Below are 57671 nucleotides of genomic sequence, written 5' to 3' on the forward strand. Positions count from 1 at the left end.
CGATTGCTCCATCATTATACAGCTTAAGCAACAAGATGGATAATTCCTTACTGGCTGTAAGGGATATTAACCATAAATATATTGTAGTAGGTTAGAATTACAATCCTAAAAATTTGAGTTTTGCAAATTTAATAAATAGTTTTTGGTCTGCCAAACAAATCTAATTGGCGCCAAAAAACGCCAAGCGTTTTTCGCGCCCTTTGGCGCATTTGTCCCATCGTGCACCGCACGATAGGACAAACAGCCGACACCCATTGAAAAATGTAGCCAGGAAGCGAAATATATTCGCTAAGCAGGTCATCGAAAACGCCGGCACTTAGCAAGACCGAGCGCAAGCGAAGGTCGCGCTTAGTACCGCTGCGTTTCCGGACTAGCCGAATAAACGTCCACCGGACGTTTATTTAGGCATGCAAAGCAAGCGCGAGCGGGCCTGCGTGCGAATATATTTCGCTTCCGGGCGGACCCTTATTCAACAAGGAGGCAAACATGTACTACCCATATTATTTTGATCCAACTTATTTCCTTGTCATCATCGGCGTCATCATCTGCGCCCTTGCATCCGCCAAAGTGAATTCCACCTACGCCAGGTACGATCAGGTTCGCAACCACGCCGGGATCACCGGTGCGATGGCTGCGGAGCAGATCCTCAGGATGGAAGGAATTTATGATGTACAGGTGATGAGAGTAAGTGGAAAACTGACCGATCATTACGATCCAGCGAACCATGTACTGCGGCTTTCAGATTCCACCTACGGTTCGACATCGGTTGCGGCACTTGGAGTTGCAGCACATGAATGTGGACACGCGATCCAGCATGCAAGGCATTATGTACCGCTGACAATACGCGGAGCACTTGTTCCGGTGGCGAATTTTGGATCCGGGATTTCATGGCCGCTGATCATAATGGGATTATTTATCAGAGGAGAAATGTCTACATTGTTTATCAATCTTGGGATCCTGATGTTTTCATTGGCAGTGCTGTTCCAGATCATCACGCTTCCGGTAGAGTTTAATGCATCGGGAAGAGCACTTAAAATCCTGAAAAATTCAGGCATGCTATATGAATCAGAAGTACGTGAGGCAAGAAGTGTTCTTACAGCGGCAGCGCTTACCTATGTGGCGAGTGCAGCATCTGCACTTCTGCAGCTTTTAAGAATACTGATCCTGACAGGAGGAAGAAGAAATGACGACGAATAACCAGGGAGTAGGTACAAGAGAACTTGCACTGATGATCCTGCTGGAAATCGAGCGTGGAGAGAAAAGTCATATCGTGCTCAGACAGGTGCTGGAAAAATATCAGTATCTGTCCAAGCAGGACCGTGCATTTCTGACCAGGCTTGCAGAAGGGACAACAGAGCGGAGGATAGAACTGGACTATATTATCAACCAGTTTTCAAAAGTAAAGACAGAAAAAATGAAACCGGTAATCCGCAATATCCTGCGCTGTGCGGTCTATCAGATCAAATACATGGATCAGGTTCCGGATTCGGCAGCATGCAATGAAGCAGTCAACCTTGCTATCCGGAAAGGCTTTAAGAACCTGCGGGGATTTGTAAATGGGGTACTTAGAAATATCGCGCGAAACATTGATAAGATTGCGTATCCGGAGAATACAGAAGAATTTCTCTCAATAAAGTATTCCATGCCACAATGGATCATCCGTATGTGGGTGAGAGATTATGGAGAAGAGAAGACGAAATACATCCTGGAAGGTTTTTATAAAGAACGTGCAACAACAATCCGGATCAATGGAAATGCAACCACCAAAGAAGAGCTGATCAGAGAGCTGACAGGAGAAGGCATTCAGGTAAAAGAACATCCGCTTCTTGCGTCTGCGCTTCTGATCTCAGGCTATGATTATCTGGCAGCAATCCCGGCGTTCCGGGAAGGAAAATTCCAGGTACAGGATGCAGCTTCGATCATGGTAGCAGAACAGGCAGGAATCAAAGAAGGAGATTACATACTGGATGTGTGCGCGGCACCGGGAGGAAAAGCGCTCCATGCGGCACAGATCCTTAATGGGACAGGTATGGTAGAGGCAAGGGATCTGACAGAGATGAAGGTAGAGCTGATTCGGGAAAATATTTCACGGATGGGATTTGAAAATATCCGTGCAGTGCAGCAGGATGCAACCTGCTTCGATGCGGACTCTGAGGAAAAAGCAGATGTTCTGATTGCGGATCTTCCGTGTTCCGGTCTTGGTGTCCTTGCGAAGAAGACTGATCTGAAGTATAAGATGAACCCGGAGACGGAGACTGAAGTTGCAGCACTTCAGAGAGAAATCCTGGATACGGTCTGCCGATATGTGAAGCCGGAGGGAACACTGATGTACAGCACCTGTACGATCAGCAGGACAGAGAATGAGGAAAACGCCGGATGGTTTGCCGAAAAACATCCGGAATTTGACCTGGAATGGGAAAAACAGATTTTCCCGTCTGATATAACCGATGGTTTCTATATTGCTAAATTTATCCGGAGGGGCAGATAATGGAAAAAAAAGATATCGCTTCGTATTCATTTGAAGAGTTACAAGAAGAAATGCTGGCGATTGGAGAAAAAGGATTCCGTAGTCGACAGATTTATTCCTGGATCCATGAAAAGCTGGTGGATGATTTTGAAGAAATGACCAATCTTCCAAAAACTTTACGCCAGAAACTGGAAGCAGCATACGAAATACGAAGAGTCGAAATGGAAAAAAGACAGATTTCAAAGATTGACGGGACCAATAAATTCCTGTTTTGCCTGAAAGACGGGAATATGGTAGAAAGTGTTCTGATGAAATATAAACATGGCAATTCGGTATGCATATCCTCGCAGGTTGGCTGCCGGATGGGATGCCGTTTCTGTGCATCAACACTGGACGGGCTGGAACGAAACCTGACACCGTCAGAGATGTTAAGACAGGTTTACCAGATCCAGAAGATCACTGGCGAGAGAGTTTCTAATATTGTGATCATGGGAACCGGAGAACCGCTGGATAATTATGACAATTTTCTGAAATTCATTCACATGGTCAGTGATGAGCACGGGCTCAATATCAGCCAGAGAAATATCACGGCGTCTACCTGTGGAATTGTACCGAACATCCGGAGACTTGCAGAAGAAAAGCTGCAGATCACGCTGGCACTTTCCCTGCACGGTTCCAACCAGGAAAAGAGAAGATCGCTGATGCCGGTGGCAAATAAATACGAGCTTCATGAGGTTCTGGAAGCGTGTGATTATTATTTTGAAAAAACCGGACGGAGGATCACTTTTGAGTACAGCCTGGTTCACGGCGTAAACGATACACCGGAGGATGCAAAAGAGCTGATGGGAATCTTAAAAGACAGAAACTGCCATTTAAACCTGATTCCGGTGAACCCGATCAAGGAGAGAAACTACGAAAAACCGGACAAAAAAAGTGCCGAGAATTTCAAAAATAAACTTGAAAAAAACGGGATAAATGTTACTATAAGAAGAGAAATGGGCTCAGATATAGACGGAGCCTGTGGACAGTTACGGCGCAAGACGATGCAAGGAGTATAAAATATGAAAATATTCTCTATGACAGATGTTGGAAGAAAACGTGAAATGAACCAGGATTACGTGTTTGCCACAGATGAGTCATTAGGTACGCTGCCGAATCTTCTGGTAGTAGCCGATGGAATGGGTGGACACAAGGCAGGCGATTTTGCGTCAAAATATACGGTGGAAGTTCTGAAAGAAGAACTGAAGCATACATTAAAGGATGGGCCGGAAGAGATTTTAAAAGATGCGGCTCAGACAGCGAACCACAAGCTGATCGAGAAAGCAGATGAAGACATTAATCTGGAGGGGATGGGAACCACTCTGGTTGCGGCAACTGTGATCGATCATACACTTTATTTTATAAATGTAGGTGACAGCCGTCTGTATCTTCTGAATAAGGATATCAGGCAGCTTTCCAGAGACCATTCCCTGGTAGAAGAGATGGTTCGTCTGGGAGGAATCAATGAGGAAGAGGCAAGACATCATCCGGATAAGAATATCATTACCAGAGCAATTGGAGTAAAAGAGGATGTAGAGGTGGATTTTTATGAATTCAGCCTCAAAAAGGGAGATATCATCCTGATGTGTTCCGATGGACTCAGTAATATGATAGAGGATGAAGAAATTTTTGCGATAGTTAAAGGGGCAAGAGATATCGTAGAAGCCGGTCAGAATCTGATTGACCGGGCGAATGAGAACGGGGGCAATGACAATATCAGTGTTGTTCTTGCAGAACCGTTTTCTGATGAGGTGAGTATATGGTAAAAGACGGGATTTATTTAAGTGGCCGTTATCAGGTTCTGAGCAAGATCGGAGCCGGTGGAATGGCGGATGTATATAAGGCGAAGGACTGTATGCTGAACAGATATGTCGCAGTGAAAGTCCTGAAAAAAGAATACAGGGAAGATGAAAACTTTGTAAAGAAATTCCGGTCAGAAGCACAGGCAGCAGCAGGGCTTCTGAACCCGAATATTGTCAATGTATATGATGTAGGGGAGGATCGAGGACTCTATTATATGGTCATGGAGCTGGTAGAAGGAATCACTCTGAAAGAATATGTGCATAAAAAAGGAAAGCTTTCTTCCAAGGAAGCGATTAGTATTGCAATTCAGATGTGTACCGGTATTGAGGCAGCTCACAATCATCACATCATACACAGAGATATCAAACCGCAGAATATTATCATTTCCAAAGAAGGAAAGGTAAAGGTTACGGATTTTGGTATTGCAAAGGCGACAACATCGCAGACAGTCAGCACCAGTGCAATGGGATCGGTACACTATGTATCTCCGGAGCAGGCACGGGGCGGCTATTGTGATGAGAAGAGTGATATCTATTCTGCAGGTATCACCATGTATGAGATGGTGACCGGAAGGGTTCCTTTCGATGGCGATTCTACTGTTTCGGTTGCAATGAAGCATTTACAGGAGAATATTACCCCGCCTTCTGAGTATGCACCGGATTTATATCCGGCGCTGGAGAAGATTATTCTCAAGTGTACACAGAAGAGCGCGGAAAGACGTTACCAGAGTGCCGGAGAACTGATCCAGGATCTGAAGAGGGCGTTGGTCGATCCGAGTGGCGAATTTGTAGATATGGTTCCGATCCGGAGTATGGGAGATACGGTGATGATCTCGCCGGAGCGGATGGCACGTATGAAAAAGCGTCAGGGCGATGGTTATGATGACGAAGAGTATGATGATGGCTATGACGATGAAGAATATGACGAAAATGATGACTATGATGAGGATGACGAAGAGGATAATTATAACGGGGGCAGACGCGGTAACAGTAAAAATGGCGTAGATCCGAAGATGAACAAGATGATGAAGATCCTCATGGTTGCAGTTGCAGTGATCGTTGCATTTGCGCTGATTTTCCTGATCGGCAAAGCAGCAGGTGTGTTCGGTAAGCGTTCAGACAGTCAGATTTCAGTTTCCAATGAGATTGAAGTGCCAAATCTGGTCGGACAGCCGCAGAATGTTGCAGAGACGATGTGCGAAAAGAAGCAGCTGAAGCTGGAAGTAGAATCCGAGAAAGCATCAGATAAGGCAGCAGGTACGATTATTGAGCAGAAGACAAAAGCAGGAAAGAAAGTCAAGAAAAATACGGTGATCAAGGTTGTAATAAGTTCAGGACCGGAAAAGATCATGATCCAGAGTGTAGAGGGAATGGATGAAGATGCAGCCAAGAAAGCACTGATCAAACAGGGCTTTACGAGCAAGAACATTACTGTTACCAGTGAATACAGCAGTGATGTTGAAAGTGGAAAAGCTACAAGGACTGATCCGGCAGAGGGAACAGAGGTATCTGCTGACTCTAAAATCACACTGTATATCAGTAAAGGTGAAAAACAGCCGGACAAGGTGTCAGTTCCGCCAATTGTGGGAATGTATGTAAATGATGCGGTATCTACACTGAGTGCAAGCGGATTGTCCGATGGCGGAACGAGCAGTGAAGAATATTCAGATGATTATGCAGAAGGTATGATTATCCGTCAGAGCACAGATGCCGGAACGAAGGTGGCTGAAGGAACAAGTGTGAGTTATGTTGTCAGCAAAGGACCAAAGCCTGCAGATCAGGTGAAGGTACCAACTCTGACAGGAAAGACACTTGGAGATGCGATTTCAGCACTGAATGCCAGAAATCTGACTTATACAGAAGTTGATATTGACAGTGCAGAACCATCTGGAAAAGTTGTAAAAGTTGATCCGGGAGAAGGTACATCGGTAGATGTAGGAACTGCGATCACACTGTATGTAAGCAATGGCTCACAGGCAAGCAGTGGATCCGACAGTAACAATTCGGGCAGCAATAATTCCGGTAACAACTCAAATAACGGCAACAATACAGGAAATTAAAAGGACTGTTTTATGCAGGGAAGAATTATAAAAGGGATTGCAGGATTCTACTACGTTTATGACGTAGTAGAATCTGTCATTTATGAATGTAAAGCAAAAGGAATTTTCCGTAAGGAGAAGATTAAACCACTGGTCGGAGATCTGGTAGAATATGAGATCTTAGATGCAGAAGAGAAGACCGGTAATATCATCCGGATCCTTCCAAGGAAGAATGAACTGATCAGACCGGCAGTGGCAAATATTGATCAGGCACTGGTTGTATTTGCAGTGAAGAAGCCGGATCCGCATTTTAATCTGCTGGACAGGTTTCTGGTTATGATGGAGCGGCAGGAGATTCCGGTTATTATCTGTTTCAACAAGAAGGATATTGCAGATGAGCCGGAAATCGAGTCTCTGGAGAAGACTTATGAGGCTTGTGGGTACCGTGTGATCTTTGCAAGTGCCAGAGAAGGAGAAAATATTCTGGAGATTAAAGAGGCACTAAAAGGAAAGACAACAACTGTTGCCGGACCTTCAGGAGTTGGAAAATCCTCTCTGATCAACTGTCTTCAGGAAAATGTCAATATGGAGACCGGAAGTATCAGCAGAAAGATCGAGCGGGGAAAACATACTACCCGCCATTCAGAACTGATCCCGATCGACGAGGATTCCTATATCATGGATACACCGGGATTTTCGTCACTGTATACCAATGATTTTGGCAAGGAAGAATTGAAATATTATTTTCCGGAGTTTGATCAGTATCAGGGAGGCTGCAGGTTTCAGGGGTGTAATCACATCAGTGAACCGGGGTGTCTGGTAAAAGAGGCTCTGGAAGAGGGAAAAGTGCATCAGGTGCGGTATGAAGATTATTGCGAGATGTATCGGGAACTGGAACAGAAGGAAAAAAGGAGGTACTAAAATGGAATATAAATTATCACCATCTATTTTATCGGCAGATTTTTGTAATCTGGAAGAAGGTATCCGCCAGACAGAGGAAAATGGAGCGGTATATTTACATTTTGATGTGATGGATGGCGTGTTCGTACCGAGTATTTCTTTTGGAATGCCTGTGCTTGCATCAATCAAACCGGCGGTAAAGCAGGTGATAGATACGCATCTGATGATCACGGAACCAATCCGTTATGTGGAAGCATTTGCAGAGGCAGGAGCGGATATTCTTACTGTACATTATGAAGCATGCAAGGATATACGTGCGACTCTGGACAAGATCAAAGCGTGTGGCATGAAGACAGGACTGGCAATTTCACCGGATACACCGGTGGAGGTCCTGAAGGAATTCCTTGGTGAAGTGGATATGTTCCTTGTGATGACAGTCCATCCGGGATTTGGCGGACAAAAGCTGATTTCTGAGATGCTGGATAAGGTCAGAACACTTAGGGCAATGCTGAATGAACGTGGACTTGAGACTGATGTCCAGGTTGACGGAGGAATTTATGCATTCAATGTGAAAGAAGCACTGGATGCGGGAGCAAATGTGATTGTTGCGGGATCAGCTGTATTCAAAGGGAATGCAGGAGAAAACACAAGAGAATTGATGGAGATTTTAAAGAATTATGAGTAAGACAGTCATTATCAGTGGGGGAATGCTTGACGAGGGATTTGCAGAGAAGGTTCTTGAAGCAAATCCGGAGGCTTATATTATCGCAGTAGATAAGGGGCTTGAGTATCTGTATAACCATAAGATTGAGCCTCAGTATATTGTTGGGGATTTTGACAGTATTGATCCAAAGGTGATTGATTACTATCGCAAGGAGACGAATATTCCGATCCGGGAATATAATCCGGTTAAGGATGCGACGGATACAGAGATTGCTCTTCGGCTGGGAATTACATTGGGAAGCAAAGAGATGATCCTTCTTGGGGCAACCGGTGGAAGAATCGATCATTTGTGGGCGAATGTCCAGACACTTAGTGTGGCATGTGATGCTGGAGTAAATGCCTGCATTCTGGATGAAAAAAATAAAATCTGGGTAACGAATAAATCCTGTGTGCTGAAAAAGTCAGAAGCATACGGACCATATCTTTCTGTATTTTCTTTGGAAGGCGAGATTTATGATTTCAGTTTGGAGGGTACGAAATGGCCGCTCAATCATCATGATCTGATGCCGTGCGACAGTCTGACGGTGAGCAACCAGTTTGTGGATGATGAAGTGAAGATCAGTTTTGTAAATGGTCGGATTGTTATTATGGAAACGAAAGACTGATAAGAGATGTATAAGAAGAGAAAAGCCAGATATCATTCGAAAATGGTATCTGGTTTTTTTGCGTAAAAGGTACTAGGTGTCTGAGATGAGTACTTTTTTGATTATAAAGCCGGATTTTGAAAAAATCACGAATCTGAAAAAGGGTCGGACACAATCCGGCAACATGCTGCAGGGAGTGCATCCGAAAGTGGCATAAAATGCGGTCGGGCAAGGAACTAAGTCAGGTGCTTATGGAGCGTCATCTTAAATAAGAAGGCAATTCGCAGCTCTCATAAACAGGGTATGTCAACAGCAGTATCTCTTATCGGCGGAAAATGGAAACTGCTGATTTTGCGTAACTTGAAAGAGCGTCCATGGAGATTCAATGAGCTACAACGAAGTATAGATGGTATTTCACAAAAGGTTTTGACAGATAGTTTAAGACAAATGATGAGTGATGGGCTGGCATATCGCCACGATTACCATGAGCAGCCACCGAGAGTTGAATACGGCTTAACGGAACTTGGAACAAAAATGCTTCCAATTGTTAATTCACTTGCTGACTTTAGTAACTACTATAAATCAATTATTGAACAGAATTAAGGACGTTAGTATTTGAAAAGCTTGAACAATTCCAGTTTGATGGAGAAAGCAAAAATCAGTCATGCCCTTTATCATATAGTTTCTGTATATTTTTTGGAAGTTTGTCAGGCAACATGGCATTTATAGCATCTTCGTTACCATCTTTCATTGCTGTTTCGTAATACCAGCACTTGAATTTTAAGAGGGAGAGAGTTTTTTGAAGTTCCTGAATTTCAGTTTCAACAGCTGATTTTCTGGTTTCAAATAATTCTTTCCTTTTTTCATAGCTGGAGCTGCCTTCAGATACCCAGATAAAAAATTGCTTTATATCTTTTATCTCAAGACCGGATTTCTTCAGACATTCAATGATACGAAGTGCTTCTAATTCATTATCGCTGAAATAACGGATATTTCCCTTACGTTCCAGATTAGGGAAAAAGCCTTCCTTGTCATAATACCTTAATGTAGAAACAGGAAGATTAAACATTGCAGAGACCTGACCGATTGTATACATAAAAAACCTTCTTTCAAATTTATACTTGACCTAAAGTTAACTTTAGGTTGTAAGATATTTATATCATATACTATTGTTAGTGTAATTACAAGAAATTTTGCATATGGAGGATGTTAAATATGTTAAAAACAGAAAAATTAAAGCTGGTATCTGAATGGGATAAAACTTTTCCACAGAGTGAAAAAGTAGACCATAAGAAAGTGACATTTGTAAATCGTTATGGAATCACACTTGCCGCAGATTTGTATAAACCGAAAAATGCATCTGGGAAATATCCTGCGATTGCCGTAAGCGGACCATTTGGGGCAGTCAAAGAACAGTGTTCCGGATTATATGCACAGACAATGGCTGAAAGAGGATATTTAACAATTGCATTTGACCCTTCTTTTACGGGGGAAAGTGGAGGCTATCCAAGATTTATGGCTTCTCCAGATATTAATACAGAAGATTTTATGGCTGCTGTTGATTTCCTTTCTGTTCGGGAAGATGTGGATCCGGATAAAATAGGAATCATTGGAATCTGCGGCTGGGGTGGAATGGCTCTTAACGCAGCTGCGTTGGATACAAGAATAAAAGCAACCGTTGCTTCTACCATGTATGATATGGCAAGAGTAAATGCGAATGGATACTTTGATTCTGAGGACAGTGAAGAAGCACGTTATGCAAAGAAACAGTCACTGAATACCCTCAGGACAGAAGAATACCGTAAAGGCGAATATTCAAGAGGCGGTGGTTGTGTTCCCCTTCCGGTTCCGGAAGATGCACCTTTCTTCGTAAAAGATTACAGTGAGTATTATAAAGGCAGATGTTATCATAAAAGGAGCCTGAATTCAAATGATGGCTGGAACAGTATTGGATGTATGTCATTTATGAATCAGCCAATATTAAAGTACAGTAATGAAATCAGAAGTGCAGTCCTTATCGTTCATGGAGAAAAAGCACACAGCTATTATTTTGGAAAAGATGCTTATGAAAATATGATCAAGAACAGCAAGTACACATCCAATAAAGAACTGCTGACAATTCCGGGAGCTGTTCATACAGATCTATACGATAATCCGGATGTAATCCCATTTGACAAAATTCAGAAATTTTTTAAAGAAAACGGAGTTGGTTAATTATGACGAGTGAAGAATATTTGAGTAATATGAAGCCCGGATATATCGTAGATGGTGGAAGTGAAGAACATCTGGTTATGCATGAGCTGTCTCAAAGGGCATTAAAGATAACGATGGAGCTGAATAACAAATATCATACAAAAGAAGAAATTATACAGCTTATGTCGGAACTTACCGGACAAAAAATAGATGAAAGTTTTGGAATGTTTCCTCCGTTTTATACAGACTGCGGACGAAATATCCATATAGGTAAAAATGTTTTTATTAATGCAGGATGTAAGTTTCAGGATCAGGGTGGTATTTATATAGAGGATGGAGTCCTGATTGGACATAATGCAGTATTGGCAACGATCAATCATATGGAAGATCCCGAGAAAAGAGCAGGTATGATATTTCAGCCGATTCACATCGAAAAAAAAGTGTGGCTTGGAGCAAATGTAACGGTTCTTCCGGGGGTTACGATTGGTGAAGGTTCGGTCATTGCAGCCGGAGCAGTTGTAACAAAAGATGTTCCGGCCAATATGATTGCGGCAGGAGTGCCTGCGAAAGTTATACGGAAGGTTAAAAAAGACACTGAAAAAGGAGAAATTTAATCATGGCAAAAAAAGTATTGATCATATCGACAAGTCTTCGAGGAGGCAGCAATTCTGATATACTTGCAAATGAGTGTGCAAAGGGAGCAAAAGAAGCCGGGCATGATGTGGAACTTCTTTCTTTGAAAGGAAAAGATATAAAATATTGTATCGGTTGTCTATCCTGTCAGAGGAATGGGATGTGTGTACTGAAGGATGATGTTGCAGATATTATGGCAAAAGTAAAGGATGCGGAGGTCATTGTCTATGCAACACCAATTTATTACTATGAGATGTGTGGCCAGATGAAAACACTTCTTGATAGATTGAATCCTTTATATTCGACAGATTATTCATTCAGAGATATTTATATGATTGCAACTGCTGCTGAGAATGATGAAAGTGCATTTGAAAAAGCCTACAATGGTCTGCAAGGCTGGGTAGACTGTTTTGAAAAGGCTTCCTTGAAAGGCATGGTCGGTGGCGGTGGAATTGATGCTGCAAATATAGCTGCAAGCCATGCTGATGTGATGAAAAAAGCATATGAACTTGGAAAGAAATTATGAGTTTGAAAAGAGTACTGTTATTTAGTCTGTGTATATTAGTTTTATCTGGGCTTGTAGGATGTAGAGAAACAGAAATTACCGTCAAATCGGCGATGGATGATGAGAAAGAATACATGAAGTTATAATTTTAACGACACTGAAATCCCGGTTATATGGGAAGATAATCAGACTGTGCAAGAACTTATGGAAGAAGCAGGCAAAGGTGATATCGTAGTGCAGATGTCTATGTATAGTGACAATGAGCAGGTTGGTTCTCTGGGAAAAAGTTATACAAAAAAGGATGAGCAGATAACTACTCATAGCGGTGATATAGTTCTATACAGTGGAGACAAAATAGTAGTGTTTTATGGATCAAATTCATGGGCATATACCAGACTGGGGAAAATGAATATTCCAAAAGGTGATGTGACAGAACTTTTGTCAAATGGGGATATCACTTTGAAAATAGTAATTGCGAAATAGTGAGTAAATCAGAATGTTGTTTTCTATTGCAAGGAAATCGACAACTTCAAGTTTGTAGACTTCAAAAATATAATATGAAATGTGAGATAGAGCGTATGGAAATTAACTATACGTTCTATTTTTTTGCCTTTTTTGAAAAAGTGATTAAAAAACTATTGACATTTTGTTACTGGAAAGACTGTGAAGTCGATTTTGATTTCTGTTGGTGTCCGTCTGGCAGCGTTCAATCTGAAACAGATCGCCAATCTGACCTGTACGGACGAACTGGATCTGTACAGCATCGGAGAGAAGAAGGTCGCATTGTTCTGCTGTATCCCGGATGCGGATACCAGTATGAATTATCTGGTCGGCATGCACTGGTTGTTGCGAATAATACGATCTTTATCCGTAACCCACAGACCAATGTCCCATATAGCCCGGCACCTCTTACGGATCAGGATAAGATGCGGATTGACGGAGCATTGATGGGAAGAGGACTGTACTGTGAATTTGGATTTGAGCCGGTCAACTTAAATACCGGTAACTTCTACATGGATCAGTCCGATGCAACGATGAATGAGCTGAATGGGGAATTCTCCATTACAAGAAGCAAAGTGGGATGATAAATTGGGATTGTGCGCCCAGATAAGGGCGAATAGTCTAGCAGATGAAATGCCTGCCTGGTAAGGTCTAACCAACCGCCAGTATCGAGTCTTGGGTGCCTGTCAGTAATGGCAGTTGTTAAGCGTAGACAGCGAGAAAATAGAGAGTGTGATTGAGTCTCGAAATTTTGACATCTAGAAGGCTGACGCTTTAATTCCAGCGGAAAGCAACACAAATCAAATCGTCATGGTAAGAAATGGTTTATGAGTATATGTATTATTATTCGGTTGAGTTTGTAAAATAAGAATAGCAAAAAGAGAGAAGAGGATGCCATGGAATCGTTGATTTGATGATTCCGTGGCATCCTCTTTTGGAGGGGAAACTGGATTTATGATATTGTGGATTTTAGAACTTGTTTCTTATCTTTCGGTACTCTCTTGGGGAATATCCTTTCAGCTTGTGGAAAAGCCGACTGAAATAAAGCTGATTATCATACCCAACGATTTTAGAAATTTCATTGATGGAATAGGTTGTTGTTTCAAGTAACATCTGGGCATTGTTAATTCGGATTCCCACAATAAACTGCATTGGTGTAGAACCTGTGTATTTTTTGAAGTTTCGGATAAACCAGCTGACACTCATTCCACGTGAGGCAGCATAATCATCTATGCTAATATTCTGGTTATAATTTTCACTGAAAAAGGTAACTGCGTTATCCATCTCGTGATCCAGGTATTCATTTTTCGAGATATGTTCCCTGGTCAGTTCCCGATGAAAGATGATAAGAAGATGACGGAGCAGAAGGACAAGCATTTCCTCATAATTATCTTGGCAACGCTGAAGCTCGATGATAATACGCTTGAAAATCTGTTCGTATTCCATAGAGGTTCCGACCTGAAATACACGCTCTTTATCCGGGAATCCATATTGCCGTAGGATATTTTTTACATTGTTGCCTGTAAAATGAATCCAGTATACTTCTGTCTTATCTTTCCCATAATATTCATATTTCTGAAGTTCCTTCGGTCTGTACAGTACAATATTACCGGCGGGGACAATCGTTTCGGTATCCATATTGTCAAAATGAAAATGCCCACAACCAGCAGTGATATAGATAATCTGATAATCCAGGCGTCCCCTTGGACGGTAGGTTGGTAACTTTGGATGGCTGGAAAGGCGGTAAGTACCGCAACTTCCTACAACCAGTGGGCGACTTTTGTCTTTGAAATCCATATGGGAGTGGTTTAAATAACCGGTATTCATATACATATGGTAGCACCTCTTTTCCTTTTTTGTTATTGTATCATTTAGTGCATATTTTGTCTAATCCAATTCATAGACATGTTTTGCAGATTAGGATAAGATATATATAGCAAAACAGAGAAGAGTAAACATAAAAGTAAAAGACAAGGTTTGCTGTGGAAAAACAAAGTGCAAAAAAATGTATATGTATTAAAGGAGAGTTATTTATGATTGTACCACGTTATTATGAGGATTTAAGCGTACTGCATGAAAATACAATGCCAGCCAGAGCCTATTTTATTCCGGCATCCAAAAGAATGGATAACCTGGTGGAGCACAGGGAAGAGTCAGACCGAATGCAGTTATTGAACGGAACTTGGAAGTTTCAGTATTTTAACAGTATCTATGATGTTCAGGAACCTTTCTTTGAGAAAGATTATGATACAGAAAATTTTGATGAGATTCAGGTTCCGAGTGTATGGCAGATGGCAGGATATGACACACATCAGTATACAAACATCAGGTATCCGTTCCCATTTGATCCACCGTATGTACCACAGGATATTCCATGTGGAACATATGCACATACCTTTGTTTATCACAAAGATGAAAATGCACCAAAAGCTTTCTTGAATTTTGAAGGAGTAGACAGTTGCTTTTATGTATGGATCAATGGCTCTTATGTAGGGTATAGCCAGGTTTCTCATATGACCAGTGAGTTTGATATCACCGACCTCCTTCGGGACGGAGAGAACAGCATAGCGGTTCTGGTCATGAAGTGGTGTGATGGTTCCTATTTGGAAGATCAGGACAAATTCCGTATGAGTGGTATTTTCCGGGATGTGTACATTTTGAAACGCCCAAAACAGGCAATCAGTGATTATCATATTAAAACAAGAATTGAGGATATGCTTGCGAAAGTAGAAATTGAAATGAAATTCTACTCTCCGTTAAATGTAAAAATTTCGATTGAAGATAGAAACGGAGCAGTTGTAGCACTAGGAAGTATTGCTGAAGAAGGAACAGCTGTATTAGAAATCGCAAGTCCGGAACTTTGGAATACAGAAAATCCATATCTATATAAACTGATTCTTGAAACAGAGAATGAAGTAATTGTAGATCACATTGCATTAAGAAAGATAGAGATTAAAGACCAGGTTATTTATTTAAATGGACAGAAGATTAAATTCCGTGGTGTCAATCGACATGATTCTGATCCGGTTACTGGATTTACAATCAATCCGGAACAGATTACAACCGATCTTACGTTAATGAAGCAGCATAATTTTAATGCGATCCGTTCCAGCCACTATCCGAACGCACCATTTTTCTATGAAATGTGTGACAAGTATGGATTCATGGTAATAGATGAAGCAGATATTGAAGCTCATGGTCCATTTATGATCTACAGAAAAGAAGACACCGATTACAATCGGTTCAAACGATGGAATGAGAAGATTGCAGATGATCCGGTATGGGAAGAGGCAATCGTTGATCGAGTAAAACTCATGGTGGAACGTGACAAAAACCGTTTCTGTATTGTTATGTGGTCAATGGGAAATGAGAGTGCTTATGGCTGCAACTTTGAAAAAGCACTGGAATGGACAAAGAATTTTGATCCAGACCGTATCACACAATATGAGAGTGCAAGATATCGTAATTATGATGAAACATATGATTACAGCAATCTGGATGTGTACAGCCGGATGTACCCGGCGTTTTCCGAAATTCAGGAATATCTGGATAAAGATGGAAGCAAACCCTTTCTTTTGGTAGAGTACTGTCACAGTATGGGAAACGGACCTGGAGATTTTGAAGATTACTTCCAGATGATTCAGGATAATGATAAAATGTGTGGCGGTTTTGTCTGGGAATGGTGTGACCATGCGATTGCTCATGGAACTGCTGAGAATGGAAAGACTATATATGCTTATGGGGGCGACCATGGCGAAGAAATTCATGATGGCAACTTCTGTATGGATGGATTAGTATATCCGGACAGAACGGTACATACAGGACTTTTGGAATACAAGAATGTTTATCGCCCGGCAAGGGTTATTTCCTATGACAAAGAAAGCGGAGAACTGGTGCTTCATAACTACATGGATTTTGATAATCTGAAAGATTATGTGAAAATCAGCTATGAATTGACACAGGATGGACTTTTGATTGGGAAAGGAAAACTTGCTGAAGTATCTGTGGTACCACATAGTGAAGGAAAAACAAACCTGCAGGTCAACGTTCCGGAAAATGGAAAATGTTATTTAAAACTTATTTACCACCTGAAAAAAGAAATGCCTCTGCTGGAAGAGGATTATATCCTTGGATTTGATGAGATCGAAGTAAGCCAGAAGGATGCCAAATGCCAGTTAGCAGAAAAATGGGTTGAAAAAACAGTGACGGATTCTGAATTACAGGTGAGTGAAGATGATACCCAGATTCATATCAAAGGCCGTGAATTCGCATATACAATCGACCGACGGACTGCACTTTTTACAGAGATGAAATTTGCAGGTCGGGAATATCTGAACCACCCGATGGAATTAAATATCTGGAGGGCACCAACAGATAATGATATGTACATCAAGTCTGAATGGAAGAAAGCCCATTATGATAAAGCTTATACAAGAGCTTACACGACAGAGGTCGTGCAGGGAAAGCATGGTGTGAAAATTATAAGCCATGCATCCGTTGTGGCAGAGACAGTACAGAAGATTCTTGATGTGACGATCACATGGAAAATAGAAGCTGCTGGAAAGATTGATGCAGATATTGCAGTAACAAAAGATGATGAATTTCCGGACCTGCCAAGATTTGGTGTGAGGATGTTCCTGGATAAAAAACTTTCAGCTGCACGATACTTTGGAATGGGACCACAGGAAAGCTATTGTGACAAACATCAGGCTGCGAGCCACGGCTTGTATCAGGCAAATGTAGATGATTTGCATGAGGATTATATTCGCCCACAGGAAAATGGAAGCCATTATGATTGTGAATATGTAGAGCTTAACAACAGCCGATATGGAATTGTGGTCTCTGCGGAAAATGCCTTCTCATTCAATGCTTCTTATTATACGCAGGAAGAACTTGAGGAGAAAACGCATAATTATGAACTGACAGAATCAGATAGTGTAGTATTTTGTGTTGACTATGCACTAAATGGCATTGGTTCTAACAGTTGTGGTCCAGTTGTATTGGAGCAGTACCGATTTGATGATGTATTATTCCGGTTCCAGTTTACACTGATACCGTATATAAAGGGATAATAAAGTTTCATGTAACCTGTAAACAAGGAAAGAGAGTCTGATTGTTATGTAAAGTCCGGATATACAGAGCAATCAGACAAAAACAGAGAAAAAACTAGAATTAGACATCATACTCTGTTAGACATCTTGAAATTCTAAGTGCGATGAAGATGAGGAGCAAAGAAATTCGATGGAAGAAAAAAAGTATTTGAAATGGTATAACAAAATTGGATATGGATCAGGCGATATTGCAGGTAATGTAGTCTATGCGTTCCTGACATCTTTTATGATGGTCTATTTGACGGACTCAGTAGGACTTGCTGCAGGTGTCGTAGGTACCCTGATTGCCGTATCAAAACTATTTGATGGTTTTACGGATATATTTTTTGGATCAATGATTGACAAAACACACAGTAAAATGGGAAAAGCGAAACCCTGGATGCTATATGGATATATTGGTTGTGCCATTACGCTGGTCTGCTGTTTTGCAGTACCAGTCAGCTTGGGAACAACGGCTAAATATGCATGGTTCTTTATCTCTTACACACTGTTAAATGGTGTGTTTTATACAGCAAACAATATTGCCTATTCAGCACTTACGTCACTGATTACAAAGAACAGCAAAGAGCGTGTGCAGATGGGATCTTACCGTTTTATTTTTGCGTTTTCAACAAGTCTTCTGATTCAGGCAATTACAGTTGGATTTGTAGATAAATGTGGTGGAGATGCTGCAGCATGGAGAACGGTTGCTATTATCTATGCAATCATTGGTCTGGTCGTAAATACGATTTCAGCACTTTCTGTTAAGGAACTTCCTGAGGAAGAACTTAATGAAGGAGAAGTAAAGAATGATAATGAAAAGTACGGAATGGTACAGGCATTCAAGCTTCTTGTTAAAAACAAATATTACATGATGATTTGTGGAACATATATTTTACAGCAGTTATATGGTGCCATGATTGGAGCTGGCATTTATTACATGACATGGGTACTGAAAAATAAGAATTTGTTTGGACAATTTGCATGGGCAGTAAATATTCCACTGATCATTGCCCTGATTTTCACACCGACATTAGTTGGTAAGTGGAAAGGTATGTATAAACTGAACTTAAGAGGTTATGTCTTAGCAGTCATCGGTAGAGCACTTGTTGTTGTTGCAGGATATATGGGCAGTGTTCCGCTGATGATGGCATTTACAGCTCTTGCAGCCTTAGGTCAGGGACCATGGCAGGGAGATATGAATGCAGTTATCGCATCCTGCTCTGAGTACACTTATCTTACACAGGGAAAGAGAATTGACGGAACGATGTATTCTTGTACTTCTCTTGGCGTAAAAATCGGTGGAGGTATTGGAACCGCTGTTGTTGGATGGCTGCTTGAGTTCAGTGGATATATCGGAACAAATGCAACTCAGCCGCAGTCTGCACTTGATATGATGCAGTTTATGTATCTTTGGCTTCCGTTAATCTTTGATGTATTGATTATGTTTGTACTTTCAAGAATGAATGTAGAAGATGCAAATAAAAAACTGAAAGCAGAAAAAGGAATTGCTACAGATGAAGTAACAGATGCATCAGACATAAATTAGAATTGACAGGAGAAAGCGTTGTCTGGTCGTTGCTCGATGAGACAGTGCTTTTTTCTATATATAAAGTGATTGAACTGTATTTTGAAAATAAAAAAGGACCACTTCATTTTTGTGAAATGGCCTTAAGAAAATATTCAGTTTTCACAAAATAGTCCTTTTAGTATTTATGCATGGTAAGGATGCTCAAAATATTCAGTGTAGAATACTAAAAGGTCATTCAGATATTTTTTTAGGTTGCTCATTTGCAATTCCTCCTTTCCTTATTTACAAGTTGATTATAAGATAGGTGTAAAAGGATTGCTTGCCAAATCGAAAGAAGATATAGACAAATGTTGCAAAGGGGAGTATTTCATGCAGTTAAAATATGTTGACACAAAAGAGGAGATCATAGCAATAAATAGGAAGTCAAAACATATTGAACCTCATCTTCATAATGCACTGGAGATCGTTTGTGTAACAAGTGGAGTATTAGAACTTGGTGTCGGACAGGAACTATACCATATGGAAAAAGGAGATATAGGCTTTGTATTTCCAGATGTTATTCATCACTATCAGGTACTGACACCCGGTGTAAATAAAGCGACTTATCTGATTGCATCGCCATTTACGATAGCCAAATTTGCAGATATCATGCAATCCATGGCCCCTGAATACCCAATCATCAAAGCGGAAAAGGTTGAACCGGAGGTATATAGGGTTATAAATGCAATTTTAGAGACAGAACAGTCGGATATTACTGTTGCACAGGCATATCTTCAAATTGTGTTGGCACGCTGCATAGGAAAATTAAATTTGGTAGAAAAGAGTAATGTGGGGAGCAACGATCTTATTTACCAGACAGTTTCCTATATATCAGCAAATTTTAAGAAGAAATTTTCGCTGGAAGAGATGGCAAAAGATCTGGGGGTGAGCAAATATGTTTTATCCAGACTCTTTTCCAAAACATTCCATAGAAATTTTAATCAATATCTTAACGATGTAAGGCTGAACTATGCATGCCAGCGTTTGGAAAATACGAGTGATTCTATTACAAACATTTGTCTGGATAGTGGATTTGAAAGTCAGAGAACATTTAACCGAGTATTTAAAGAAAGATATAAAATATCACCGAGTGACTACCGGAGTACATGTCTGAAAGATATGTTGTCATAACATATAGATTAATAAATTCAATAAAAATCTGATTATCAGTCTGAAATAAGTATCTCTGGGTGCTATTTATAATATGGGGTAGTGGTTAATTATTATGTCATATGCTTCTAAATGTAATGTTTTGAGGGGAGACATGAGCAATAGGAGAAGTGGTATTTGCATCAATGGGTCCAACAAAAAGAATTAAACAATAAGAATGACCAAAGTGTTGTAATCATCATACTGGTTGCAACACTTTTTTTTCGACATTTTTTGAGAATTGTGGGATATCACATATCCGGTCACCGCCATGCTCCGATTTGATTTCTATACCAAAAATCAGATCGGATGAAAGATAATGGCTTATAACAAAACAAGTGAAGAACGAAAACGGCAAGCGAAAAAATTATATTTTTTATTCATATGATTCGATGATTTATGTTTCGGATGTTCATCCGATAGAAGATTATAAAAAGATTGACAAGTTACCAATTGGTTACTACAATATAAGTAACCGATTGGTAACTGCTAAGGGGCATGGACAATTTTTGCATTCATATTACTTTTTAATATATGGATTTTATTTTAAAAGATAAATCCAACATATGCTGCAGCATTTAAGGAAAAATGAAAATATAAGGAGAAGATATGGAATCAGATATCATTAAAATCAGCCACCTGAATAAAAGCTTTGGCGAAGTAAAAGCGGTAAATGATTTGAGCTTTCGTGTGAAAAAAGGAGAATTGTTTGCATTTCTAGGAGTAAACGGTGCAGGGAAAAGTACAACCATTTCTATTCTTTGTGGACTGCTGAAAAAAGACAGTGGAACGGTTCAGGTAAACGGAATAGAAACTGACAAAGCCGGCGCACAGACAAAAAGGATGCTTGGTGTTGTATTTCAGGATAGCGTACTTGATAAACCGCTAACGGTGAAAGAAAACCTAAAGAGCAGAGCTGCTTTGTACGGCATTACAGGAAATGCCTTTGATAAGAGATTACAGGAGCTGGTCGAAATTCTGGATTTTGACGAGTTTTTAAACAGACCTGTAGGTAAGCTGTCGGGAGGTCAGAGAAGAAGAATTGATATTGCCCGTGCATTATTGCATAGACCGGAGATTTTGATTCTTGACGAGCCTACAACAGGGCTTGATCCACAGACAAGGCAATTAATCTGGAATGTTATCGAGAAGCTTCAGAAAAATGAAAATATGACAGTATTTCTAACCACCCATTATATGGAAGAGGCTGCTAATGCCGGGTATGTTGTGATTCTCGACAAAGGAAGTATCGCAGCGGAAGGTACACCGTTTGAACTTAAAAATGATTATGTACAGGATATAGTGTCTGTTTACGGTATTTCCGAAGATGAAATAAAGTCATTGAACAGAGAATATAAAAAAATACGTGACGGATATCAGATAAAAGTAAGAAATACGAAAGAAGCTACGGAGCTTATTGTAGAGCATCAGGACCTATTCAGGGATTATGAAGTAGTAAAAGGCGGAATGGATGATGTATTTCTTGCAGTCACAGGGAAAAAGCTAGGAGGTGAGCATTGATGAGAACAGTATTGGCATTGATGAACAGGAACAGGAAACTGTTTTTTAAAGATAAAGGGATGTTGTTTACATCAATGATTACCCCCGTCATTCTGATTGTTCTGTATGCTACGTTTCTTGCAAAAGTTTTCAGAGATTCTTTTACAGCAGCGATTCCGGATATGATCACGATTTCAGATAAGCTCATTAATGGAACCGTGGCAGCACAACTGACAGCATCACTTATGGCAGTAAGCTGTATCACTGTAACATTTTGTGTGAATCTGACTATGGTGCAGGACAAGGCAAATGGAACATGGAAGGATTTTAATGTTTCGCCTGTCAGCAAGGGAAAAATATATTTGGGATATTTTCTCTCAACAGTAGCTAATTCATTGATGGTCAATGCACTTGCGTTTGTATTATGTCTGGGATATCTGCTTAAAATGGGATGGTATCTGAATGCAGTAGATGTATTATGGGTTTTATTTGATATGATATTGCTCGTCCTGTTTGGAAGTACGCTTTCAAGTATCATTAGCTTTCCGTTGACAACACAGGGACAGCTTTCGGCTGTAGGTACAATTGTCAGCGCAGGATATGGTTTTATATGTGGTGCTTATATGCCGATTTCAAATTTTGGATCAGGTCTTCAGAAGGCACTGTCTTATCTCCCGAGTACATATGCCACTTCATTGATTAAGAATCATATGCTTCACGGAGTATTCATGGAGATGGAGAGAAAACATTATCCGGATGAAATGGTTGAAGCGATAAGAGCCACTCTTGATTGCAATCCGGTATTTCATGAAAATGTGGTAGGTGTAAATCAGATGATCGGTATTATGATGGGAAGTATAGCTGTATTCGGAATTATTTATTATTTTGTTACATTGCTGCCAGATGGTGAAGGCGGACGATAGAAAATATTATTTTCGGCAGATAGACAAAGCCTTTTTCATTTCACCAATCGTTGATATGGAAAAGGTGATTCTTGACATGATGAGATGGGCGGATATAACGGAAGAAAAGTTACGTGAAAAACAGTTGATAACTACAGGATTTGGAGAAACATTGTCCTGGGAATATTTGTGTTATGTGCGTAATCATCCGGTCAATTGGTCGGTTTCGACTTGTATATTATATGGAGATAAAGATAATCTGACATCACAGGAGATTATCCATAAGTTTGCCAATGATGTCGATGCAGAACTAACAATAATGCAAAACGGCATGTTATTTTTTCAAAATGCAGGGAGAAAGAAAACACTAATTTATAATTTACTTGACAAGTTACCAAAAGGTAATTTAATAACAGATTTAAATTAGGAGATAGACATGGAAAGCAAAGAAAAGAACACAAAGAAAAAAATATTGGAAGAAGCTTTGAAGTTATTTGCACAGAGTGGATATATGGGAACATCCATGAATGATATTGCTTTAAAACTTGGAGTAACCAAGGCTGCATTGTATAAGCATTATAAAAGCAAGCAGGAGATATTGGACAGTATTATTGAAAAAATGAATGAATTGGATATTGAGAGAGTAAAGCAGTATGAAATGCCGGAGGGTGATCTGGAAAAGGTTACAGCCGAGTATAAAGAAACGGCATTTGATAAGATTAAGCAGTTCACAAAGGTGCAGTTTCTTCATTGGACGGAGGAAGAATTTTCAAGCTGTTTTCGTAAGATGTTGACATTGGAACAGTACAGAGAGCCACAGATGGCACAGCTATATCAGAATTATCTTGCAAGCGGACCATTAACTTATATGGAAGCTTTGTTTTCAGGAATGCTGGGCGATGAAGGAAAAGCCAGACAGACAGCACTTGATTTTTATGGACCTATTTTTTTGCTTTATAGCATATATGATGGAGCAGAAGACAAAAGTCAAGTGATAAAGTTACTGGAAGAGCATATGGATCATTTCTTACAGGAAATGCAGATAAGTTGAAAGGGTGAAGCAATTTGAACGATGAATCAGAGCATCAGGAATTGGAGTAATAATCATGAGAATTGAACATGTTGCACTTTATGTAAATGATTTGGAAAATACAAAAAAATTCTTTATGAAATATTTGGGAGCAAAATCAAATGCTGGATATCATAATCAGAAAACAGGCTTTTATTCGTATTTTCTCACATTTGAGGATGGTGCACGTATTGAAATAATGAATTTACCGGAAATGGCTGATTTACCGAAGAAAATAGTTCGTACGGGATATTCACATATAGCTTTTAGCGTAGGAAGTATAGAAATAGTGGATGCATTGACGGCAGAATTAAAAGCGGATGGTTATGAGGTTATCAGTGGACCACGGACTACGGGTGATGGATATTACGAAAGCTGCATTGTTGCGGTTGAAGATAATCAAATTGAGATTACAGTATAATTTGAAAATGCAGGTATTTGAAAGGACAAAAACATGGCCTCAAGCAAAGAATATTTACAATTTATATTAGAGCAGTTATCTGATTTAGAAGAAATTAATTATCGTGCAATGATGGGAGAATATATCATATATTATCGTGGCAGGATTGTCGGAGGCATATATGATGACAGGTTACTTGTGAAACCGACAAAATCTGCAGTTTCTTATATGGCAACTGCGATTTATGAATTACCGTATGAAGGGGCAAAGGAGATGCTGTTAGTAGAAGATGTTGACAGTAAGGAATATTTGACTGGACTTTTTAAAGCAATGTATGACGAATTGCCGGTTCATAAATCAAACAACAAAATAAGGAAATTTTGATAAAGCATTCACCCGGAATGGGTGAGTGTTTTTGGTTTTCAGGTATTCAAATAACCGAAAAAAATTTTCATCAAGAACGATCTGTCATTGGCGGCAGGCGCAACAAATTTCTTAGAGAAAATTAAGTTTTACAAATAAGGTTGCTTACAAGTGTAAAGAAAACAGAAACTTAAATATTCACAAAGAGAAAAGGCTATGGTATAATACAGAGTACTGAATTTAGATAATTATACTGAAAATCAAAGGATTTATAGGAGGAAATATACAAAATGAAATTAGGAATCGTAGGATTACCGAATGTAGGAAAAAGTACTTTATTCAATTCACTGACAAAAGCAGGAGCAGAATCAGCTAACTACCCATTCTGTACCATTGATCCAAATGTGGGCGTTGTTACTGTACCGGATGAACGTCTGAATGTGCTTGGTGAGATGTATCACACCAAAAAGATCATCCCGGCAGCGATTGAGTTTGTAGATATCGCAGGTCTTGTAAAAGGTGCATCCAAAGGAGAAGGTCTTGGAAACCAGTTTCTTGCAAATATCCGTGAGGTTGATGCAATTGTTCATGTAGTACGTTGTTTCGAGGACAGCAATATTGTCCATGTAGACGGAAGTATCGATCCGCTGCGTGACATTGAGACGATCAACCTGGAGCTGATCTTTTCAGACCTTGAGATCCTGGAAAGAAGAATTTCCAAAGCAGTCAGAGCAGCAAGAAATGACAAGACGATCGCAAAAGAGCTGGCACTGATGGAAAGAATTAAAGCACATCTGGAAGATGGAAAGATGGCAAAGAGCTTTGATGATATCAATGACGAAGATGAACAGCAGTGGCTGGAAAGCTACAATCTTCTGACCTACAAGCCGGTCATTTTTGCTGCAAATGTGGCAGAAGATGATCTTGCAGATGATGGTGCAAGTAATGCGGGAGTACAGGCAGTCCGTGAGTATGCAAAAAGAGAGGACTGCGAAGTATTCGTTGTCTGTGCGGAAATTGAGCAGGAGATCGCGGAACTTGATGATGATGAAAAGAGCATGTTCCTGGAAGAACTGGGACTTAAGGAATCTGGCCTTGAAAAGCTGATCAAGGCAAGCTACAGTCTTCTCGGACTGATCAGTTACCTGACAGCAGGAGAACCGGAAGTCCGTGCATGGACGATCAAAAAAGGAACGAAAGCACCACAGGCAGCAGGAAAGATCCATTCTGATTTTGAAAGAGGATTCATCCGCGCTGAAATCGTATCCTATGATGACTTGATGGCATGTGGCACTTATAACGCTGCAAAAGAAAAAGGTCTGGTAAGACTGGAAGGTAAGGACTATGTTGTACAGGACGGAGATATTATCCTGTTCAGATTCAACGTATAATAGTCGTTAATAAAGTAATTGATAATGTATGGTGAGAGGCGGACAGATGTCCGTCTCTTTTATAATATAGGATAGTTAAAACTTACTACAGTTTGCATAAAACAACCCTGTGAAATACAGGGGTTGTACGTCAAAAGGAACAATCAGAACAGTAAAATGACTGGACTTTTCATATATGAACAGCTATAATAATATCGAACGAAAGTGTAAAAAAATTTTAACACAAGTAAAAGTTTTGACACAATCTAAGGAGGAACAAAGAAAATGGCAAGATCAATGAAGACCATGGATGGTAACCATGCAGCTGCTCATGCTTCTTATGCTTATACAGAAGTTGCTGCTATTTACCCGATCACACCTTCATCTGTAATGGCTGAAGCCACAGACGAATGGGCAACACAAGGAAGAAAGAATATTTTTGGTCAGACTGTTCAGGTAACAGAAATGCAGTCTGAAGCAGGTGCAGCAGGTACTGTACACGGCTCACTGTCAGCAGGTGCGCTTACTACTACTTACACAGCTTCCCAGGGCTTACTTCTTATGATTCCTAACTTATATAAAATTGCTGGTGAACAGCTTCCGGGTGTATTCAACGTATCTGCCCGTGCAGTAGCTTCACACGCTCTTAATATTTTTGGTGATCATTCAGATGTTTACGCCTGTCGTCAGACTGGATGCGCAATGCTCTGTGAATCCAGCGTACAGGAAGTTATGGACCTGACACCGGTTGCACATTGTGCAGCACTGAAAGGTAAAATTCCTTTCATTAACTTCTTCGATGGTTTCCGTACATCACACGAAATCCAGAAGATCGAAACATGGGATTACGAAGATCTGGAAGATCTCGTAGATAAGGATGCAATCAAGGAATTCCGTGCACATGCACTGAACCCGAACCATCCATGTGAAAGAGGATCAGCTCAGAACCCGGATACATTCTTCCAGGCTCGTGAAGCATGTAACCCATACTACGATGCTATGCCGGCAATCGTACAGGAATACATGGACAAAGTTAACGCTAAGATCGGAACAAACTACAAACTGTTCAACTACCATGGTGCAGAAGACGCTGAAAGCGTAATCATCGCTATGGGATCTGTTTGTGACACAATCGATGAAACAATCGATTACTTACTTGCTCAGGGCAAGAAGGTTGGTGTTGTTAAAGTTCGTCTTTACAGACCATTCTGCGCACAGGCACTTGTAGATGCAATTCCAGATTCTGTTAAGTACATCAATGTTCTTGACAGAACAAAAGAACCAGGATCTCTTGGAGAACCTCTGTACCTTGATGTTGTTGCAGCTCTTAAAGGAACCAAATTCGACGCTGTTAAGATCAACTCAGGACGTTACGGACTTGGTTCTAAAGATACAACACCGGCTCAGGTTGTTGCTGTATTCGAGAACGAAGCAAAAGCTAAATTCACAATCGGTATTGTTGATGATGTAACAGGACTTTCTCTTGAAGTTGGTGCTCCACTGGTTACAACACCAGAAGGAACAATCAACTGTAAGTTCTGGGGACTTGGAGCTGACGGAACAGTCGGAGCTAACAAGAACTCTATCAAGATCATCGGTGATAACACAGATATGTATGCACAGGCTTACTTTGATTATGATTCAAAGAAATCCGGTGGTGTTACAATGTCTCACCTCCGTTTCGGTAAGAAACCGATCAAATCTACTTACCTGATTCATAAAGCAAACTTTGTTGCATGCCACAACCCGTCATACATCAACAAATACAACATGGTTCAGGAACTTGTAGATGGTGGTACATTCCTTCTTAACTGCCCATGGACAGCAGAAGAACTTGACAAACATCTTCCGGGACAGGTTAAAGCATTCATCGCCAACCATGACATCAAATTCTATACAATCGATGGTATCAAGATCGGTAAAGAAATCGGACTTGGCGGACGTATCAATACAGTTCTTCAGTCTGCATTCTTCAAACTGGCTAACATCATTCCGGAAGAAGAAGCTATCGACCTTATGAAGAAAGCTGCAAAGGCTACATACGGTAAGAAAGGTGATAAGATCGTACAGATGAACTACGATGCTATCGATGCCGGAGCTAAGCAGGTTAACGCAATCGAAGTACCGGAAAGCTGGAAGAACTGCGAAGACGAAGGTCTGTTCACACCAGAAGTTAAGGGTGGAAGAGAAGATGCAGTAGCATTCGTTAAGAACATTCAGTCTAAGGTTAATGCTCAGGAAGGTAACACACTGCCTGTATCTGCATTCAAAGATTATGTAGATGGATCTACACCGTCAGGAACAGCTGCTTACGAAAAACGTGGTATCGCAGTAGATATCCCGATCTGGCAGTCAGAAACATGTATCCAGTGTAACCGTTGTGCATATGTATGTCCGCACGCTGCAATCCGTCCGGTAGCTCTTACAGAAGAAGAACTTGCAAAAGCACCAGAAGGACTGAAAGCAATCGACATGATCGGTATGCCGGGAATGAAGTTCACAATGACTGTATCAGCTTATGACTGTACAGGATGTGGCTCTTGTGCAAATGTCTGCCCAGGTAAGAAGGGTGAAAAAGCTCTTGTTATGGGTAACATGGAAGAGAACGCTGGAGAACAGGTATACTTTGACTTTGGTACAGAAATCGAAGTAAAACCGGAAGTTGTTGCTAAATTTAAAGAAAATACAGTAAAAGGATCTCAGTTCAAACAGCCACTGCTTGAGTTCTCAGGAGCTTGTGCCGGATGTGGAGAGACTCCATACGCTAAACTTGTCACACAGTTATTCGGTGACAGAATGTACATCGCTAATGCAACAGGATGTTCATCTATCTGGGGTAACTCATCTCCGTCTACACCTTACACAGTAAACGCTAAGGGACAGGGACCGGCTTGGTCTAACTCACTGTTCGAAGATGCTGCTGAGTTTGGTTACGGTATGTTACTTGCTCAGAAAGCAATCAGAGAAGGTCTGAAAGCGAAAGTTGAAGAAGTTGCTGCATCAGATAAAGCCAGCGAAGAAGCAAAAGCTGCTTGCAACGAATGGCTTGAAACATACGGATGTGGAGCTACTAACGGAACAGCTACAGACAAACTTGTTGCTGCATTAGAAGGATGCGACTGCCCGACATGCAAAGATATCGTTGAAAAGAAAGACTTCCTCGCTAAGAAATCTCAGTGGATCTTCGGTGGTGACGGATGGGCTTACGATATCGGATTCGGTGGTGTTGACCACGTACTTGCAAGTGGAAAAGACATCAACGTAATGGTATTCGATACAGAAGTTTACTCTAATACAGGTGGACAGTCTTCTAAGTCTACTAAGACTGGTGCTATTGCTCAGTTCGCAGCAGGCGGAAAAGAAACTAAGAAGAAAGACCTTGCTTCTATCGCAATGAGCTATGGTTACGTATACGTTGCACAGATCGCTATGGGTGCTGACTTCAACCAGACTGTAAAAGCTATCGCAGAAGCTGAAGCATATCCGGGACCATCCCTGATCATCGCTTACGCTCCATGTATCAACCATGGTATCAAGAAAGGCATGAGCAAAGCTCAGACAGAAGAACAGCTTGCAGTTGAATGTGGATACTGGAACAACTTCCGTTTCAATCCGGCAGCTGAAGGATCTAAGTTCACTCTTGACAGCAAAGCACCAGACCTTGCTGGATACGAAGACTTCCTTAACGGAGAAGTTCGTTACAACGCTCTTGCTAGATTCAATCCTGAAAAGGCTAAAGTTCTGTTTGCTAAGAACGAAGAAGAAGCAAAAGCTAGATATGCATATCTGCAGAAACTCGTTACACTGTACGGTTCTGAAGAATAAGATTGACTTGAATAGGGGTCAGGGACGAAAGTCTCTGACTCCTTTTGTCGTTGCACATTCAAAAGTCTGGGAGTGGTATGTGGTGGAAAGGGACTGGAAATTTATGTATAAATAGCAATTATCTCTTGCAAAAATGAAAATTTTATAGTATGGTTGATAAAGAAAATGATGAATATTCAGCTTGATAGAGGCGCGGGATTTATCAGTACCTTCTGAAAGATGCGGCAGGGAAGCCGACAGAAGAGAAAGGAAATACCGCCGAAGGAGCCGGAACCCCAACCCCGGTTTCTGGGACGATGCAGAAGATGCAGCGTACTGTCACACATGTGGAGCGCTATCGGAAGAACATTTAAGGAAGACTATACATGCCATGAATGCGTTTTGACGGTGCAAGCGTTATTCATGGCGTTTTTATGTTTTAAAATAGGAGGTTTTTTAATTGAGAGAAAAAATGAAAAAGTTAAGCAGTCTGCTCGCAACTATAATGATCTGCGTAATGGCAAGTCCCCTTGTCGCTTTTGCAGCAGACGCGGAGAAGTATGTACCGAAGATGTACGCCAGCATCTGGTCACTGGTTCCACCGGTGGTTGCGATCGCACTGGCACTGATTACAAAAGAAGTGTACAGCTCGTTATTTGTAGGGATTTTAGTGGGTGGAATGTTTTATTCCGGATTTTCCTTTGAAGGAACCATCACCCATATTTTTCAGGAAGGGATCGTAGGTGTTCTTTCTGACAGCTATAATGTGGGAATCCTGATTTTTCTGGTTATCTTAGGAACCATGGTCTGCCTGATGAATAAGGCAGGAGGATCTACCGCATTCGGTGAATGGGCAAGTTCCCATATCAAGAGCCGTGTCGGTGCACAGCTTGCAACAATCGTTCTTGGTGTGCTGATCTTTATCGATGACTATTTTAACTGTCTGACAGTCGGAAGCGTGATGCGTCCGGTAACGGATGCGCAGAATGTTTCCAGAGCAAAGCTTGCGTATCTGATCGATGCGACAGCAGCTCCGGTATGTATCATTGCACCGATTTCATCTTGGGCAGCAGCCGTTACCGGTTTTGTAGAAGGTGAAGATGGATTTTCGATATTTATCCGTGCAATTCCATATAACTTCTATGCAATCCTTACCATCGTGATGATGATTGCAATGGTTATGATGAAGGTTGAGTATGGTCCGATGAAGCTTCATGAAGATAATGCGAAAAAAGGTGATATTTACACCACACCGGACAGACCGTATGCAAATGCGGAGGAAGAGACAGTGGATAACTGTAAAGGAAAAGTAATGGATCTTTTGATCCCGATTATTTCATTGATCATCTGCTGTGTGATCGGAATGATCTACACCGGTGGGTTCTTTGACGGAGTCGGTTTTGTAGAAGCATTTTCAGGAAGTGATGCTTCCCAGGGACTGGTGTACGGAAGTTTCTTTGCTTTTGTGATCACAATCGTGCTGTATCTGGTAAGACGTGTGCTGAAATTCGATGAATGTATGGCATGTCTCCCGGATGGATTTAAGGCGATGGTTCCGGCAATCCTGATTCTTGTTTTTGCATGGACACTGAAATCTATGACAGACAGTCTTGGAGCGGCGGAATATGTAGCAGGTATTGTAGCCGGAAGTGCGGAAGGTATGGTAAATCTTCTTCCGGCAATCATCTTTCTTGTGGGATGCTTCCTTGCATTTGCAACCGGTACAAGCTGGGGAACATTCGGAATCCTGATCCCGATCGTGGTACATGCATTTGAAGGAAAGAATGAGACGATGATGATCATTGCCATCTCCGCATGTATGGCTGGAGCAGTTTGTGGTGACCACTGTTCACCTATTTCGGATACAACGATCATGGCATCTGCCGGTGCACAGTGCAATCATATTAATCATGTCAATACACAGCTCCCATATGCGGCAGGCTGCGCAGTGATCTCGTTTATCAATTATATTATTGCCGGATTTGTACAGAGTGCATGGATCGCACTTCCGGCAGGAATCATCATGATGCTTGTATTTGTGACATTCATGAAATTTTTACAGAAAAAGCAGACAGCTGTTTTTTCACAGAAGAAAGAAGCAGAATAGAGAAAATGAGGAATGGCTTTCGTAGCTGTTCCTTATTTTATTTACGCGAGCAACGAGTCAAAGCCCGTGCTTGCACGAGACCTTGGCGACTGCCGCGATAACTTGAGAAACACGCGGAGCGTGTTTCTCATAGTTGGCGGAAAAGTCATAAAGAACTGGGGAGGTACAGCGGATTATAAAAAACAATTCCCACCAAGACCTTGTATCAAATCAAAGAAATGTGTACAATGTTATTTATGAGACTAACTACAGAACTTGGAGGAAATCATATATGGATTTAACAAAGCTTACAGCATATGAGATCATTGAGCACAGACCTCTTCCGGATCTGAAATCGGAAGGAGCGCTTTTAAGACATAAAAAGAGCGGTGCGAGGGTGCTTCTGATCTCCAATGATGATGAAAATAAAGTATTTAATATCGGATTCCGCACACCGACAACGAACAGTACCGGAGTGCCACATATCATGGAACATACTGTTCTGTGTGGCTCGGAAAAGTTTCCGACCAAGGATCCGTTTGTGGAACTGGTAAAAGGATCTTTGAACACCTTTTTGAATGCGATGACTTATCCGGACAAGACAGTATATCCGGTTGCAAGCTGTAATGAAAAGGATTTTCAGAATCTGATGGACGTGTATATGGACGCAGTTCTGCATCCAAATATTTATAAACACGAAGAGATCTTCCGGCAGGAGGGCTGGAATTATCACCTGGAGGAAGCAGATGGGGAGCTTTCTTATAACGGAGTTGTTTATAATGAGATGAAGGGAGCTTTTTCTTCACCGGATGGTGTTCTGGACCGTATGATCCTGAATTCTCTTTTCCCGGATACGACCTATGCAAATGAGTCCGGCGGAGATCCGGATGTGATCCCGGAACTGACTTATGAAGAATATCTGAATTTCCACAGAACCTATTATCATCCGTCCAACAGCTATATTTACCTCTATGGAAATATGGATATGGAAGAGAAATTAAATTGGCTGGATCAGGAATATCTGTCTGCTTACGATAGAAAAGAAGTAGATTCTGAGATCCATCTGCAGAAGCCGTTTGAGCAAATGCATGATATCACAAAGCCGTATTCGATCGCAAGTAATGAATCGACAGAAGATAACACCTATCTTTCCTACAATAAGGTCATTGGGACTTCTCTGGATGAAAAGCTGTATCTGGCATTCCAGATCCTGGATTATGCACTGCTTTCTGCGCCGGGAGCACCAATTACAAAAGCACTTCTGGAAGCAGGAATCGGAAAAGATATCAGCGGGTCGTATGACAGCAGCACCTATCAGCCGATCTTCTCCATTGTGGCAAAGAATGCCAATGAAGAGCAGAAAGCAGAATTTGTAAAAGTGATCGAAGATACATTGAAGGCTATCGTAGAAAACGGAATGGACAAAAAGGCACTGGAAGCGGGAATCAATTACCATGAATTCCGTTACCGTGAAGCAGACTTCGGAGGCTATCCAAAGGGACTGATGTACGGTCTGCAGATATTTGACAGCTGGCTTTATGATGAGACAAAGCCGTTTATCCATGTGGAGGCACTGGACACCTTTGCGTTCTTAAAAGAACAGATCAATACCGGGTATTTTGAAAAGCTGATTCAGACATATCTTTTGGATAACCAGCATGGAGCACTGGTCACGATCGTGCCGGAACCGGGACGTACAGCCAGACTGGATGCGGAGTTAAAAGAAAAACTGCAGGTATATAAAGAAAGCCTTAGCAGGGGAGAAATCGAAAAGCTGGTTGCAGATACAAAGCATTTACAGGAGTATCAGGAAGAACCGTCAAGTCAGGAGGATTTGGAGAAGATCCCGATGCTGACAAGAGCGGATATTTCCCGAGAGATCGCACCGATTTATAATGAAGAGATGAAGATTGCAGATATCCCGACGGTATTCCATGAGATTGAGACGAACGGGATCGGTTATCTGGATCTGATGTTTGACCTTTCGGATGTGCCGGAAAAGGATCTTCCGATGGTGGGGCTTCTGCAGGCAGTTCTCGGAATCATTGACACTGAGCATTATGAATATGGAGAACTTTTTAATGAAATCAACAGACACACCGGAGGAATCGGAACTTCACTGGAGCTTTACCCGGATGTGACGAAAGTAAAAGAAAAAGAATTCAAGGCAACTTTTGAAATCAAAGGGAAAGCACTTTATGGACAGATTCCATTTGCCATCCGTATGATGAAAGAGATTCTGACAGCATCGAAACTGGATGATGAAAAACGTCTGAAAGAGATTCTTTCTATGACAAAGACCAGATTGCAGGATCGTTTCCTGTCTGCAGGACATTCCGCAGCAGCACTCCGGGCAATGTCTTATAAGTCACCGATTTCAAAATTTAAAGATACGACGAATGGAATAGAATATTACCAGAATATCCGTGAGATGGAAGAACATTTTGATGAGAAGAAAGAAGAAATCATCAGCGGATTGAAGGCTTTGTCGGAATTGCTTTTCAGAAAAGGCAATGTGATGATCAGTTACACAGCCTCAAGAGAGGGACTTGCCGTTTTGGAAGAGGAGATCGGAAGCTTAAAAGAAGCTCTTTATCCGGAGAGAACGCCAGAGAGCCGATGCATCCTGCACTGTGAAAAGAAGAATGAAGGATTTAAAACTTCTTCTAAAGTACAGTTTGCGGCAAAGGCAGGCAACTTTATCGACGCAGGGGAGGAATATAACGGGGCATTGCAGATCCTGAAAGTGATCATGAGTTATGAATACCTCTGGATCAATATCCGCGTAAAAGGTGGTGCGTATGGCTGCATGAGTAACTTCAATCGCATTGGTGAGGGATATTTTGTATCTTACCGTGACCCGAATCTTGGAAGAACCCTGGAAATCTACGACGGAGTTCCGGAATATCTGGAGAACTTCACGGTCAGCGAACGCGATATGACAAAATATATTATCGGAACGATCAGCAACATTGATCAGCCGATGACTCCGGCAACCAAGGGAGACCGTTCCATGAACCTTTATATGAATCATGTCAGTGCAGAGATGATCAGAAAAGAAAGAGAACAGATCCTTACAGCAAACCAGGAGGATATCCGCGCACTTGCAGGTGTGGCGCGTGCAGTGCTTGCAAATGATCAGATCTGTGTGATCGGAAATGAAGCAAAGATTGAAGAAGAAAAAGAATTATTTATGACGGTTGAGAATTTATTTTAGAAGGAGAATGCATGAGAGCAGATTTTAAATCAGGATTTGTAACGTTGATCGGCAGGCCGAATGTGGGAAAATCCACCCTTATGAACTATCTGATCGGTCAGAAGATAGCTATTACATCGAATAAACCACAGACTACCAGAAACCGGATCCAGACGGTACTTACGACCGATGAAGGACAGATCGTATTTGTCGATACACCGGGAATCCATAAGGCGAAGAACAAGCTTGGGACCTACATGGTAAATGTGGCAGAGCGCACCTTAAATGAAGTTGATGTGGTACTGTGGCTGGTTGAGCCAAGTACCTTTATCGGAGCCGGAGAGCAGCACATTGTGCAGCAGCTTGGAAAGGTGACAACACCTGTCGTGCTGGTCATTAACAAGGCAGATACCGTGAAGAAGGAAGATATTCTTCCGTGTATCGCAAAATACAATGAAGTATACCAGTTTGCAGATATCGTTCCGGTATCTGCAAGAACCGGTGAAAATACAGACGAGCTTTTAAAGGTCATCATGAAATATCTTCCGTATGGACCGCAGTTTTATGATGAAGATACCATTACCGACCAGCCGGAAAGGCAGATTGTGGCAGAGCTGATCCGTGAAAAAGCACTGCACTGCCTGAATGAGGAGATTCCACATGGAATTGCGGTATCAATCGAGAAGATGAAAGCACGCAAAAAAGTGATGGATATTGAGGCAACGATCATCTGTGAACGTGATTCACATAAAGGAATCATCATTGGCAAGCAGGGATCCATGCTGAAAAAGATCGGCAGTACGGCGCGATATGAGATCGAGCAGATGCTCGAATGTAAGGTAAATCTCCAGCTTTGGGTAAAAGTAAAGAAAGACTGGAGAGACAGCGATTTCCTGATCAAAAACTTTGGATACCGAGAAGACGAGTAAAAAATGTCAAGGTGTTTCTCTGAAAAACAGTTGGCAGATATTACGCAGTATAGCATCTGAAAATATGGGAGAACCTAATCTTAAAAGGCATAAGAAAAAGATGAGGTGACCGAAGGATGAATCAGGAATACTGGGATCAGTTTGCAAGAACAGGACGGGTGGAGGATTATCTCTCCTACCGGGAAAAGGAAGTCTGCAAAGCGAAAACGGAGAAATACGGGGACAAATGCAGTGAATCAGTTAACAACAATGACAGGGATGATTCTGTCGGTAGCACCGATTGGTGAATATGATAAAAGAGTCGTGATCCTGACAAAAGAAAAAGGAAAAATATCAGCGTTTGCAAAAGGGGCGAGACGACCGAACAGTCCGCTTGCAGGGGCTTGTACACCTTGTAATTTCGGAAAATTCATGCTGTATGAAGGAAGAAATTCCAACACTCTCCAGTCGGCAGAGATCGAAAATTATTTTGCAGAGCTCCGCACGGATGTGGAAGCGGCATACTATGCATTTTATTTTCTCGAATTTGCAGATTTTTATACAAGGGAAGCCAATGACGAGCGGGAAATGCTGAAGCTTCTTTATCAGACGATGCGCGTGCTGACGAAAAAGATCATTCCATTTGAGCTGGTACGCTACATATTTGAACTGAAGGCACTCAGTGTCAGTGGGGAAGGACCGCAGGTATTTCAGTGTGTCAGATGTGGGAACAGGGAACGTCCCTGTGTGTTCAGTGTAAAGGAGGGTGGTTTGGTCTGCAGTGAATGCGGTCAGAATGTCTATGACGGAATGCGGCTGAATACGTCTACCCTTTATGCCATGCAGTTCATTGTCGGGACACCGGTGGAAAAGCTCTATACCTTTACCTTAAGCGATGAAGTTTTAAAGGAACTGGGAAAGCTAATGGGGCGTTATCTGGATGTATACGTGGCTCACAGATTCAAGTCGCTTGAGATTCTGGAGCAGCTCACAGGGCTGAAATAACCGGAAAATTGTATATTAGATTAGAAAATAAAGACAAATTTGGTGAAAATTAGCAGGATAAGCTTGCAAAACCCATATGCAATAGGTATAATAGGTGAATCAGAGAGGAATAAATGTTATCGCGATAAGTGGCGTTGTTCTTCTAACGAAAAATAAAAAGAATGCGAGGATTAGTGTTATGGTAGAAAAGACAATGGACAAAATTGTAGCTTTGGCAAAATCAAGAGGCTTTGTATATCCGGGGTCTGAAATCTACGGTGGGCTTGCAAATACATGGGATTATGGTAACCTGGGTGTTGAACTTAAGAACAACGTAAAGAGAGCATGGTGGAAGAAATTCGTACAGGAGAACCCTTATAACGTAGGTGTTGACTGTGCGATTCTGATGAATCCGCAGACATGGATCGCTTCCGGACATCTGGGAGGATTCAGTGATCCGCTGATGGACTGTAAGGAATGTCACGAACGTTTCCGTGCAGATAAGATCATTGAAGATTATGCACATGAGCATGGAATTGATATTCCGGACAGCATTGACGGATGGTCACATGAAGAGATGGAAGGATTTATCAAAGAACATGAAGTACCGTGTCCGACCTGTGGAAAGCACAATTTCACAGAGATCCGAGAATTTAACCTGATGTTCAAGACTTTCCAGGGTGTAACAGAAGATGCAAAGAACGTAGTATACCTTCGCCCGGAGACAGCACAGGGAATCTTCGTAAACTTTAAGAACGTACAGAGAACTTCAAGAAAGAAACTTCCATTTGGTATTGGTCAGATCGGTAAATCATTCCGTAACGAGATTACACCGGGTAACTTTACATTCCGTACCCGTGAGTTTGAACAGATGGAACTTGAATTCTTCTGCAAACCGGATACAGACCTTGAATGGTTTGCTTACTGGAAGAAATTCTGTCTTGACTGGCTGTTCTCTCTTGGACTTAAGGATGAGGAAGTCCGTTACAGAGATCATGACAAAGAAGAGCTTTCTTTCTACAGCAAGGCTACAACAGACGTAGAATTCCTCTTCCCATTTGGATGGGGCGAGCTGTGGGGAATCGCAGACAGAACAGATTATGACCTGACACAGCATCAGAATGTATCAGGACAGGATCTGACTTACTTTGATGATGAAACCAATGAAAAATACATTCCATACGTTATCGAGCCATCACTTGGTGCTGACCGTGTGGTACTTGCGTTCCTTTGCGCAGCATATGATGAGGAAGAACTGGAAGACGGTTCTACACGTACTGTGATGCATTTCCATCCGGAACTTGCACCGGTTAAGATCGGTGTGCTTCCGCTCTCCAAGAAGCTGAATGAGGGCGCTGAGAAGGTTTATGCTATGCTTAGCAAATACTACAACTGCGAATTTGATGACAGAGGAAATATCGGTAAGAGATATCGTCGTCAGGATGAGATCGGAACACCGTTCTGCGTAACTTATGACTTCGATTCAGAAGAAGACGGAGCAGTTACTGTTCGTGACCGTGATACAATGCAGCAGGAAAGAATTAAAATTGAAGATCTCAAAGCGTACTTTGAGAAGAAATTTGAGTGGTAGAGATTTGAAAAGATCCGGATTTCCCAGGTTTGGGAAGTCCGGATCTTTTTGTGCAAAAAAGTTTGTTTGGGAGGTTGTGAGACAAATGGGACAAATATAAGTGTTCAAATTCCGTTGTGCCAACCATTCTGAGGAGCCTCTGAAAGCGAAAATTATGTCAGCAGAGGCTTCCATAATTTCTGAGTCTCCTCGCCATGGCACAACGGAATTTGAACACTTATATTTGTCCCATTTGTCATTCAACTTTACTGGTGGAAACTTTTTTGCGGCAGGGGAAATGCTGGCAAGTGTGAAAATAGACAAAGAAAATCGATGATATAGTTAAAAAATAGTCAATAAAAAACAATGCCTATAGGGAAAAACTATTAAATATTCTGATAAATAATAAACAATAAAGAAAATTATTTAACGCTTGACTAATTGTAACGACAATTATATAATGGGATTAACGTTAAGGTTGGAAGATGAATATGTGAGATACTTGTTGTACAGACGGCGCGCACCGTTATTTAATGTATAGCATGAGCCGAAGGGGCAGGCAGAAACTCTCAGGCAAAAGGAACATATTCGGACAACACTCTGGAGAACAATATATATGTATTGTACCGAAGAAGTAGTCTGGACTATATAGCGCAAAAGTCTGGGTGATCTTTCAGGTGAATGGACAGAGGCAGACAAAAAAGATTTCAATGACGAAAACTTTTTTGCCTGTTTTTTTTGTACCTAAAAAAGGGGAATATTCAGAAAAATACAGATATAAACGATAAAATTCTGAATTAAATACACCGGAAAGGGAGCAAAAAAGACCAGGTAGTTGGTTCTAAGGAGGTAAAAGAGAATGAACAGAATTGAAGAGGTAACAAATTACATTACTGAATGTGATGAAGAAGTAGGGAAAGCGCTGCAGTTAGAACTTGGCCGTCAGCGTAGAAACCTTGAACTGATCGCATCAGAGAATATCGTAAGCCCGGCAGTTATGCTTGCGATGGGAACTGTACCGACAAACAAGTATGCAGAAGGTTATCCGGGAAAACGTTATTATGGCGGATGCGAGGATGTAGATATTCTTGAAAATCTTGCAATTGAACGTGCAAAGAAATTATTCGGATGTGACCATGTATGTGTACAGCCGCATTCAGGAGCAAATGCGAATACAGCTGTATATCAGGCGCTGATCAAACCAGGTGATACAGTTATGGGACTGAACCTGGCACACGGCGGACATCTTACACATGGTTCACCGGTAAACCTTTCCGGTATTCTTTACAATTTCGTACCTTACAATGTCAATGATGACGGTGTTCTGGATTACGATGCAATCAGAAAGCTTGCACGTGAATGCAAACCAAAGATGATCGTAGCAGGAGCTTCGGCTTATCCAAGAGAGATCCGTTTTGATATTTTTGCAGATATCGCAAAAGAAGTTGGAGCTTATCTTTTCGTAGATATGGCACACATTGCAGGTCTTGTTGCAGCAGGACTTCACCAGAGCCCGGTTCCTTATGCTGATGTAGTTACAACAACAACACATAAGACACTCAGAGGACCTCGTGGTGGAATGATCATGTGCAAAGAAGAATATGCAAAAGCGATCAACAAAGCAATCTTCCCGGGAACACAGGGCGGACCTCTGATGCACATTATCGCAGCAAAAGCTGTATGCTTCGGAGAAGCATTAAAACCGGAATTCAAAACCTATCAGGAACAGGTTGTCAAGAATGCAAAAGCACTTGCAGAAGCCATGGTTGAAGAAGGATTCAATCTTGTCAGCGGTGGAACAGACAACCATCTGATTTTGGTAGATCTTCAGAACATGAACATCACAGGAAAAGAACTTCAGAACAGACTGGATGAAGTTTACATCACAGTTAATAAGAATGCAGTTCCGAATGATCCTGCAAGCCCGTTTGTGACCAGTGGAGTTCGTATCGGAACACCGGCTGTTACAACAAGAGGTCTGAAAGAAGAAGATATGAAGACCATCGCAAAACTGATCAAGATGACGATTACAGACTTTGCTATCAAAGCAGATGAAATCCGTGCCGAAGTTACAAAGATCTGCGATAAATATCCACTTTATGAATAACAGGAGGAAAAAATAATGGAATTAAAAACACCCCTTTATGACGTTCATGTAAAAGCAGGTGGAAAGATCGTGCCGTTTGCCGGATACCTTCTTCCGGTTCAGTATGAGACAGGCGTGATCAAAGAGCATATGGCAGTACGTACACAGGCAGGACTTTTTGATGTATCTCATATGGGCGAAATCCTTTGTGAAGGAAAAGATGCTCTTGTCAATCTGCAGCACATCCTTACAAACGATTTTACAAATATGGTAGACGGACAGGCAAGATACAGTCCGATGTGTAACGAGAACGGTGGAACTGTAGATGACCTGATCGTATACAAAAAATCAGATGATCACTATTTTATCGTAGTAAATGCAGCAAACAAGGATAAGGATTATCAGTGGATGCTCGCACATCAGTCAGGAGAGGTTACATTTACAGATGTATCCGACCAGTATGGACAGATCGCTCTTCAGGGACCGAAGGCGATGGAAATCTTAAGAAAACTTACAACAGAAGAAAATATTCCAAAGAAATATTATCATGCAGTATTTGGCGCAGAAGTTGCCGGAATGCCTTGCATCGTATCCAAGACAGGATATACCGGTGAAGATGGTGTAGAGATCTACCTGGCAAGTGATCTGGCAGAAAAGATGTGGGAGACACTTCTTGAAGCAGGAAAAGAAGAGGGACTAATCCCTTGTGGACTTGGTGCTCGTGATACACTTCGCATGGAAGCTGCAATGCCTCTTTACGGACATGAGATGGATGATGAAGTATCACCTCTTGAAACAGGTCTGAACTTCGGTGTTAAGATGAAGAAAGACGAATTCATCGGAAAGAAAGCCATAGAAGACAGAGGAACACCAAAGATCGAAAGAATTGGTCTTAAAGTAACAGGAAGAGGAATCATCCGTGAACATCAGGATCTGTATGCTGGAGATCAGAAGATCGGACATACAACATCCGGAACGCATTGCCCTTATCTTGGATATCCAATCGCCATGGCACTTGTTGATGCCGGAAGCGTAGCAATTGGCGACAAGGTAGAAGCAGATGTACGTGGAAGAAGAGTGGAAGCAGAAGTTGTGCAGCTTCCGTTCTATAAGAGAGCAAAATAAAAGAAAATAATAACGAAAATAGATTAACAGTCCGGTCGCAGAAAAAAGCGATAGAGAGTGTTTGGAAAAGGCGACCGGCAGTTGAAAAGAAAAGGAGATTAAAATCATGGAAGTAAGAGCAGAATTAAAATATACAAAATCACACGAATGGGTAAAAGAAGAAGGTGGAGTCTGGACAATTGGACTTACGGATTATGCACAGTCAGCACTCGGTGATCTCGTATTCGTAAATCTTCCAGAAGCTGGAGACAGTGTAGAAGCCGGAGAAGTATTTGGAGATGTTGAATCTGTAAAAGCGGTATCAGATGTATACTCACCGGTAACAGGAGAAGTTGAAGAAATCAACGAAGAACTTCTTGACGCACCAGAAAAGATCAATGACGCTCCGTATGATGCATGGTTCATCAAAGTAAAAGATGTATCGGGAACAGAGGAACTTCTTTCAGCAGAAGAATATGAGGCATTTGCAGCAAGCGAAGAATAATCAGGGAAAGGCGGTGGACCATTTATGGGAAGCTATGTACCGAATACAAAAGAACAGCGTCAGGAAATGCTGAAAGAAATCGGGTTTCAGACAATTGATGATTTGTTCGCACACATTCCGGCAGAAGTAAAGATCCAGGGCGGTCTTAATATTCCGGAAGGAAAAACAGAATTAGAAGTACGTCGTGATATGGAAAATATTGCTGCAAAGAATCAGGTCTTTAAGACGATTTTCCGCGGCGCAGGCGCTTACCGGCATTTTATTCCGGCAACAGTAAAGAGCGTGATTTCAAAAGAAAATTTATTAACTGCATATACTCCTTATCAGGCAGAGATCAGCCAGGGAATCCTGCAGTCGATCTTTGAATATCAGACCATGATCTGTGATCTGACAGGAATGGATATTTCCAATGCCTGCGTATATGATGGTGCAGAAGCATCCGCAGAAGGTGTGGCAATGTGCCGTGACAGAAAACGCAGCAAAGCACTTGTTTCAGCTACCGTGAATCCATATGTTCTTGAAACAATCAAAACATACTGCTTCGGTAATGAAATGGAAATAGAAGTAATTCCGGAAAAAGACGGACTTACAGATATTGAATATCTGAAAGAACATGTAGATGCACAGACAGCATGTGTACTGATCCAACATCCGAACTATTACGGTAATCTGGAAGAAGCAGCCGAGATTGGTGAGATCACACATGGAGCCGGTGCGAAATATGTGATGAATGTCAATCCGATTTCTCTCGGTGTAGTAAAGACACCGGCAGAATATGGAGCTGATGTGGCAGTTGGCGAAGGACAGCCACTTGGACTTTCTATTGCATTCGGCGGACCATATCTTGGATTTATGGCTGCAACACAGAAGATGATGAGAAATCTTCCGGGACGTATTGTTGGACAGACAGAAGACCACAATGGAAAGAAAGGTTATGTACTTACTCTTCAGGCAAGAGAACAGCATATCCGTCGTGAAAAAGCATCCAGCAATATCTGCTCAAACCAGGCACTCTGCGCACTTGCAGTAGGCGTTTATCTGGCAACAATGGGCAATGAAGGGATTAAGAAAGCAGCAACACTTTCAACTTCAAAAGCACATTATCTTTCAGCAGAACTTGCAAAAGTTGGATATCAGACCGAGAACAAAGGAGAATTTTTCCATGAATTCGTAACTGTATCCGATGTTCCGGCCGCAAAAGCACTTGCAGCACTTGAGGAAAAAGGAATCCTTGGAGGATTTCCGCTTGACGAACACAGAATTCTGTGGTGCTGTACAGAAGTGAATACCAAAGAAGAGATGGACGCAGTTGTTCAGATTTTGAAGGAGGTGCAGTAATGTTAATATTTGAAAAAAGCAGACCTGGAAGAGGTTGCGATTTACTGCCAGAATGCGATGTAGAAGTAACACTTCCACAGGAAAAAGATAAAAGAGAGAAAAAACTTCATCTGCCAGAGCTTTCTGAAATTGAACTGAGCAGACATTATACAGAACTTGCAAAGAAATCACATGGTGTGAATGATGGTTTTTATCCACTCGGATCTTGTACAATGAAATACAATCCGAAGATCAATGAAGATATGGCAGCACTTCCGGGATTCACAGAGATCCATCCACTGCAGCCGACACATACGGTACAGGGATGCCTGGAAGTCATCAAAGAATCTGAAAATCTTCTCTGCGAGATCACAGGTATGGATCGTATGACATTCCAGCCGGCAGCCGGTGCTCACGGAGAATTTACAGGACTTCTTCTGATCAAAGCATATCATAAGAGCCGTGGAGACGAAAAGAGAAAGAAAATTATCGTTCCGGATTCTGCACATGGAACCAATCCGGCAAGTGCGGCAATGGCAGGATTCCAGGTAGTCAGCATTGAATCTGCACCGGATGGTGGTGTTGATCTTGAAAAATTACAGGAAGTATGCGGAGAGGATACAGCAGGACTTATGCTTACCAATCCAAATACGGTAGGACTTTTTGATAAGAATATTCTGAAGATCACGGAGATCGTTCATAACTGTGGCGGACTTTGCTACTATGACGGAGCAAACTTAAATGCAGTTATGGGAACTGTTCGCCCTGGAGATATGGGATTTGATGTGATCCATCTGAATCTTCACAAAACATTCTCAACTCCGCACGGTGGCGGTGGCCCTGGAAGCGGACCTGTTGGATGCAAGAGCATGCTGGTTCCGTTCCTTCCGTCTTATGTAGTAGATGGGGAAGAAGAACTGAAATTTGTAAAAGAACCACAGAGCATCGGTGAGATGAAGAGCTTCTATGGAAACTTTACAGTCATCGTAAAAGCACTTACTTATGTGAAGACACTGGGACGCGAAGGTATTCCGGAAGCGAGCCAGAATACAGTTCTGAATGCAAATTACATGATGAACAAACTGAAAGACCTGTATACAATGGCGTATGACGAGGTATGTATGCATGAATTCGTAATGAGTCTTGCAGATTTGAAAAAGAAAACAGGAATTTCTGCAATGGATATTGCAAAAGGACTTCTTGATAACGGTATCCATCCACCGACAATGTACTTCCCGCTGATCGTTGAGGAAGCACTGATGGTAGAGCCGACAGAGACAGAGTCCAAAGAAACTCTGGATGAAGCAGTAGAAGTATTACGCAAACTGTATGAAATCGCAGAAACAGATGCCGAACAGCTTCATCAGGCTCCTGTTACAACACCGGTTACAAGAATGGATGAGGTTGGAGCAGCAAGACATCCATATCTGCGATACGAATGGCAGGACTAATAAGTTATAGCTTAAAGCGAGGGAAAAACTATGATTGAAAAGATTACTTATATTGAAAGCAATCAGTTCAGTCCATATAGAAATCTTGCAGTGGAGGAGTATTTGCTCCTCCACTGCGAGGATAAAGAATGTATTCTTTATCTGTGGCAGAATCAGAATACAGTTGTTATCGGACGGAATCAAAATGCTTGGAAAGAATGTAGAACAACAAAGCTTGAAGAAGAAGGTGGTCATCTTGCCAGACGCCTGTCAGGTGGCGGAGCTGTGTACCATGATCTGGGAAATATGAACTTCACATTTCTGATCAATAAAGAAGAATATAATCTGGACCGGCAGCTTCAGGTAATCATAGGAGCGATGGAGATCCTTGGATTGAAGGCTGAAAAATCCGGGCGTAACGATATCCTGATCGATGGAAAGAAATTCTCGGGAAATGCGTTTTATGAGCAGGAAAAGCATTGCTATCATCATGGCACGATCATGGTAGGAGTAAATATGGAAACCTTATCCAGATATCTGACTGTATCAAAGGATAAACTGAAATCAAAGGGGGTTGATTCAGTAAAATCCAGAGTGACAAATTTAAGAGATTATCTTCCGGAGCTTACAATGGAAGAACTGAAGGTGGCACTTAAACAGTCATTTGAAAAGGTATACGGATTAAAGGTACGTGATAAAAAAATAGAAGACCTTGATACCGGAGTAATTGCAGAAAGAGAGAAATTTTTCTCTTCATGGAACTGGCTTTATGGAAGAAAAATTGATTTTCAGTATGAGCTTTCCCACCGTTTTGGATGGGGAGGGATTACACTTCAGTTTGCAGTAGAATCAGGAAAGATCAAGGATGCAATTGCATGGTCGGATGCACTGAATCCGGATTTCATACATACACTTCCGAAGTATCTGAAAGGATTGAAGTACAGAAAGGAAAGTATCTGTACGGAATTGGGGCTTTTCTGGTCAGATGATCCACAGGAAGAAGAGATGATGAAAGACATTATCGAATGGATTCGGGGCGAGGAACTGTAGGAGGATGAAATAAAATGAGTGAGAAGTTTGATGTAGTAGTAATTGGAGCCGGTCCGGGAGGATATGTGGCAGCAATCAAATCTGCGAAGCTTGGAATGAAGACCGCAGTGATCGAAGAGAGAGAAGTCGGCGGAACATGCCTGAACAGGGGATGTATTCCGGCAAAAGCAATGATTCATGCATCGACATTATATCGTGAAATCAAAGAAGCGGATCGTTTCGGAATTTCAGCATCAGATGTTACTTATGATTTTGAAAAAATACTGGAATATAAGGAGCAGACAACCGGACAGCTTGTTCAGGGAGTAGAACAGCTTCTGCAGGCAAACGGCGTAACAAGATATTATGGAAAAGGCACACTTTTTGAGGGGAAAAAAGTTAAGATTACAGGGAATGAAGAACAGTCTGTCGAAGCAGAGAATGTCATTCTGGCTTCTGGTTCCAAACCACTGATTCTTCCGATTCCGGGAATGGATCTTCCGAGAGTTCTGACAAGTGATGAACTTTTTAAGCTGAAAGAAGTTCCAAAGAGTCTGGTTATCATCGGTGGTGGTGTGATCAGTGTAGAATTTGCAACCGTATATTCCGCACTTGGATCTAAGGTTACCATTCTTGAAGCAATGCCGCGCCTGGTTCCAAATATGGATAAAGAGATCGCACAAAACCTGAAACTGATCCTGAAGAAACGTGGCGTAGAAAGCCATACATCAGCAGCAGTACAGGGTGTGCATATGGAAGGGGATACTTGTGTATGTACCTTCGTTGAAAAAGAAAAAGAACAGACTGTAGAAGCAGAATATGTTCTGTGTGCAGTCGGAAGATGCCCGAATACCGACGGATTATTTGCAGAAGGTGCTGCTCCGGATATGGAAAGAGGACGTGTTCTTGTAAATGATAAATTCGAAAGCAGTATTCCGGGAGTCTATGCGATCGGTGATCTGATCTTTGGCGCACAGCTTGCCCATGCAGCAAGTGCACAGGGAATCGTTGTTGCAGAACAGCTGGCTGGAAAAGAACCTTCTGTGAATCTGGATGTGGTTCCGGGATGTGTTTATACAGATCCGGAAATCGCATCAGCAGGTATTACCGAAGATGCAGCCAAAGAACAGGGAATCAAAGTGAAGACTGGTAAATTTATCATGAGTGCCAATGGTAAATCGCTTATTACAAAAGAAGAAAGAGGATTTATCAAGATTGTGGCAGATGAAGAGACAGATGTGATTCTCGGAGCACAGATGATGTGTGCAAGAGCCACAGACATGGTTGGTGAATTTGTAACTGCGATCGCAAACAAAATGACGGTTGCACAGCTTTTGAAGGGAATGCGTGCACATCCGACGTATAATGAAGGAATCGGAGAAGCCCTGGAAGAAGCAGAGGGTGGAGCGATCCACGTTGTACCAAAGAAAAAGAAATAGAACTGTACAGCAGTAAGGGAATATGATAAAATATTCAGATATCAGCATATGCTGAAAAGTACAAAAAGGAAAATTAAATCATGTTATACGAAGAAGCAAGGGTATATTTGGATCATGTATCGAAATACGGAAGTGTACTTGGCTTAGATAGTATAAAGAGCTTATTGGGTGAGCTTGGAAATCCGCAGAAAGATTTGAAATTTATACATATAGCCGGGACTAATGGAAAAGGATCGATTCTCGCCGGACTCTCCGGTATCCTGCAGCAGGCTGGATACCGGACCGGAAGATACTGTTCTCCGACCGTGATGGGATATATGGAACGATTTCAGGTTGATGGCCAATGGATGGCGGAGGACGAGCTCGCCCCTTTTGTATCTCAGGTGAAAGAGGCAGCAGAAAAAGTAGAAGAAAAAACGGATCTCACCGTAACTGTTTTCGAGATAGAAACAGCGATCGCATTTCTCTATTTCAGAGAAAAACAGTGTGATTATGTCGTTCTGGAAGCCGGAATGGGTGGGCTTCTTGATGCGACAAATGTAATAGATACAACTGTTTTAAGTATTTTTGCATCGATCAGTATGGATCATATCGGAGTGCTGGGAAACACATTAGAAGAGATAGCAGAAAATAAAGCCGGAATTATAAAACCATCATGTCTGGCAGTTGTCACGTCTCCACAGCAGATGTCTGTGACCGATATCCTCCAGAAAAAGGCCGGAGAGTGTGGATGCCGGTTTGTGGTTTCGCATCCGGAAAAGGCTGTGATTTCTGAAGAAACGATGGATGGACAGATTTTCTCTTATGGAGAATATAAAGATATCCGTCTTCGCCTGGCTGGCAGATATCAGATTGATAATGCGGCGACAGTATTGGAAGCTGTGGATGCGTTAAGAAGGAACGGTGTTTCGATTCCGGAAGACGCTGTAAGAAAGGGATTTGTGAAAGTGACATGGCCTGGACGGTTTCAGGTACTTGAAAAAGAACCGACCGTGATCGCCGACGGAGCGCATAACAGGGATGCCGCAAGAAGACTTGCGGAAAATGTGAGAACCTATCTGACGGACAGAAAGATTGTCGGTGTGATGGGGGTTTTTAAAGATAAAGAATATGAACAAATCGCAGAGATCATGGCTCCGTATCTTTCAAAGGTGTATACGATCGATCTTCCAAATGGGGAGAGGAATCTGGGAAAAGAGAGATTATGTGAAGTATTAAAGGCCAAGAACATACAGTCAGAACCGGCAGAGAACATTGCAGATGCGCTTGAAAAAGCAAAAGCAGAATGTAGGAAAGAAGATGTTGTTCTGGTGTTTGGTTCCTTATCTTATCTGGGAGAAGTGATAAGACTTGAACGGGAAACAAACGTGTTTGAAAGAAAAAAGGAAGAGAGAACATTATGGTAGATCATAAAAAAGTAGAACAGGCAATCCGTCTTTTACTGGAAGGAATCGGTGAAGATCCGGATAGGGAAGGACTGGCTGAGACACCGGACCGGATTGCAAGAATGTATGAAGAAATCTGTGGCGGAATGAATGAGGATGCAGCGGAACACCTGAAAAAGACATTTACAGCAGAAAACAATGAGATGGTTGTGGAAAAAGATATTACGTTTTATTCCATGTGTGAACATCATATGCTGCCATTTTACGGAAAGGTTCATATTGCCTATATTCCGGATGGAAAGGTAGTGGGACTTAGCAAGCTTGCACGGACTGTGGAAGTGTTTGCCAGAAGACTTCAGCTGCAGGAGCAGATGACAGCACAGATCGCGGATGCCCTGATGGAGAATCTTCATCCAAAGGGAGTAATGGTACTTGCTGAGGCAGAGCATATGTGTATGACCATGCGTGGAATCAAGAAGCCGGGAAGCAAGACGGTTAGTGTTGTTACAAGAGGTGCATTTGAAAAAAATGAAAAGCTGCAGAACATGTTTTTCCGTATGATAGGTTAGTGCGATGGAAATAAAACGAAAACTGGAAGAGCAGAGGAGGATGCAGAGAATCTGGAAAATATATGAGCATCCTCTTTTTATAGAAGGACTGGTAAAGAATAAAGATGCAGAAAAGGAAAGAATATTCTGCCATCATGATATGAACCATTTTCTGGACGTGGCACGTCTGATGTATATTTTTTCGATGGAGCGTGGATATGCCTTTGGAAAAGAAGAGATTTATGCGACGGCATTACTTCATGACATCGGGAAATGGCAGCAATATAAGGCGGGAGTTCCCCATGAGATAGCGAGTGCTGAAAGTGCAAAAAGGATTCTGGAAGAGACTGGATTTACAAAGGAGGAGTCGGACAGGATTCTTTTTGCAATTTTAAGTCACCGGGGCAATGCAGAAGAGACAGAAAATGCAGGGCAGGATAAGTGGCAGCTTGCAGAAATCCTTTATGATGCAGATAAGATTTCCCGTGCGTGTTATACGTGTCCGGCTGAGAAGGACTGTAACTGGAGCGGAGAAAAGAAGAATCAGAAAATCATCTGGTAGAAAACGAGGAAACAAAATGAAAATTGGGAATAAAGAATTTGACACAGCAAACCATACTTATATTATGGGAATCCTGAATGTGACACCGGATTCTTTTTCGGACGGGGGAAAGTGGAACGGTTATGATGCGGCAATGCGTCATGCAGAAGAGCTTTTAGAAGGCGGAACCGATATCCTGGATATCGGAGGAGAGTCCACAAGACCAGGACACCAGCAGATTACGTCAGAAGAAGAAATTACAAGAACTGCGCCGGTTATCGAGGCTGTCAAAAAGAATTTTGATGTGCCGGTTTCGATTGATACTTATAAGAGTGAGGTGGCAGAGGCAGCACTTCAGGCAGGAGCAGATCTGGTAAATGATATCTGGGGATTCCAGTACGATGAAAAGATGGCAGGTCTTGTGAAAAAATATGATGCGGCATGCTGTCTGATGCATAATAAAAATGAGGCGGTGTACAAGAATTTCCTGAAGGATATGTATGCAGAATTGCAGAAGTGTGTAGATACAGCGAAAGCGGCTGGGATTGAAGATGACCGGATCATGCTGGATCCGGGGGTTGGATTTGGAAAGACCTACGAGATGAACCTGGATGTGATGAAGCATCTGGATCTTTTTAACGGACTTGGATATCCGATGCTTCTTGGAACTTCCAGAAAATCCATGATCGGTCTGACACTGGATCTGCCGATAACAGAAAGAGAAGAAGGAACTCTTGTCACAACCGTGATGGCAGTACAGAGTCATTATGGATTTGTGCGCGTTCATGATGCTGAGAAAAACCGCAGAGCGATCAAGATGACAGAAGTGATTCTGGCAAGAGAGTAAGCAGGAGAAAAAGATGGATCAGATAAAAATTGAAAACCTGGAAATATTTGCAAATCATGGGGTGTATCCGGAAGAAAACAGACTGGGACAGAAGTTTCTGGTTTCCTGCATTTTATATGTGGATACACGCAGGGCGGGAAAAACGGATGACTTGGAAGCGTCTGTGAATTACGGAACCATTTCCCATCTGATAAAAGAAAAGATGGAAGAGAAGAATTACAGGCTGATCGAAGCAGTAGCAGAGCAGCTTGCAGAAGAGATCTTATTATTTGATGAGAAGATCCGGAAAGTCATGGTGGAAGTAAAGAAACCATGGGCACCGGTAGGACTGCCGCTTGAGACAGTTTCCGTGAAGATTGAACGTTGCTGGAATGAAGCGTTTATCGCACTCGGATCGAATATGGGTGACAAGAAAAAATACATTGAGAATGCGGTAGAAGAGCTGAAAAATGAAAAACTTTGCAGAGTCCTGAAGGTATCGAAACTGATCGGAACCGAGCCATATGGCGTGACGGATCAGGATGAATTCCTGAACGGGGCACTGAAAATGGAAACACTGCTTACCCCGCATGAGCTTCTGGAGCTGTTACACCGAATTGAGCAGGAAGCCGGAAGAAAGCGGATCCGCAGATGGGGACCGAGAACACTGGATCTGGACATCATTTTCTATGGGGATCAGATCATTGAAGAGGATGATTTATGTATACCACATATCGATATGCAGAACAGGGAATTTGTGCTTGGACCAATGTGTGAGATCGCACCGCATAAACGGCATCCTGTTTTGAAGGAAACGATGACGGAAATGCTTGTAAAGTTAAAGGGTAATAATTGACTTCTTATCGGGAGAGGATTATACTGAAAGCATTGTGGGGAATCCCAACTGAATTGAAGAGAGGTATAGAAATGGAAGAAAAAAAGAATCTCTGGAGCTCTTATGATGAAGCTGCCAAAAAAGAACTTCATGAAATCAATGAAAAGTACAAAGCTTGCCTGGATGCCGGAAAGACAGAGCGTGAATGCGTAAAGCTTGCGGTTGAGATGGCGAAAGAAGCAGGATATCAGGATATCAAAGATGTTCTGAAAGAAGGAAAGAGCCTGAAAGCAGGAGATAAAGTATATGCGGTATGCATGGAAAAAATGCTTGCTATGTTCCGTATGGGCGAAGAACCGCTTTCAAACGGTATGAATATCCTTGGAGCTCATATCGATTCACCACGTATTGATGTGAAACAGAATCCATTATATGAAAGTGAAGGAATGGCTTATCTGGATACACATTACTATGGTGGAATCAAAAAATACCAGTGGGTAACAGGACCGATGGCACTTCATGGTGTTGTTGCGAAAAAAGATGGAAGTGTAGAAGAGATCAGCATTGGGGAAAAAGAGTCTGATCCGGTATTTGTTATTACAGACCTTCTTGTTCATCTTGCAGCAAACCAGATGTCAAAGAAAGCAAGTGAAGTGATCGAAGGAGAAAAGCTGGATCTTCTGATTGGAAACAGTCCGCTTGATAAAGCGGAGGGACTTGATGAAGAAGAAAAAGAAACGATCAAGGCTAATGTACTTCATATTTTAAAAGAGAACTATGGAATCGAAGAAGAGGATTTTGCATCGGCTGAGCTGGAAATTGTTCCGGCCGGAAAGGCAAGAGACTGTGGATTTGACCGCAGTATGATCCTTTCTTATGGACAGGATGACAGAGTCTGCGCATTTACTTCTCTGTTCGCTATGCTGGATGTGGAAAATGCAAAGCGTACAGGATGCTGTCTGTTAGTAGATAAAGAAGAGATCGGAAGCGTCGGAGCAACTGGAATGCATTCTCGTTTCTTTGAAAATACAGTTGCAGAGCTTGTTGCACTTACAGAAGGTGAATCTGAACTGAAGGTACGCCGTGCACTTGCTAATTCAAGAATGCTTTCTTCTGACGTAAGCGCTGCTTATGATCCGATGTTTGCAGAAGCATTTGAAAAGAGAAGTGCCGCATTCTTTACAAAGGGACTTGCATTTAACAAGTTTACAGGAAGCCGCGGAAAGAGCGGATCCAATGATGCAAATGCAGAATATCTTGCAAGACTGCGCAAGGTGATGGACGATGCAGGCGTTACTTACCAGTTCGCAGAACTTGGTAAAGTCGATGTAGGCGGTGGCGGAACCATCGCATATATTATGGCAAATTATGGTATGGAAGTGATCGACAGCGGTGTTGCTGTACTTTCCATGCATGCACCTTATGAAGTCAGCAGCAAAGCTGATGTGTATGAAGCAGTAAAGGGATACAGAGCATTCCTTCTGAATATGTAAGAGATGAAAAGAACTCAGGCAAAACAATGGATACAGTCCGGTTTTGCCTGAGTTTTTTCTGATAATAACAAAATTTATAGTATATAAAAGAAATTTAATTACGGAGATTTTTTTTATAGAAGAAATCACTTGAAGAAATTGAACTCTTCGATAAATTCACTTTTTTTGTACGAAAAAAAGTGCATAAGGGTTGACTATCACAGTTAAAACATTTACAATATTAGTGCGGTAAAATCCGTTTTTTAAGGGCGATATAAGATATGAAAAGAGCAGACAGTTACCAGTCTGACTGTGATTTTCAAGTTTTATATATATCAATTACCAATAACGAGGAGGAATTGTAAAATGGCAACAAAATGGGTTTACATGTTTACAGAAGGTAATGCCGATATGAGAAACCTGCTTGGTGGAAAAGGCGCTAACCTTGCTGAAATGACAAACTTAGGTCTTCCAGTGCCACAGGGCTTCACAATCACAACAGAAGCTTGTACTCAGTATTATGAGGACGGAAGACAGATCAATGAAGAAATCATGGCTCAGATCATGGAAGCTATTACAAAGATGGAAGGAATCACAGGAAAGAAATTCGGTGATAAAGAGAATCCACTTCTTGTTTCCGTTCGTTCTGGTGCAAGAGCATCTATGCCTGGTATGATGGATACAATCCTGAACCTTGGTCTTAACGAAGACGTTGTCAATGTACTTGCTGAAAAATCAGGCAACCCACGTTGGGCTTGGGACTGCTACAGAAGATTTATTCAGATGTACTCTGACGTAGTTATGGAAGTAGGTAAAAAATACTTCGAAGAACTGATCGACAAGATGAAAGCTGAAAGAGGCGTTAAACAGGACGTTGAACTTACAGCAGAAGATCTTCACGAATTAGCTAACCAGTTCAAGGCAGAATATAAAGAAAAAATCGGTGCTGAATTCCCGACAGATCCAAAGGAACAGTTAATGGGAGCTATCAAAGCCGTATTCCGTTCATGGGACAACCCGAGAGCAAATGTATACCGTCGTGACAACGATATCCCGTATTCATGGGGAACTGCTGTTAACGTACAGATGATGGCATTTGGTAACATGGGTGATGACTGTGGTACAGGTGTTGCATTTACACGTGACCCAGCTACAGGAAATAACGGACTGTTCGGAGAATTCCTTACAAATGCTCAGGGAGAAGACGTAGTTGCAGGTGTTCGTACACCAATGCACATTTCAGAAATGGAACAGAAATTCCCAGAAGCATTCAAACAGTTCAAAGAAGTATGCAAGACTCTGGAAACACATTACAGAGATATGCAGGATATGGAGTTTACTGTAGAACATGGTAAACTGTACATGCTTCAGACACGTAATGGTAAGAGAACAGCTCAGGCTGCTCTTAAGATTGCTTGTGATCTCGTTGATGAAGGAATGAGAACCGAAGAAGAAGCAGTTGCTATGATCGATCCTCGTAACCTTGATACACTGCTTCATCCACAGTTCGATGCAGCTGCACTGAAAGCTGCTGTACCGATGGCTAAAGCACTTGGAGCATCTCCAGGAGCTGCTTGTGGTAAGATCGTCTTCACAGCTGATGATGCTGTAGAATGGGCTGCAAGAGGAGAAAAAGTTGTTCTTGTACGTCTTGAAACATCACCGGAAGATATCACAGGTATGAAGTCTGCTCAGGGTATCCTGACAGTTCGTGGTGGTATGACATCACACGCAGCCGTTGTTGCACGTGGTATGGGAACATGCTGTGTATCTGGTTGTGGTGACATCAACATGGATGAAGAAAACAAGAAATTCACACTTGGTGGAAAAGAATACCATGAAGGAGATGCAATCTCTCTTGATGGATCTACAGGTAACATTTATGACGGAATCATCCCGACTGTAGACGCTACAATCGCAGGTGAATTCGGAAGAATCATGGGATGGGCTGACAAGTACAGAACTATGAAAGTTCGTACAAATGCTGATACACCAGCTGATGCTAAGAAAGCCCGCGAACTTGGTGCTGAAGGTATCGGACTTTGCCGTACAGAGCATATGTTCTTCGAAGGCAACAGAATTGATGCATTCCGTGAAATGATCTGCTCTGAAACAGTAGAAGAAAGAGAAGCTGCACTTGCTAAGATCCTTCCGGAACAGCAGGGAGACTTCGAAAAACTTTATGAAGCACTGGAAGGAAATCCGGTTACTATTCGTTTCCTTGATCCACCGCTTCATGAATTCGTTCCAACAGAAGAAGAAGATATCAAGAAACTTGCTGATGCACAGGGCAAATCTGTTGACCAGATCAAAGCAATCATCAGCTCTCTGCACGAATTCAACCCAATGATGGGACATCGTGGATGCCGTCTTGCTGTAACTTATCCGGAAATCGCTAAGATGCAGACAAGCGCAGTTATCCGTGCTGCTATCAATGTTAAGAAAGCTCATCCGGATTGGAATGTTAAACCGGAAATCATGATCCCGCTGGTTGGCGATATCAAAGAGCTTAAATATGTTAAGAAGTTTGTAGTAGAAACAGCTGACGCTGAAATCGCTGCTGCAGGAAGCGACCTTGAGTACGAAGTTGGTACAATGATCGAAATTCCTAGAGCTGCTCTTACAGCTGATGACATCGCAAAAGAAGCTGACTTCTTCTGCTTCGGTACAAACGACCTTACACAGATGACATACGGATTCTCACGTGATGATGCTGGTAAGTTCCTTGAAGCTTACTATGACGCTAAGATCTTCGAGAACGATCCATTTGCTAAACTTGACCAGACAGGTGTTGGTAAACTTATGAAGATGGCTATCGAACTCGGAAAACCGGTTAATCCGAAACTTCACGTTGGTATCTGTGGAGAACATGGTGGAGATCCAAGCTCTGTAGAATTCTGCAACAGCATTGGTCTTGATTATGTATCTTGCTCACCATTCCGTGTACCGATCGCTCGTCTGGCTGCTGCTCAGGCTGCAATCGCTCAGAAGAATGCAAAATAAGCATACATTAAATTAATAAGACAAAGCAATGATTTGCTTATAGAAGATCCCTTACATCAAATATGGTGTAAGGGATTTTTGATAAATTTATTGCACTATAATTTTTATTGGCGTAATATGTTAAATATAGTAATGCTAATATATGATCTACCAGTGGTGTGACTAACAGATTTTGATATAATATTTGAAGCAAGATTGACACATGATAAATTTAAAAGTATAATAAACAAATTGATATAATAAATGCGCTAAAAAAGGAGATAACCATGAAAGAAATTGAGACAATTCAAGATTTTAAACAATTTTTGAATACGAATCGTGATAAGCTTCGGGCGCATGCAATAAAGGTAGAGGAACTGCCACCGGAAGATGAATGGATTCAGGAAGATGAATGGGATGAAATTTATAAACGGGAGGTAGTTCAGCATGGAAAAGTATAATATTGGTGATGTATGGTGGATTCATTTTCCATATGGGGATGAAGATAGGGAAAAACGGAGACCAGCGATTATAATTGATGATGATACTATTGCCATCCTTGCTATGTATGTTACTAGTAGAAATAAAGAAAATCCATATAGTATCGAAATCGAAGATTGGAAAGCAGTAGGATTGTCACGACCTTCATGGACTAGAATTGATAAAATAGTTAAAATAAGTGAATGGTATATGGATAGAAAAATAGGAAGGATTTCTGAAAAAGATTTTCTGAAGATTATGCAATTGTTTGTTGAAGTTACAAGCGGTAAATGGCATGAATTTTCGATTATTGCAGTAAAGAATAGTGATGGAGAGTATTTGCAGAGATATGATGATAGATGGAAATGTTGGTTATTTCCATATGTCAGAAGTACAAATGAAAATAAAGAAAATGTGGATAGCTATATAAGTAAACTATTAAGAAAAACGGTAGTTACAAAATATGTAACAGTTGCTAAACATTGCAAATATTCCGAAAGTGATAAGTTATATAAAATATATAATCATAAATTATATGAAGTATTATTGGATTCAGTACCAAAGAATATGGAAAATAAAGAGTTTGATATTGATAATACGAAATATAAATGGATGTCTATTACAGAATTAGAGCAAGATGAAAATGTGATGGAAAAGAATGATGATATTATTGCATTTGTAAAAACAAAATGCCGCTAATGGTAATAAGAAATTGTACATATTTTTTACTAGCTTTATTTAATGTGTAGGGAAAACATAAAATACAATTAGGCAAAGGGTTGAAAATAGTTTATAATATAAAAGAAAAATATAAGAAGACCTTATATCAGATTTTTAATCAGGTATGAGGTCTTATTCAATATTGGAGGAATGATTGAAAAAAAGATTTCATATTAGTATAAAATTATTAAAGATGATATGAAATTAGAAGATAAAATGGAATGAAAAAGTTGTAATTAAAAAGGAGAATGTGAGATGGATTTTAATCTTAATGAGTATCATCGAAATATATCAGATGAATTACTATTAGAAGATGTTAAAGATATTTCTAAAAAGATAGGTAGAAATACACTCACTCAAAATGAGTATAAAAAAGCAGGAGGAAAATTTGGGAAAAATACTTTTTTACGTCGTTTTGGAAGTTGGAATAATGTTTTAGTGTTGTGTGAGCTGAAAGTGAATCAAAGACAATTAGATGCAGCTAAGGGAAGTCATATGTACCAGCATATAGAAACAGAAGAACTTTTAATGGATTTAAAAAGTGTTGCAATTTATTTAAATAAAGATAGTTTGAGTAGTAAAGAATATGGAAAAAATGGAAAGTATTCTGCTGCAACGTATTTTA

Annotated in this window: 50 protein-coding genes, 1 pseudogene and 2 riboswitches (1 of these 53 running past the window's edge); of the genes and pseudogenes, 49 read left to right on the forward strand and 2 right to left on the reverse strand. The window is 41.3% G+C overall.

All coding sequences use genetic code 11. The annotated features are described in order from the left end of the window. Positions 1–486 precede the first annotated feature (486 nt). From AB5213_RS03370 to AB5213_RS03415, 10 genes and pseudogenes are all read left to right on the forward strand, one after another. Positions 487–1197, forward strand: coding sequence for a zinc metallopeptidase (locus tag AB5213_RS03370; protein ID WP_008372155.1), 711 nt, complete (start codon positions 487–489; stop codon positions 1195–1197). After that, positions 1184–2488: a 16S rRNA (cytosine(967)-C(5))-methyltransferase RsmB gene (rsmB, locus tag AB5213_RS03375; RefSeq protein ID WP_227120513.1), complete on the forward strand. Its 1305-nt coding sequence runs from the start codon at positions 1184–1186 to the stop codon at positions 2486–2488. Before AB5213_RS03370 ends, rsmB begins: the two co-directional genes overlap by 14 nt. Further along, positions 2488–3525 carry a 23S rRNA (adenine(2503)-C(2))-methyltransferase RlmN gene (gene rlmN / locus AB5213_RS03380; RefSeq protein ID WP_055157425.1) on the forward strand — a complete coding sequence of 346 codons (1038 nt, stop codon included), beginning with the start codon at positions 2488–2490 and terminating at the stop codon, positions 3523–3525. Before rsmB ends, rlmN begins: the two co-directional genes overlap by 1 nt. 3 nt (positions 3526–3528) lie before the next feature. Beyond that, complete coding sequence (locus AB5213_RS03385; protein WP_022220921.1) at positions 3529–4272, forward strand: Stp1/IreP family PP2C-type Ser/Thr phosphatase; 744 nt, start codon at positions 3529–3531, stop codon at positions 4270–4272. Next, entirely contained in the window at positions 4266–6368 is a 2103-nt protein-coding gene (pknB, locus tag AB5213_RS03390; protein ID WP_368276332.1) for a Stk1 family PASTA domain-containing Ser/Thr kinase, read from the forward strand. Before AB5213_RS03385 ends, pknB begins: the two co-directional genes overlap by 7 nt. Before the next feature lie 12 nt (positions 6369–6380). Continuing rightward, the gene (gene rsgA, locus AB5213_RS03395) at positions 6381–7268 is read left to right on the forward strand and encodes a ribosome small subunit-dependent GTPase A (RefSeq protein WP_055157429.1); all 888 of its coding nucleotides are present in this window, start codon (positions 6381–6383) and stop codon (positions 7266–7268) included. Between the two features lies 1 nt (position 7269). Beyond that, positions 7270–7932, forward strand: coding sequence for a ribulose-phosphate 3-epimerase (gene rpe / locus AB5213_RS03400; protein WP_118198806.1), 663 nt, complete (start codon positions 7270–7272; stop codon positions 7930–7932). After that, the gene (locus AB5213_RS03405; protein ID WP_008372144.1) at positions 7925–8575 is read left to right on the forward strand and encodes a thiamine diphosphokinase; all 651 of its coding nucleotides are present in this window, start codon (positions 7925–7927) and stop codon (positions 8573–8575) included. The genes rpe and AB5213_RS03405 overlap by 8 nt, the downstream gene beginning before the upstream one ends. A gap of 161 nt (positions 8576–8736) precedes the next feature. Then, positions 8737–8826, forward strand: a pseudogene (locus AB5213_RS03410) (DUF4186 family protein); the annotation flags it as partial. A 31-nt stretch (positions 8827–8857) separates the two neighbouring features. After that, the gene (locus tag AB5213_RS03415; RefSeq protein ID WP_368276333.1) at positions 8858–9157 is read left to right on the forward strand and encodes a winged helix-turn-helix transcriptional regulator; all 300 of its coding nucleotides are present in this window, start codon (positions 8858–8860) and stop codon (positions 9155–9157) included. A gap of 55 nt (positions 9158–9212) precedes the next feature. Here the strand turns inward: AB5213_RS03415 and AB5213_RS03420 are convergent, their stop codons facing one another. Then, positions 9213–9650, reverse strand: coding sequence for a MerR family transcriptional regulator (locus tag AB5213_RS03420; protein WP_055154026.1), 438 nt, complete (start codon positions 9648–9650; stop codon positions 9213–9215). Positions 9651–9769: 119 nt separating this feature from the next. Between AB5213_RS03420 and AB5213_RS03425 the strand changes: the two genes are divergently transcribed. From AB5213_RS03425 to AB5213_RS03445, 5 genes are all read left to right on the forward strand, one after another. Next, positions 9770–10768: an alpha/beta hydrolase gene (locus AB5213_RS03425; protein ID WP_215634645.1), complete on the forward strand. Its 999-nt coding sequence runs from the start codon at positions 9770–9772 to the stop codon at positions 10766–10768. Between the two features lie 2 nt (positions 10769–10770). After that, complete coding sequence (locus AB5213_RS03430) at positions 10771–11361, forward strand: sugar O-acetyltransferase (protein ID WP_215634644.1); 591 nt, start codon at positions 10771–10773, stop codon at positions 11359–11361. Positions 11362–11363: 2 nt separating this feature from the next. Beyond that, the gene (locus AB5213_RS03435; protein WP_118198810.1) at positions 11364–11906 is read left to right on the forward strand and encodes a flavodoxin family protein; all 543 of its coding nucleotides are present in this window, start codon (positions 11364–11366) and stop codon (positions 11904–11906) included. Between the two features lie 183 nt (positions 11907–12089). Beyond that, positions 12090–12368: a cyclophilin-like fold protein gene (locus tag AB5213_RS03440; RefSeq protein WP_252198906.1), complete on the forward strand. Its 279-nt coding sequence runs from the start codon at positions 12090–12092 to the stop codon at positions 12366–12368. Positions 12369–12463: 95 nt separating this feature from the next. Beyond that, positions 12464–12970, forward strand: coding sequence for a hypothetical protein (locus AB5213_RS03445; protein ID WP_182438603.1), 507 nt, complete (start codon positions 12464–12466; stop codon positions 12968–12970). Positions 12971–13355: 385 nt separating this feature from the next. On the opposite strand, the gene AB5213_RS03450 is transcribed toward AB5213_RS03445, so the two are convergent. Beyond that, complete coding sequence (locus AB5213_RS03450) at positions 13356–14219, reverse strand: AraC family transcriptional regulator (protein ID WP_055157435.1); 864 nt, start codon at positions 14217–14219, stop codon at positions 13356–13358. A gap of 200 nt (positions 14220–14419) precedes the next feature. Here AB5213_RS03450 and AB5213_RS03455 point away from each other — a divergent pair, with 200 nt between their 5' ends. The 34 genes from AB5213_RS03455 to AB5213_RS03620 all read left to right on the forward strand — a co-directional run. Continuing rightward, positions 14420–17458 (forward strand): glycoside hydrolase family 2 TIM barrel-domain containing protein, encoded by a 3039-nt coding sequence (locus AB5213_RS03455; RefSeq protein ID WP_055157437.1) that lies wholly within the window; start codon positions 14420–14422, stop codon positions 17456–17458. Between the two features lie 169 nt (positions 17459–17627). Beyond that, the gene (locus tag AB5213_RS03460) at positions 17628–19025 is read left to right on the forward strand and encodes an MFS transporter (RefSeq protein ID WP_055157439.1); all 1398 of its coding nucleotides are present in this window, start codon (positions 17628–17630) and stop codon (positions 19023–19025) included. A gap of 351 nt (positions 19026–19376) precedes the next feature. Beyond that, positions 19377–20177, forward strand: coding sequence for an AraC family transcriptional regulator (locus AB5213_RS03465; RefSeq protein WP_055246364.1), 801 nt, complete (start codon positions 19377–19379; stop codon positions 20175–20177). Positions 20178–20804: 627 nt separating this feature from the next. Then, positions 20805–21716, forward strand: a complete 912-nt coding sequence (locus AB5213_RS03470; protein ID WP_368276334.1) for an ABC transporter ATP-binding protein — start codon at positions 20805–20807, stop codon at positions 21714–21716. Beyond that, a complete protein-coding gene (locus tag AB5213_RS03475; protein ID WP_055246366.1) occupies positions 21716–22618 on the forward strand; it encodes an ABC transporter permease in 903 nt (300 codons plus the stop codon). Before AB5213_RS03470 ends, AB5213_RS03475 begins: the two co-directional genes overlap by 1 nt. Positions 22619–22673: 55 nt before the next feature. Further along, the gene (locus AB5213_RS03480) at positions 22674–23024 is read left to right on the forward strand and encodes a hypothetical protein (protein WP_368276335.1); all 351 of its coding nucleotides are present in this window, start codon (positions 22674–22676) and stop codon (positions 23022–23024) included. 9 nt (positions 23025–23033) lie between these two features. Continuing rightward, the gene (locus tag AB5213_RS03485; RefSeq protein ID WP_055246369.1) at positions 23034–23648 is read left to right on the forward strand and encodes a TetR/AcrR family transcriptional regulator; all 615 of its coding nucleotides are present in this window, start codon (positions 23034–23036) and stop codon (positions 23646–23648) included. Positions 23649–23703: 55 nt separating this feature from the next. Then, positions 23704–24087, forward strand: coding sequence for a VOC family protein (locus AB5213_RS03490; protein WP_008372125.1), 384 nt, complete (start codon positions 23704–23706; stop codon positions 24085–24087). Between the two features lie 33 nt (positions 24088–24120). Beyond that, positions 24121–24450, forward strand: a complete 330-nt coding sequence (locus tag AB5213_RS03495) for a TfoX/Sxy family protein (protein WP_055246370.1) — start codon at positions 24121–24123, stop codon at positions 24448–24450. Between the two features lie 269 nt (positions 24451–24719). Beyond that, positions 24720–25820, forward strand: coding sequence for a redox-regulated ATPase YchF (ychF, locus tag AB5213_RS03500; RefSeq protein WP_022220674.1), 1101 nt, complete (start codon positions 24720–24722; stop codon positions 25818–25820). A 264-nt stretch (positions 25821–26084) separates the two neighbouring features. Beyond that, positions 26085–29624 (forward strand): pyruvate:ferredoxin (flavodoxin) oxidoreductase, encoded by a 3540-nt coding sequence (gene nifJ, locus AB5213_RS03505; protein WP_195254859.1) that lies wholly within the window; start codon positions 26085–26087, stop codon positions 29622–29624. Between the two features lie 177 nt (positions 29625–29801). Beyond that, positions 29802–29969, forward strand: a riboswitch (Lysine riboswitch). 151 nt (positions 29970–30120) lie between these two features. After that, positions 30121–31710 (forward strand): Na+/H+ antiporter NhaC family protein, encoded by a 1590-nt coding sequence (locus AB5213_RS03510; RefSeq protein ID WP_368276386.1) that lies wholly within the window; start codon positions 30121–30123, stop codon positions 31708–31710. A 271-nt stretch (positions 31711–31981) separates the two neighbouring features. Beyond that, on the forward strand, positions 31982–34906 hold the full coding sequence (locus AB5213_RS03515; protein ID WP_195434567.1) for an insulinase family protein: 2925 nt from the start codon (positions 31982–31984) through the stop codon (positions 34904–34906). An 11-nt stretch (positions 34907–34917) separates the two neighbouring features. Next, positions 34918–35814, forward strand: coding sequence for a GTPase Era (gene era / locus AB5213_RS03520; protein ID WP_008372068.1), 897 nt, complete (start codon positions 34918–34920; stop codon positions 35812–35814). Positions 35815–35930: 116 nt separating this feature from the next. Continuing rightward, the gene (locus AB5213_RS03525; RefSeq protein ID WP_022220670.1) at positions 35931–36101 is read left to right on the forward strand and encodes a hypothetical protein; all 171 of its coding nucleotides are present in this window, start codon (positions 35931–35933) and stop codon (positions 36099–36101) included. Continuing rightward, a complete protein-coding gene (gene recO, locus AB5213_RS03530) occupies positions 36046–36798 on the forward strand; it encodes a DNA repair protein RecO (RefSeq protein ID WP_227084684.1) in 753 nt (250 codons plus the stop codon). Before AB5213_RS03525 ends, recO begins: the two co-directional genes overlap by 56 nt. Before the next feature lie 178 nt (positions 36799–36976). Further along, positions 36977–38368 carry a glycine--tRNA ligase gene (locus tag AB5213_RS03535; RefSeq protein ID WP_368276336.1) on the forward strand — a complete coding sequence of 464 codons (1392 nt, stop codon included), beginning with the start codon at positions 36977–36979 and terminating at the stop codon, positions 38366–38368. A 461-nt stretch (positions 38369–38829) separates the two neighbouring features. Next, positions 38830–38942, forward strand: a riboswitch (glycine riboswitch). A gap of 264 nt (positions 38943–39206) precedes the next feature. Further along, positions 39207–40454, forward strand: a complete 1248-nt coding sequence (gene glyA / locus AB5213_RS03540) for a serine hydroxymethyltransferase (RefSeq protein ID WP_368276337.1) — start codon at positions 39207–39209, stop codon at positions 40452–40454. Positions 40455–40469: 15 nt separating this feature from the next. Further along, the gene (gene gcvT / locus AB5213_RS03545; RefSeq protein ID WP_215634062.1) at positions 40470–41558 is read left to right on the forward strand and encodes a glycine cleavage system aminomethyltransferase GcvT; all 1089 of its coding nucleotides are present in this window, start codon (positions 40470–40472) and stop codon (positions 41556–41558) included. Positions 41559–41664: 106 nt separating this feature from the next. Continuing rightward, positions 41665–42042 carry a glycine cleavage system protein GcvH gene (gcvH, locus tag AB5213_RS03550; protein ID WP_215634063.1) on the forward strand — a complete coding sequence of 126 codons (378 nt, stop codon included), beginning with the start codon at positions 41665–41667 and terminating at the stop codon, positions 42040–42042. Between the two features lie 24 nt (positions 42043–42066). Next, the gene (gcvPA, locus tag AB5213_RS03555) at positions 42067–43380 is read left to right on the forward strand and encodes an aminomethyl-transferring glycine dehydrogenase subunit GcvPA (RefSeq protein ID WP_008372055.1); all 1314 of its coding nucleotides are present in this window, start codon (positions 42067–42069) and stop codon (positions 43378–43380) included. Then, entirely contained in the window at positions 43380–44810 is a 1431-nt protein-coding gene (gcvPB, locus tag AB5213_RS03560; protein ID WP_215634064.1) for an aminomethyl-transferring glycine dehydrogenase subunit GcvPB, read from the forward strand. The genes gcvPA and gcvPB overlap by 1 nt, the downstream gene beginning before the upstream one ends. 30 nt (positions 44811–44840) lie before the next feature. Next, positions 44841–45839, forward strand: a complete 999-nt coding sequence (locus AB5213_RS03565; RefSeq protein WP_008372051.1) for a lipoate--protein ligase — start codon at positions 44841–44843, stop codon at positions 45837–45839. A 14-nt stretch (positions 45840–45853) separates the two neighbouring features. Further along, positions 45854–47257, forward strand: coding sequence for a dihydrolipoyl dehydrogenase (gene lpdA, locus AB5213_RS03570; protein WP_368276338.1), 1404 nt, complete (start codon positions 45854–45856; stop codon positions 47255–47257). An 80-nt stretch (positions 47258–47337) separates the two neighbouring features. Beyond that, positions 47338–48663, forward strand: coding sequence for a folylpolyglutamate synthase/dihydrofolate synthase family protein (locus AB5213_RS03575; protein WP_368276339.1), 1326 nt, complete (start codon positions 47338–47340; stop codon positions 48661–48663). Further along, positions 48657–49211, forward strand: a complete 555-nt coding sequence (gene folE, locus AB5213_RS03580; protein ID WP_368276340.1) for a GTP cyclohydrolase I FolE — start codon at positions 48657–48659, stop codon at positions 49209–49211. The genes AB5213_RS03575 and folE overlap by 7 nt, the downstream gene beginning before the upstream one ends. A 4-nt stretch (positions 49212–49215) precedes the next feature. Continuing rightward, positions 49216–49752 (forward strand): HD domain-containing protein, encoded by a 537-nt coding sequence (locus AB5213_RS03585; RefSeq protein ID WP_243000034.1) that lies wholly within the window; start codon positions 49216–49218, stop codon positions 49750–49752. Positions 49753–49768: 16 nt separating this feature from the next. After that, entirely contained in the window at positions 49769–50578 is an 810-nt protein-coding gene (folP, locus tag AB5213_RS03590) for a dihydropteroate synthase (RefSeq protein ID WP_368276341.1), read from the forward strand. Between the two features lie 13 nt (positions 50579–50591). Further along, on the forward strand, positions 50592–51413 hold the full coding sequence (folK, locus tag AB5213_RS03595) for a 2-amino-4-hydroxy-6-hydroxymethyldihydropteridine diphosphokinase (RefSeq protein ID WP_368276342.1): 822 nt from the start codon (positions 50592–50594) through the stop codon (positions 51411–51413). A 71-nt stretch (positions 51414–51484) separates the two neighbouring features. Beyond that, on the forward strand, positions 51485–52885 hold the full coding sequence (locus AB5213_RS03600; RefSeq protein WP_022220665.1) for an aminopeptidase: 1401 nt from the start codon (positions 51485–51487) through the stop codon (positions 52883–52885). A 345-nt stretch (positions 52886–53230) separates the two neighbouring features. After that, the gene (ppdK, locus tag AB5213_RS03605) at positions 53231–55867 is read left to right on the forward strand and encodes a pyruvate, phosphate dikinase (protein ID WP_008372032.1); all 2637 of its coding nucleotides are present in this window, start codon (positions 53231–53233) and stop codon (positions 55865–55867) included. Positions 55868–56133: 266 nt separating this feature from the next. After that, positions 56134–56307 carry a hypothetical protein gene (locus tag AB5213_RS03610; RefSeq protein WP_368276343.1) on the forward strand — a complete coding sequence of 58 codons (174 nt, stop codon included), beginning with the start codon at positions 56134–56136 and terminating at the stop codon, positions 56305–56307. After that, entirely contained in the window at positions 56294–57025 is a 732-nt protein-coding gene (locus AB5213_RS03615) for a type II toxin-antitoxin system PemK/MazF family toxin (protein ID WP_368276344.1), read from the forward strand. The genes AB5213_RS03610 and AB5213_RS03615 overlap by 14 nt, the downstream gene beginning before the upstream one ends. A 276-nt stretch (positions 57026–57301) precedes the next feature. After that, positions 57302–57671 carry the 5' portion of an HNH endonuclease gene (locus AB5213_RS03620; RefSeq protein ID WP_368276345.1) on the forward strand. The gene runs 554 nt beyond the window's last position, so only the first 370 of its 924 coding nucleotides appear in the window; its start codon is at positions 57302–57304; the stop codon falls past the right edge of the window.

This window comes from Coprococcus sp. RTP21204st1_G4_RTP21204_210225 (assembly GCF_040915385.1).
GTDB classification, from domain to species: Bacteria; Bacillota; Clostridia; order Lachnospirales; family Lachnospiraceae; genus Allocoprococcus; species Allocoprococcus comes.

Excerpts from the sequence above, each read along its gene's own strand:
- AB5213_RS03370 (WP_008372155.1), top strand. The coding sequence starts at position 487 with ATGTACTACCCATATTATTTTGATCCAACTTATTTCCTTGTCATCATC.
- rsmB (WP_227120513.1), top strand. The coding sequence starts at position 1,184 with ATGACGACGAATAACCAGGGAGTAGGTACAAGAGAACTTGCACTGATG.
- rlmN (WP_055157425.1), top strand. The coding sequence starts at position 2,488 with ATGGAAAAAAAAGATATCGCTTCGTATTCATTTGAAGAGTTACAAGAA.
- AB5213_RS03385 (WP_022220921.1), top strand. The coding sequence starts at position 3,529 with ATGAAAATATTCTCTATGACAGATGTTGGAAGAAAACGTGAAATGAAC.
- pknB (WP_368276332.1), top strand. The coding sequence starts at position 4,266 with ATGGTAAAAGACGGGATTTATTTAAGTGGCCGTTATCAGGTTCTGAGC.
- rsgA (WP_055157429.1), top strand. The coding sequence starts at position 6,381 with ATGCAGGGAAGAATTATAAAAGGGATTGCAGGATTCTACTACGTTTAT.
- rpe (WP_118198806.1), top strand. The coding sequence starts at position 7,270 with ATGGAATATAAATTATCACCATCTATTTTATCGGCAGATTTTTGTAAT.
- AB5213_RS03405 (WP_008372144.1), top strand. The coding sequence starts at position 7,925 with ATGAGTAAGACAGTCATTATCAGTGGGGGAATGCTTGACGAGGGATTT.
- AB5213_RS03415 (WP_368276333.1), top strand. The coding sequence starts at position 8,858 with ATGTCAACAGCAGTATCTCTTATCGGCGGAAAATGGAAACTGCTGATT.
- AB5213_RS03420 (WP_055154026.1), bottom strand. The coding sequence starts at position 9,650 with ATGTATACAATCGGTCAGGTCTCTGCAATGTTTAATCTTCCTGTTTCT.
- AB5213_RS03425 (WP_215634645.1), top strand. The coding sequence starts at position 9,770 with ATGTTAAAAACAGAAAAATTAAAGCTGGTATCTGAATGGGATAAAACT.
- AB5213_RS03430 (WP_215634644.1), top strand. The coding sequence starts at position 10,771 with ATGACGAGTGAAGAATATTTGAGTAATATGAAGCCCGGATATATCGTA.
- AB5213_RS03435 (WP_118198810.1), top strand. The coding sequence starts at position 11,364 with ATGGCAAAAAAAGTATTGATCATATCGACAAGTCTTCGAGGAGGCAGC.
- AB5213_RS03440 (WP_252198906.1), top strand. The coding sequence starts at position 12,090 with ATGGAAGAAGCAGGCAAAGGTGATATCGTAGTGCAGATGTCTATGTAT.
- AB5213_RS03445 (WP_182438603.1), top strand. The coding sequence starts at position 12,464 with ATGGAAATTAACTATACGTTCTATTTTTTTGCCTTTTTTGAAAAAGTG.
- AB5213_RS03450 (WP_055157435.1), bottom strand. The coding sequence starts at position 14,219 with ATGTATATGAATACCGGTTATTTAAACCACTCCCATATGGATTTCAAA.
- AB5213_RS03455 (WP_055157437.1), top strand. The coding sequence starts at position 14,420 with ATGATTGTACCACGTTATTATGAGGATTTAAGCGTACTGCATGAAAAT.
- AB5213_RS03460 (WP_055157439.1), top strand. The coding sequence starts at position 17,628 with ATGGAAGAAAAAAAGTATTTGAAATGGTATAACAAAATTGGATATGGA.
- AB5213_RS03465 (WP_055246364.1), top strand. The coding sequence starts at position 19,377 with ATGCAGTTAAAATATGTTGACACAAAAGAGGAGATCATAGCAATAAAT.
- AB5213_RS03470 (WP_368276334.1), top strand. The coding sequence starts at position 20,805 with ATGGAATCAGATATCATTAAAATCAGCCACCTGAATAAAAGCTTTGGC.
- AB5213_RS03475 (WP_055246366.1), top strand. The coding sequence starts at position 21,716 with ATGAGAACAGTATTGGCATTGATGAACAGGAACAGGAAACTGTTTTTT.
- AB5213_RS03480 (WP_368276335.1), top strand. The coding sequence starts at position 22,674 with ATGGAAAAGGTGATTCTTGACATGATGAGATGGGCGGATATAACGGAA.
- AB5213_RS03485 (WP_055246369.1), top strand. The coding sequence starts at position 23,034 with ATGGAAAGCAAAGAAAAGAACACAAAGAAAAAAATATTGGAAGAAGCT.
- AB5213_RS03490 (WP_008372125.1), top strand. The coding sequence starts at position 23,704 with ATGAGAATTGAACATGTTGCACTTTATGTAAATGATTTGGAAAATACA.
- AB5213_RS03495 (WP_055246370.1), top strand. The coding sequence starts at position 24,121 with ATGGCCTCAAGCAAAGAATATTTACAATTTATATTAGAGCAGTTATCT.
- ychF (WP_022220674.1), top strand. The coding sequence starts at position 24,720 with ATGAAATTAGGAATCGTAGGATTACCGAATGTAGGAAAAAGTACTTTA.
- nifJ (WP_195254859.1), top strand. The coding sequence starts at position 26,085 with ATGGCAAGATCAATGAAGACCATGGATGGTAACCATGCAGCTGCTCAT.
- AB5213_RS03510 (WP_368276386.1), top strand. The coding sequence starts at position 30,121 with ATGGCAAGTCCCCTTGTCGCTTTTGCAGCAGACGCGGAGAAGTATGTA.
- AB5213_RS03515 (WP_195434567.1), top strand. The coding sequence starts at position 31,982 with ATGGATTTAACAAAGCTTACAGCATATGAGATCATTGAGCACAGACCT.
- era (WP_008372068.1), top strand. The coding sequence starts at position 34,918 with ATGAGAGCAGATTTTAAATCAGGATTTGTAACGTTGATCGGCAGGCCG.
- AB5213_RS03525 (WP_022220670.1), top strand. The coding sequence starts at position 35,931 with ATGAATCAGGAATACTGGGATCAGTTTGCAAGAACAGGACGGGTGGAG.
- AB5213_RS03535 (WP_368276336.1), top strand. The coding sequence starts at position 36,977 with ATGGTAGAAAAGACAATGGACAAAATTGTAGCTTTGGCAAAATCAAGA.
- glyA (WP_368276337.1), top strand. The coding sequence starts at position 39,207 with ATGAACAGAATTGAAGAGGTAACAAATTACATTACTGAATGTGATGAA.
- gcvT (WP_215634062.1), top strand. The coding sequence starts at position 40,470 with ATGGAATTAAAAACACCCCTTTATGACGTTCATGTAAAAGCAGGTGGA.
- gcvH (WP_215634063.1), top strand. The coding sequence starts at position 41,665 with ATGGAAGTAAGAGCAGAATTAAAATATACAAAATCACACGAATGGGTA.
- gcvPA (WP_008372055.1), top strand. The coding sequence starts at position 42,067 with ATGGGAAGCTATGTACCGAATACAAAAGAACAGCGTCAGGAAATGCTG.
- gcvPB (WP_215634064.1), top strand. The coding sequence starts at position 43,380 with ATGTTAATATTTGAAAAAAGCAGACCTGGAAGAGGTTGCGATTTACTG.
- AB5213_RS03565 (WP_008372051.1), top strand. The coding sequence starts at position 44,841 with ATGATTGAAAAGATTACTTATATTGAAAGCAATCAGTTCAGTCCATAT.
- lpdA (WP_368276338.1), top strand. The coding sequence starts at position 45,854 with ATGAGTGAGAAGTTTGATGTAGTAGTAATTGGAGCCGGTCCGGGAGGA.
- AB5213_RS03575 (WP_368276339.1), top strand. The coding sequence starts at position 47,338 with ATGTTATACGAAGAAGCAAGGGTATATTTGGATCATGTATCGAAATAC.
- folE (WP_368276340.1), top strand. The coding sequence starts at position 48,657 with ATGGTAGATCATAAAAAAGTAGAACAGGCAATCCGTCTTTTACTGGAA.
- AB5213_RS03585 (WP_243000034.1), top strand. The coding sequence starts at position 49,216 with ATGGAAATAAAACGAAAACTGGAAGAGCAGAGGAGGATGCAGAGAATC.
- folP (WP_368276341.1), top strand. The coding sequence starts at position 49,769 with ATGAAAATTGGGAATAAAGAATTTGACACAGCAAACCATACTTATATT.
- folK (WP_368276342.1), top strand. The coding sequence starts at position 50,592 with ATGGATCAGATAAAAATTGAAAACCTGGAAATATTTGCAAATCATGGG.
- AB5213_RS03600 (WP_022220665.1), top strand. The coding sequence starts at position 51,485 with ATGGAAGAAAAAAAGAATCTCTGGAGCTCTTATGATGAAGCTGCCAAA.
- ppdK (WP_008372032.1), top strand. The coding sequence starts at position 53,231 with ATGGCAACAAAATGGGTTTACATGTTTACAGAAGGTAATGCCGATATG.
- AB5213_RS03610 (WP_368276343.1), top strand. The coding sequence starts at position 56,134 with ATGAAAGAAATTGAGACAATTCAAGATTTTAAACAATTTTTGAATACG.
- AB5213_RS03615 (WP_368276344.1), top strand. The coding sequence starts at position 56,294 with ATGGAAAAGTATAATATTGGTGATGTATGGTGGATTCATTTTCCATAT.